Raw genomic sequence first — 57,671 nt, forward strand, 5'->3', positions numbered from 1 at the left:
CCTATTAATGGGTGATGGCGTGCCTTTTGTAGAATGAACCGGCGAGTTACGATTACGTGCAAGGTTAAGTTGGAAAGACGGAGCCGCAGCGAAAGCGAGTCTGAATAGGGCGAATAAGTACGTAGTCGTAGACCCGAAACCGTGTGATCTACCCCTGTCCAGGGTGAAGGTGCGGTAACACGCACTGGAGGCCCGAACCCACGCACGTTGAAAAGTGCGGGGATGAGGTGGGGGTAGCGGAGAAATTCCAATCGAACTCGGAGATAGCTGGTTCTCCCCGAAATAGCTTTAGGGCTAGCCTCGGATTAGAGTGTCGTGGAGGTAGAGCACTGATTGGGTGCGGGGCCCGCCAAGGGTTACCAAGTCTAGTCAAACTCCGAATGCCACAGACATGTTATCCGGGAGTCAGACAGTGAGTGCTAAGATCCATTGTCAAGAGGGAAACAGCCCAGATCATCAGCTAAGGTCCCCAAGTGTGTGTTAAGTGGGAAAGGATGTGGAGTTGCACAGACAACCAGGATGTTGGCTTAGAAGCAGCCACCATTTAAAGAGTGCGTAATAGCTCACTGGTCGAGTGACTCTGCGCCGAAAATGTAACGGGGCTAAACACACCACCGAAGCTATGGCATGTACCTTATGGTACTTGGGTAGGGGAGCGTTGAATATAGGTTGAAGTCAGACCGTAAGGACTGGTGGACAGTATTCAAGTGAGAATGCCGGTATGAGTAACGAAAAGACAAGTGAGAATCTTGTCCGCCGTAAGCCTAAGGGTTCCTGAGGAAGGCTCGTCCTCTCAGGGTAAGTCGGGACCTAACGCGAGGCCGAAAGGCGTAGTGGAAGGACAACAGGTTGAAATTCCTGTACCACCGAAAACCGTTTGAGCAATGGGGTGACACAGAAGGGTAGTGACGCGGACTGATGGAATAGTCCGTCTAAGTAGTGAGGCTTGTCGATAGGAAAATCCGTCGGCTATAAGGCTGGGCTGCGATGGGGAGCGAAAATTATAGTAGCGAAGGTCATGAGCTCCGGCTGTCAAGAAAAGCCTCTAGTTAGGTATAGGTGCCCGTACCGCAAACCGACACAGGTAGGCGAGCAGAGCATGCTAAGGCGCGCGGAAGAACTCTCGTTAAGGAACTCGGCAAAATGACCCCGTAACTTAGGGAGAAGGGGTGCCCCGGTAGGGTTAATAGCCCGAGGGGGCCGCAGTGAAAAGGCCCAATCGACTGTTTAGCAAAAACACAGGTCTGTGCGAAGTCGTAAGACGAAGTATACGGGCTGACGCCTGCCCGGTGCTGGAAGGTTAAGGGGAGTGGTTAGGGGTAACCCGAAGCTATGAACCGAAGCCCCAGTAAACGGCGGCCGTAACTATAACGGTCCTAAGGTAGCGAAATTCCTTGTCAGGTAAATTCTGACCCGCACGAATGGCGTAACGAATTGGGCGCTGTCTCAACGAGAGATCCGGTGAAATTTTAATACCTGTGAAGATGCAGGTTACCCGCGACAAGACGGAAAGACCCCATGGAGCTTTACTGCAACTTGATATTGAACTTTGGTACGATCTGTACAGGATAGGTGGGAGCCTTTGAGTCATGAGCGCCAGCTTGTGAGGAGGCGACGTTGGGATACCACCCTGATCGTATCGGAGTTCTAACCTGCTACCCTGAATCGGGTAGAGGGACCGTGTCAGGTGGGCAGTTTGACTGGGGCGGTCGCCTCCTAAAGAGTAACGGAGGCGCCCAAAGGTTCCCTCAGAATGGTTGGAAATCATTCGAAGAGTGCAAAGGCAAAAGGGAGCTTGACTGCGAGACCTACAAGTCGAGCAGGGACGAAAGTCGGGCTTAGTGATCCGGTGGTACCGCATGGAAGGGCCATCGCTCAACGGATAAAAGCTACCCTGGGGATAACAGGCTTATCTCCCCCAAGAGTCCACATCGACGGGGAGGTTTGGCACCTCGATGTCGGCTCATCGCATCCTGGGGCTGAAGTAGGTCCCAAGGGTTGGGCTGTTCGCCCATTAAAGCGGTACGCGAGCTGGGTTCAGAACGTCGTGAGACAGTTCGGTCCCTATCTGTCGCGGGCGCAGGAAATTTGAGAAGAGCTGTCCTTAGTACGAGAGGACCGGGATGGACGTACCGCTGGTGTACCAGTTGTTTCGCCAGAAGCATAGCTGGGTAGCTAAGTACGGACGGGATAAACGCTGAAAGCATCTAAGCGTGAAGCCCCCTTCAAGATGAGATTTCCCAATTAGTAAGACCCCTTGAAGACGACGAGGTTGATAGGTTCGGGGTGTAAGTGTAGCAATACATGTAGCTGACGAATACTAATCGGTCGAGGGCTTATCCTAACAATCTTTTCAAGCGCAAGCAAGAAGAGTACATTGATACAAGCATCACTTTGGAGTTTTACCTTTCCTATCCAGTTTTGAGGGCGCAAGCTCTAGTAAGACGTTTGGTGATGACGGCGAAAGGGAACCACGCGTACCCATCTCGAACACGACCGTTAAGCCTTTCAGCGCCGATGGTACTTGGACCGCAGGGTCCTGGGAGAGTAGGACGTCGCCAAGCACGGATAAGCCCACTGCATAAGCAGTGGGCTTTTTTGTGCGTTCTAACGTGTGATCACGCTGATTAAGCTGACGAAGTTGATTCGACGGCGAATAGGCCATTCATCGCTCGTTCCAGTACTCATGTACCAAGTCCGTACATTCCGTGCTTCACGTCCCTAACTTCATGTCCTCTTCTTGGTGCTGACACGTTATACTCGAGATGACTGACTATGTGAGGTGGAGCAGGAAGAAGAGCACTGTTCAAGAAGCCGGCTTTTAACGTTATTCGGGGTTGGACAGGTTGTTCATTGAAGCTAAGGAAGAGCATAATAGGTATGTTTCTTACAGAAACGTTTTATTGCTGGTGTACGAGTGTCGTACACAGCACAACATAAATGACAATACAAGACACAACACACAACAATACAATCTGCTTTTCGCATTACTGACTTCATATTAATTTTTTTGTTCAGAGACGTTATAAGCTAGAAGTAACCATATTTAAGGTGGGGCAGGAGGAGTATCAATAATAATTCTATGCTTTGAAACAAATTCAACGTTGAAAAGGACATTCATGGAGAGATAGATAAAAAATAAAGTAAAATGTTTCTTGCAGAAACATTTTATTACTGGGGTATGAATGTCGTACACATCACTACTAACTATACTAATTGCATGATGAGTTGATTGTGCTTTGTTAATTTTCAAATAAAATTGTGCCTAAGGTGTATACAAACAATGGACACGATTTAAAATTTAAAAACATCGTTTTCTGTAATGTTATTCATTTTTTAGTCCTATTAGCCGTTAATAAGAAAGACAACTTATTTTAAAGCAGAAGGGATAGGATATTGTGAAAGTGCTTGATCGTTGGATCGTATCGTTGAGACAAGGGCAGAAATGGTTAGCTGCTGCACTCGTGATCACGCTAATAACAACATCTATGACAGGAATTGCATATGCTGCAGATGAAAAGGTAACTGGAATTGAATTCGAATATGAATCTTCAGAATATAACAGTAGCACCTCGTCATTCGAATTATTTGTAGAAGAGGATAAAGTCAATGTATCTGTGTTATCTACCATTTCAGGTTCAACGTCGAAGAAGGATGTTACAACGTTGGCGACATGGAAGTCGTCAAATACTTCTTATGTAAAAGTTGATAAAGGTGTACTTACCGGAGTAGGTAAAGGAACAGCTACAATTAGTGCTACGTATAAAGACTATAAGATTTCGATCAAAGCTACTTCAGATTATGTATACGACAGTGTAACTCTAATGCAAAACGATAAGGCTGCTCCAGCTAAAGCAGAAGTTGAGATTGGACAATCACTTATTTATACTCTTGATGGTTCCAAAGATTCAGTCATTGAGGATATTACATCAGAGGCAACTTGGACAACTTCGAATTCCTCTATTGCTAAAGTTGATGATGGTACGATTGAATTGGTAGGTACGGGTAATGTCACTATAACTGCAAAACTAAAAGGGAAATCGGATTCAATTAGCTTAGTTGTATCGTCACCATATAAGTCAATTTCAATTTCACCTGACAAACAATTAGAACTTGAGGTCGGTGAGGATGATAAGAAACTTGAAGCGATTGCTGTACCTAAAGCAGGTGGAACGATGAATATTACGGATACCGCGGTTTGGACAAGCGCTAATCCTAATATTGCTTCTATTGAGAAGGGGAAAGTCAAGCCAGTTAGTCCTGGTAAGACTACCATTACTGTTTCTCATTTGGGAGTAACAGCTTCAATTGAAGTTGTTGTTCGTACTGCATACCAATCGATTAAATTATCACCAGAAAAAGAATATCACATGCTTCTTCAGGACAAACCATTGCAAATTAAGGCAGAAGTATTGAATAACTCTAATATTTCTAATACAGTGACAACTTTAGCAGATTGGACAACATCTGATATAGTCGTTGCTACAGTCGAAAATGGTCTTGTAACTCCAAAAGCGGTTGGAACGACAAAAATTACAGCTTCCTATAAAGGGGTAAGCCGTAGTATTGACGTCACCGTTTATCCGAGTGTAACTGGAATTACTCTTGATGTTGAGTCTATTGATAGCTTTGCTAATAGTAGCGGTGATTTACCAGCTGTATCAGGTAAATTATTCGATGGATCAAAAGTTGATGTATCTAAGCTTGTGCAATGGTCTTCTAAGGATGAGAGTATTGCCGTTATTGAGAAAGGAAAGTGGAGTACAAAGGAGTTAGGTAAAACTGTACTTACAGCTAAGATTGCTAACTACGAAGTAGATGTAGAGCTAATCGTTCATGTAAAACCACTTAAGATCGTTACAGATGTTAAAGAGCTTAGTGTTATCCTTGGAAAGGATACTCCATATCCGTCCGTTATTGTCATTAATGAAGATGGTGATGAAGAGGATATTTCCAAAAAGGTGAAGTGGAAGACTTCAAGCGATAATCTTTTGCTGAAAACAGATTCAATTAAAGGATTAGAAGCATCAACTGTTACGTTAACAGCTACTTATTTGAATAAATCAACTACTGTGAAAGTAAGAATTGAAGAGGAAATTGTTAAGCTTGTTGCTGAACCAACATCTTTAGAGCTTAATCCTAACAGATCCAAGTCAATTAAAGTAACAGGCTATTATAAGGATGGTAGATCGGTAGTACTTAGCTCCAAAATTAACTGGACGGTATCACCATCAACTCTAGCATCAGTAAAAGGTTCAACTATTAAAGCATTACAAGTTGGAACAGGTATAGTGTCAGGATCTTATCAAGGAATAAGTATAGCTGTCCCAATTAAAGTTACTCCAAAGATAAAATCATTATCTCTTTCTGACAAATCAGCTAAATTAGCTCCAGGTGGAACGTTCACGGTTAAGCTTACGGCCAACTACACTACAGGCAATCCGGTTGTAGTGACTGAAGCTGCGGTATGGACTACAAATAAGGCTAGTGTAGCTACTGTCAAAGATGGAAAAATAACAGCGGTTGGCAAAGGTTCGGCGACCATTAAAGCGACCTTTGATGGTAAATCTACAACAATACGCGTTACAGTAAAATAGCTGGAGGAAGATGTTACTTTTAATGAAGTAAATGCTAATCTACTCTCCATTACAGTTATTTTATATAACAGTGAAATTCGTTAACTATTTTTAAAACATCCTCAATTTTCGATTGAGGATGTTTTGTTGTTTAGAGGTAAATATATTTCATGGTGCTCAACGTAATTCATAGTATTTTGGTATTAGTAATTAAAATAACGATAAGGATAGCTACAAGAGCAATCCTTATCGTTATGTAATACATACTAAGGTTGAAAGTAATTTACTTCTTTAGTTTGAATACGGAGAATACCTGCTTTAGTCTTTTTGGATAGTTTACGCAATCGTCCATTAAGCAGTAACCGCGGTACTAATAACCAAATATGCCATGTGATGAGACTAATCATAATAGATGGATCAAGCCAAGGATACAATATTCCAATAATAATAATACCAAGCCAAAACAGATGATTATGAACTTTACGATATACAGTAAAACTAATATCATTAGCTGGCATAAAACCAATCCAGGGAGGAATAACAGTCCATTTCCACTTCCTGTCTGCTGCTTCATTAACTTGTATAAAAGTTAACAGAATAATAATAATATGAAGAACTTGAACTGCAGCAAAGCCAATTAACCATGCAAACAATCCGTACATATCATAATATAACATTTGAAATGCTAAAAGTAATAACACACATAGTATATAACTAAGCAACATTTCGTTTCTTATACGAATTTTGAGAACATGTTTATACTGATATATGGTTGCTGTAGGATGATCAGTTAATGATTGTTTCATATCTAGATCCCTTCATCGTGCATTGATATACTATATATATCGGATATTTTCCAATCTATGTTTATAAGGAATAAAATCAATGTAGAACTAGAACAGGCATTAGCGATACATTGAAAATAGTGATGTATATTTTCATAGAATACAAGCCATACTGTTATAAATAGAATGTTAAGGTGGTCAGAGAATGAACACGACAATAGAACATTGTTGTACCATATGTGGGTTGCAACGAGAGGAAGGCATTCGCATCGTTTCTAGCTTTATTTGTTCTAACTGTGAACATGAGATGGTGACGACTGATGTAATGGATGCAAAGTATCCATTTTTTATATCAAAAATGAAACATATTTTTTTCGAGAAAAATGCGTAACGGCTACCAACGGGTAGTCGTTTTTTGTTTGCTAGTATAATTAGTTATGATACAGTTAATGCAAGTTATTATAAGGAGTTGAAGTATACATGACTACGCATTGGCATGCGCCTTTATTGGAACATCTTATTCAATTTTCAAAGCAAAAGCCGTTGTCACTACATGTGCCAGGCCATCGTAATGGCGATGTATATCGTCAGCTAACAGATGTATTACCACATACAGAATATGAAGATCTAATAAAATATATGGGTAAGCTTGCGACAATAGATGTAACAGAGTTATCACATACAGATGATCTACATGATCCTGAGACGGTTATTAAGGATGCGCAAGATGCTACGGCGAAACTATATGGGGCAGATCATAGCTATTTTCTAGTAGGTGGAAGTACAGCAGGAAATTTAGCGTTAATATTATCTATTTGTAATACCAATGATTATATTATTGTTCAGCGTAATGTTCATAAATCGATTATTAATGGTTGTAAATTAGCAGGAGCAAACGTTGTGTTCCTGAATCCTGAATATGAACCTATAACTAATATAGCTGTTGTACCGAGTGTTGAAACGGTTCGACAAGCATTGATAAAATATCCGCAGGCGAAAGCAGTATTTCTAACGAACCCTAATTATTATGGGATTAGTGCTGACTTAACGGATTATGTATCACTTGTCCACCATCACCACATTCCTCTGTTAGTAGATGAGGCTCATGGAGCGCATTATGGAATAGCTCCCTTTGCACCGACATCTGCTTTAAGTGTAGGAGCAGATGCAGTAGTACAATCTATGCATAAGACATTGCCAGCCTTCACCATGGGTGCAGTATTACATGTTCAAGGGCAGTATTTGCAACAAGAAAATATACAGCAACAATTAAGTATTATTCAAAGTTCAAGTCCTTCGTATGTCATAATGGCCTCAATAGATGCAGCTAGAGCGACTTTGGAGAGTTATGGTGATACATGGTTTTTACAGACGTATCATATAGTCAATAAACTAACCAATTGGCTTAACAAAGAGAAATTATGTTTACGTGTAGAACAATTAGCTAGTGAGGAGTCATTCTATAAGCAAGATCCATATCGTATGTTACTATTTGATCATTCTAATACGGTAACAGGTCATCAACTACAGAAAATGTTTGAGTCTAAGATGATTTGGGTAGAGATGTCTAATGAAAAATATGTAGTATTCGTATGGCACATGAATGCTACAAAGCAACAATGTGAACTTATTCAACATGCAATATTAGAAATTCATCAAGAAATTTCACGTATAAATACATCACAGCAATGTATATCTAATTCAAATATATCTACGCTAAAAAATCCAATAGATCTAGCTGTTAGTAATGCGGTTAAATTGCAACGTCTTCCGAGTCAAAGGCAGGTAGAAGTTATTTCTTTACTAGATGCAGCGGGAAGGCAGAGTGCAGAAATGGTCATTCCGTATCCACCTGGTATTCCTATTCTATATGAAGAAGAGATAATACAAGCCCCTCAACTAGACTATATTATCGGTTTAAACAATTCAGGGGCTAGATTTCAAGGTTCATCTACAATTTCTAACGGAATGATTAAAGTATTTGTATAAGAGCCGTATAATAAAGGCACTATGTCTGATACAATAATAAGTATATTCATAACTTTTTGAAACTTTATTATAAGAAGATTATTGGTAGAATAGGAGCATTAACTTTGACTAAAGGACTATTTATTTCATTTGAAGGCGGCGAAGGTGCAGGGAAGTCCTCGGTTATTTCTTCGTTAACTAATGAGTTAATAGAGCAAGGACATAAAGTCATTGTAACAAGAGAACCAGGTGGTATTCCAATAGCAGAAAAGATTAGAGAAGTTATTCTTGATATCGAATCTACTGCCATGGATGCACGTACTGAGGCTTTACTCTATGCTGCAGCTAGACGCCAACATCTTGTAGAAAAAGTCATACCTGCACTTGAAGAAGGATATATTGTTGTATGCGATAGATTTATTGATAGTAGCCTAGCCTATCAAGGGGTGGCACGTGGGCTTGGCATCGATGAGATATGGTCAATTAATCAATTTGCCATTCAACAGCTAATGCCACAATTAACGATCTATATGGATGTAACACCGTCAGTCGGATTAGCTAGAATTGCTGCTGCCAAAGGGCGTGAGATAAATCGACTTGATTTGGAAAGCAATAGCTTTCATGATAAGGTTAGATCAGGATATTTGACATTATGTGAGCGTTATAGTGAACGTATTAAAAAAGTTGATGCGAATAAGAGCAGGCAAGAGGTTTATGCAGACGTTTTTGCGATCATTAGTGCTTATTTAGAAGGAAAATGATAAGGTAGCGTCAAAATGTAACATATACACGTTATGTCATTCTGTAAATAATGTAAATTGCGTTCAATCGCACAACCAAGATTTCAAATTCTATCATATATTAGGAGGAATTCTTATGAAATTGGTCATTGCAGTAATTCAGGATAAAGACAGTAACCGGTTATCGATTGCCTTAGTTCAAGAAGGCTTCCGTGCTACAAAACTTGCGAGTACTGGCGGATTTTTGCGAGCTGGTAATACAACGTTTTTAATCGGTGTCGAGGATGAGCGTGTACATGAAGTTTTTCAAGTCATTAGTCATAGCTGTAAAGTAAGAGATCAATTAGTTACTCCAGTTACACCTATGGGTGGAGCAACCGATTCTTATATCCCATTCCCTGTAGAAGTACAGGTAGGTGGAGCAACAGTATTTGTAGTTCCAGTAGAGAGATTTGAACATTTTTGAATGGAAGTGAGCGCGGATGAGGGTAGACCCTAGCTTTAGACCACTTGGACAAAGTCGCACAGCTAATGAAGGTGTTAATAAGCAAGTTCAGTCTAATCAATTTTCTGAAATGCTAATGCAGAAAAATAGACAGCATACTGTTAGTGAAATGCAACAAATGATAAAAGGCATTCAAGAACAAGGCGATCGTCTAGCTAGACATATGACTGTTCGAGAATTGAAAATTTATCGTCAAATGGTCAAGCAGTTTTTAGAGGATACACTCCGAAAAGGCATTGGCTTGAAAGAAGTTCGAGGTTTTGATCGCCGCGGCCGTGTAAAGCGCTATAAGTTATTAGAAGAAGTGGATGAGAAGTTGGTACTATTAGCCGAAGAGATGTTAGCAACGGAAGAAGGCCGTATCCAATTGCTTCATACATTAGGAGAAATTCGAGGAATTCTTATTAATTATGTGTTTTGATGTAAGGAGTATTATGATGAAAACTGAGGATAGTACTGCAGAGCAATGGAGAGCAAAGCGAATATTGAAAAATGCACTTAACGATAATCGTATATCGCATGCCTATCTATTTGAAGGACCCTCAGGTACAGGGAAGTTAGCTACAGCTAATGCTTTTGCTAAGGCGATATTTTGCTTACAACCAGTGGACGGTGAAGCTTGTGGAAATTGTCAGCAATGCCGGAAATTCGAAAATGGCAATCAACAAGATATTCGATATATTTCTCCGGAAGGGCAAAGTATAAAAATCGATCAGATCCGTCAATTACAGCGAGATATGTCGTATCGGACAACATCAGATAATCGAATGATATATATTGTGCAACAAGCTGAGAAAATGACGGTCCAAGCCGCCAATAGTTTATTGAAATTTCTAGAAGATCCTGTATCACCTGTAGTTGCCATACTAATTAGTCATAATGAACAGGCACTATTGCCAACTATTAGATCGAGAACAATGAGAGTTCCATTTTCTCCTCTTGCACCGGCAAATATGTTAGAAATACTTGTTGCAGAAGGTGTATCGCCAACGTTAGCTAGAACAGCTGTTCATCTTTCGTCTGGTATTGAAGGGGCTCGAGAAATTCTTGAAAAGAATGGGTTTGCAGAAATTAGAAGCCTAGTGATACAATTAGGGAAGGAAAGTATAATAAAATATACTACAGCAATGGTAACGGCACAACAAAAGCTATTCAAAACTGAATATGCCCAGCAAGTATCGCTTGTGCTTCAGTTACTGTTATTATGGTATAAAGATATGACACAATTCCAAGCTGGGAGAAATGAAAACATTGTTTTCATTGATCAATTGGAGTGGATCAGCGAGCATGCGTTTTCACGTTCATTCGCTAACTGGATTACATGTATGGAATATGTGCTAGAAGCGGACAAGCGTATGAGAGCAAATGTAACGCCTCAACTTTCTTTTGAGCAACTTTTGGTTAAATTACAGGAGGGCTAATCCTTGTATAATGTTATAGGTGTTCGCTTTAAGAAAGCGGGCAAAATATACTACTTTGACCCTGTAGAGCATCCCGTAGAAAAGGATCAACATGTTATTGTTGAGACAGCCAGAGGAATTGAATACGGTAAAGTAGTTATTGGTCAGAAGCAAGTAGGAGAAGAGGATGTTGTATTACCTCTTAAACGTGTCATTCGTATTGCTAATGAGTCTGATGCACAAGTTGTGGATGAGAATCGCAATGCAGCAGCAGGAGCTTTTACAACATGTATCGAGAAAATTCAACATCATCAATTACGTATGAAGTTAGTTGACGTTGAATTTACTTTTGATCGTAATAAAATAATTTTTTACTTCACTGCTGAAGGAAGAGTCGATTTCCGTGAGCTTGTGAAAGATTTAGCAAGTGTTTTCCGTACTCGTATTGAACTTCGTCAAATCGGTGTGCGCGATGAAGCCAAAATGTTAGGCGGAATCGGACCTTGCGGTAGAGTATTATGTTGTTCATCTTGGTTGGGCGATTTTGAACCTGTTTCTATTAAAATGGCTAAGGATCAAAATTTATCTCTTAATCCAACCAAAATTTCGGGTCTTTGTGGAAGATTAATGTGTTGCTTGAAATACGAACATGATAATTATGAAAGTGTTCGTGAAGAGCTGCCGACGGTCGGTAAAATGGTTGTCACTTCCTTGGGCGAAGGCAAGGTTACCGGAATTAATGCATCTACGAAAACAGTATTTGTACAGTTATTTGATATACCAGGTAAGGCAAAGGAACTTTCTTTAGATGAAGTAGTAGTGAAATAGGCATAATGCCAATAGTAGCTTAGCATGTGACTCTGGGGTGGATACTTAGAGATGAAGGATATATTTATTCAAATGACGGAAATAGAAAATCGTACAGGACAATTACATGTCGATCTCGCATTGCTGAAACAGCAAGTAGTGGCGTTATTGGAAGAAAATCAACGTCTATCTATAGAGAATGAACATCTTAGACAAGTCTTGAAGCGAGAGCACGATACTGAGCGTGAAGTGGATGCAAGTTCTCCTGTCCACGAGAAAGCAAATCAGCATACAGAGCAAACGGATAATTCTTTGGAGCAATCCGCTGAACCGGGTGAAGGTCATGATAATTTGGCGAACTTATATCATGAAGGCTTCCATATTTGTAATGTATATTATGGGCATCTTCGTACCGAAGGGGACTGTCTGTTCTGTCTGTCTTTCTTAAATAAGTGAGAACACATTGAGATATAAGGGCCGCCCCAAGATATAATAAGGGCGGCTTTTTTAGATGAAGTTCAAAATTACCGATCGTGATCACGATGAGTATGCTAACGTAGTGTACTCGACGTCGAATATGAAGCGAACTTGGAAAGTACGGTTCGCGTGTACGTAATAATGTACACTTGCGCTTCCGCCTTTCTCAAGTAGCGCCTCATCTTCTCGGTGCTGACAAGCGATATTTTTGAACCTCGATTGAAAGACGAAGTTCGAAAAGCGGTCTTATGTTTACGATGCGTCGCTACGTAGTTTAATCAATGCTGAAAATAAATTAAACTTTTATATAATTACATTAAGACGTAAGGAGAGAGAATTGCTTGGTCACACACAATCCAGTGGAATTGCTTGAAGGTGAAAGAATTGATGATTTGCTAACGGAATCACAATTAAGAATTATTCAGAGTAGAGAAGTATTTAGTTTTTCACTAGATGCGGTATTACTTGCACGCTTTGCCAGGTTCCCGAAGAATGGAAGAGCAGCTGACTTTTGTTCAGGTAATGGCGTCATAGCGTTATTAAGTACTGATAAGACTGACGCTCACATCGATGCCATAGAGATACAACCACGCGTAGCAGAGATCGCACGACGTAATGTAATAATGAATGGGCTAGAGGAGCGTATTACTGTTATCGAAGCTGATTTGAAGGAATATGCTCTAACAGCGGGTAATGGTATATACGATGTAATAACGGTCAACCCTCCATATATGAAGTCAGCCGCTGGGGATACTAATATTAATGAACATTATGCGATCGCACGTCATGAAATTTATTGTAATATTGAAGATATCGCTAAAGCGTCTGTCAAATTACTTCGTCCAGGTGGTAAACTATTTATGGTTCATCGACCATCACGTTTAGTTGATATAACGGAAGCATTACGAAAGTGGAAGATTGAACCTAAAGTTATTCAATTTGTTCATTCTAATATTAATTCAGAAGCTAATATGGTATTAATCGAGGCGACGCGTGATGGCAAGCCTGATATTAGAGTGCTTCCACCACAAATTGTATATAATGAAGCGGGAGAACAAGTGATATGAACATTCAGAAGAGCTTTATAGATGCTTCACAGGAGCAACAAACAGGTAAACTGTATTTAGTTGCTACACCGATTGGTAATCTTGAAGACATGACGATGAGAGCTATTCGGACATTACAAGAGGTCGATCTCATTGCTGCAGAAGATACAAGGCAAACGAGAAAGTTGTTAACGCATTTTGAGATCAAAACAAAATGCGTCAGCTATCACGAACATAATAAGGAAGCTAGTGGACCTGAACTAATTAAGCTACTATTAGAAGGAAATAATATCGCGCTTGTAAGTGATGCTGGTATGCCAGCAATTTCAGATCCAGGTGAAGATATTGTAAAAGAAGCTGTCGCTAACGAAATTTCGGTTATTCCGATACCAGGAGCGAATGCAGCGTTATCTGCACTTATTATGTCAGGATTACCAACAGATCGATTTTCATTTATTGGTTTTTTACCCCGCGATAAAAAAGCGATCATACAACTCCTTGAAAAATATTCATCATATACTGAAACACTTATTCTTTATGAATCTCCACACCGAATTCGTAAAACGCTAGCTATATTATTAGAAGTTTGGGGCAATCGTAAAGTAGCCATAGTACGAGAGCTAACTAAGCGTCATGAAGAAGCTTTACGAGGGACTTTGACGGAGTGCATAGACTGGTTTGAAGAGAATCAACCAATGGGCGAGTTCTGTATCCTTATTGAAGGTTTGGATCAAGAGGGTATAAAGTTGCTAGAAGACGCAGCTAATGAATGGTGGCAGAAGTTGACCCTTGAACAACATGTCGAGCATTATGAAGCAACGATGTCGAGAAAAGATGCAATGAAGCAGGTAGCGGGGGATCGTGGGTTGTCCAAGCGAGACGTATACAACGAAATCAACAGATGAGATGAAATTCAAAAAGCGGACTTTGATAACGATGTAGCGCTAACGTAGCGTAGTCGGCGTCGCATCTGAAACGAACTTGGAAAGTACGGTTCGCGTGTACCAACTACGTACACTTGCGCTTCCGCCTTTCTCAAGTAGCGTTTCACCTGCTTGATTCTGAAAGTCCACTTATTGAACCTCGATTGGAAGGGGAAGTTCAAAAAGTGGACTTTGATAACGATGAGTATGCTGACGTAGCTTACCCGATATTCAGCATGTAAGATATCAAGACAAAAAAAGACCTTCCTGGCAGAAAACGTCCAGGAAGGCATCAAGGAGTATTTAAAAGGTTAGAATTAACATATCAATAAATACAGTATACATTATTTTTCTTATTTTGTCACAGGAGTTGGCATTTCTGATAAACAATTATGACAAACAATTTTTCCTTTGAAGTAAGAAACGTTTTCTGCGTTGCCACAGAAGATACATGCAGGCTCGTATTTCTTCAACATAATACGCTCGCCATCTACATAAATCTCTAGAGCATCTTTTTCTCCGATTCCCAACGTACGTCTTAATTCGATAGGAATAACGACACGACCTAGTTCATCTACTTTACGTACAATACCTGTTGATTTCATCATTTTAATTCCGTCCTCTCGCAAGTAAACAATGTCATTATTCGACAATGTTCGTGTTATTTAGCTTAATAATACCAACTATTACCAGAAGAGTCAATATTATTTTTTAGTAAAAATGCTTATAAAATAGACTTTTACAATACAAAGATGGTAATTTACTTTGTAATAGAATACAACATTTTCGACATTTTGGAAACTAATAAACGACATCATTCGACAAAAAACTTATTTTGTGTCGATACCATGAACAAAAGGAGGCTAATATATATGTCATTACTAAGTGAAGAGAAAGTATTTAAGGATCCAGTTCATAATTATGTGTATGTGCAAGATGAATTAATTTGGAATTTAATTAATACATCCGAATTTCAGCGATTGAGAAGGATTAGACAACTTGGAACGACTTATCTAACATTTCATGGAGCAGAACATAGTCGCTTTTCACATTCGTTAGGTGTGTACGAAATTACACGGAAAATCATCTCTCAATTTGAGAGATATAATTACCCAGACTGGCCCAAAGAGGAAAGACTAATTGCTTTATGTGCAGCGTTACTTCATGATGTGGGTCATGCTCCTTTTTCTCATTCTATTGAAGAAATATTTGAAACAGACCATGAAGAGTGGACGATTGAAATTTTGTTAGGCGATACGGAAATTAATAAGGTATTAAGAAGCAGTTCCGAGCAACTACCACAGCAAGTGGCTCAAGTCATCCAGAAGACATATTCACAATCTATTGTTGTTAGTTTAATCTCAAGTCAATTAGATGCAGATCGTATGGATTACTTATTAAGAGATGCATATTTTACCGGAACGAATTATGGAAATTTTGACTTAGAAAGAATTTTGAGAGTATTACGACCGCATGAGGGAAGCATAGTCGTGAAGGAAAGTGGGATGCATGCCGTTGAGCATTATTTAATGTCAAGATACCAGATGTACTGGCAAGTTTATTTCCATCCTGTAACACGAAGTTCAGAAATAATTTTGCGGCAAATATTTAAGCGTGCTAAACAATTATTTGAGCAAAATTATTCGTTCAAATGGATGGATTCAGCTATTCTCTCTTTAATAGAAGAAACACTAAATTTAGAGACATATTTACGACTAGATGAGTCACTAATGCAGTACACTTTTTCATGCTGGATAAACGAAAATGATTCGATTTTATCTGGCCTATGTGAACGCTTTCTTAATCGAAAATTGTACAAGTATATAACGGTTGATAATTTAGACCATGAATGGTTGGAAAAACTTAAAAATGTATTTATTTCTATTGGAATGCATCCAGAATATGATCTCGAAATTGACTATCCATATGATCGACCATATGATATATATCGACCAGAGCAAAGTGGAAATGGGAGTAAGGAAAAAGCTCCAATTATGCTACTAGAACAAAATGGAAGTTTATCCGAAATTGCTTCTAAATCTGACATTGTTGCATCAATTAGCGGATTACACGAAGGCAAATTTCATCTGTATTATCCAGAAGAATTACTAATTAGACATATTGATCAATTAAATGATGAAATGCTACAAATTTTCAATCTAACTAAAGAGGAGTTTTAAACATCATGCCCGTATTATTCGACACACACGCACATCTAGATTCGCCTCAATTCGATGAGGATCGCGCTGAGATGATCGCTCGAGCAAGAGAAGCTGGAGTGGAGCTTATTGTGAATGTAGGTTTTGATCGCAAGACGATTCCAACAACAATAGCTTTAGCCGAGCAATATGATTTTATCTATGCTGCAGTTGGTTGGCATCCTGTAGAAAGTATACATATGCAAGCTGGAGATCTTGAATGGATTGAAGAATTATGCAAACATCCTAAAGTCGTTGCAATCGGTGAAATTGGACTTGATTATCATTGGGATACTTCTCCTAAAGAAGTGCAACATGATGTGTTCCGTCAACAGATTAGACTAGCTAAAAAGATTAAAAAACCAATCATTATTCATAATCGTGATGCTCATGAAGATGTGATTCGGATATTGAAAGAAGAAGGTGCCTCTGAAGTCGGGGGTATTATGCATTGTTTCTCAGGAAGTTGGGAAAGTGCACAACAATGTCTAGATATGAACTTCTATATCTCATTTGGAGGACCACTTACTTTCAAAAATGCTAGAGTTCCAAAAGAGGTACTTGCAAACGTTCCACTTGATCGAATTTTGATCGAAACGGACTGTCCATATCTTGCTCCACATCCACACCGTGGGAAGCGAAATGAGACCGCTTTTGTGTCACTTGTCGCAGAGACCGCCTCTCAAATTAAGGGAATTTCTGTAGATGAATTGGCAGCTATAACAATGCAAAATGGAAAAAATTGTTTCAAAATTAAGTAAGATCGGTTGAAAAAGGCAGGAAAATGGACATTTCATGGATAAAAACTCTATTTTGTTGCCGAAAACAATATAATATTCCGAAATAACCCTGATTTTTACGTGAAATCGCATTTTATCGCTTCTTTACAAGTAGTTGCCGAACAAGGTATGATTCATCTCAGAACTTTTACATTCTGTATTGGATTTCCAGTTTTCACTAATAAGATTTCAATCGCATCACAAGTTGTCTCACTTTGTATTTTGATAGTACTCATTATCATAACTTCAAAGTTTGTATCTATCGATTTTGCATAATTAAGAGATAGCCGACATAGGGATAGAGATGTGGGAGGAATCAAGAGAGCTGGAAGCGTGCAAAGCACGCCATATAGGTTATAGTCACGTCAGTTGTAACATGCGTAACACTTGGCGGCGGGGCTATGAAGGAGGACCGATGAAGTGGGCAATATTCCAGTTAAGGACACCCATGGCAAACGATCATCCAGCATGACTTTCGCAATGCGATGGAGGCATGGAAACTTGCGTTTGATTATGTTAAGTATAATAATCTCAATCGCTATGTCTTTCATGTTTTTGGTGTTGTTATACGGGGCGACGGAAAAAAACGTCTCCGTAGTAGTGAATGGACAAGAAACCGTTGTGACAACAAAACAATGGGTCCTGCAACGCCTACTGGATGAACAAGCTATTACTGTAGGACCGCATGACAAAATTTCAGCATCACTTAATGCGCCGATTAAGGATGGTGATATCATTGAAGTTAATCATGCAATGCCGATCACAGTTGTAGCCGACGGAAATACGTCAACGGTATACACGACAGAGAAAACGGTGCAGGCAGCGATCGAGGATCTCGATATATCGATTCGCAGTCAAGATGAAATAGATCCTCCTCTTGCTTCAAGCATTGAGGAGAACGAGACCATTACGGTGGTCCGTGTAGAAACAAAAGTAACGTCAAACGAAAAGACGGTACCTTTCTCTATCGTGAAGAAGGAAGACGCTAGTTTGGTTAAGGGCACAGAAAAAGTTGTGCAATCTGGCCAAGAAGGTGTTGTAGTCGAACAGTTAGAAGCAAGATATGAAGATGGTGTACTCGTATCTAATTCAGTCATAAGTGAAACTGTGAAGACAAATACAGTAGACCAGGTAGTAGCTGTGGGTGCAGCGAAACCTAAGTCGACAGTCACAACGTTATCAAACAGCAGTTCTTCTGTTGAGCAAGTAACGAAGGGTGACTACACTTTCAATGCGAAAAAAGTTTTGACGAATGTTACGCTTACTGCATATACGGCGGGCGCTGAATCTACAGGTAAAAGTGAAGGGGATGCAGGTTACGGAGTAACCGCATCTGGCACTACTGTAGAGGAAGGTCGTACGATTGCAGTCGATACTTCTGTCATTCCTATGGGATGGTGGGTATATATCGAAGGCGTAGGTTTAAGACGTGCAGAAGATAAAGGCGGGGCGATTAAAGGTAACAAGATCGATGTTTACTTTGAAAGCTTGAATGTCGCTACGAAGTTCGGCAAAAAGAAAGGTGTTAAAGTCTACGTAATCGGACCTAACAAACCATCTGCTAGTTAATTTCATTTTCTGTATCGCATTGTTTAGTTAAATATGCCATGATAAGAGGAGAGGCTAATTTGCCTCTCCTTTTTGTTTTTATGTATATGTAATATAGGCTATACTAGACAAATGAGTAAGCGACCGTGTACGTTAGTCGTACACAAATCTCTACAATGTTTCTAAAAGAAACATCGTTCAAGAGATTAAGTTTGCTTTATATTCGATGTTTTGAATTAACTTTGAACTAACTTAAAATGAAAGTTCAAAAAGCGGGCTTTCAGAACCGAGAAGATGGAGCGTTACTTGAGAAAGACGGAAGCGCAAGTGTACATGATTACGTACACGCGAACTGTACTTTCCAAGTTCGCTTCATATTCGATGTCGAGTATGTTACGTTAGCATACCCATCGTTATCAAAGCCCGCTTTTTGAACTACCTCTAAGGGGGAGAACTAACTTTGATTAAAGAAGTGATAGTCGTTGAAGGTAAGGATGATACAACGGCGATTAAACGTGCAGTTGATGCAGATACGATCGAAACGAATGGCTCTGCTATTGGAAAAGAAGTACTTGCACGCATTCGACTTGCCAATGAGCGTAGAGGAATTATTATTTTTACAGATCCTGATCATGCGGGTGAAAGAATACGCAAAATCGTAGCTAGTTATGCACCTGGCTGTAAGCATGCTTTTTTGCCGCAGGAGAAGGCTTATTATAAAGGTGATATCGGTATTGAGAATGCTTCGCCTGATGCCATTCGTCAAGCTCTATCTGAGTTGCGTACAGAGACGGCTGCAATGACGGGAGAAGTGACCATGGAGGATTTGATGGCAGCAGGCTTGCTTGTCCATCCCGAAGCGGCTTCACGAAGATTAGAATTGGGTAAACTGCTAGGCATCGGCTATGCTAATGGCAAGCAGTTCTATAAGCGTTGTACAAGCTTTAATATAACGAAGCAGGAGTTTCAAGCTGCACTTGAACAATTAGGATATCAGTTGGAGGAATAATATCAATGAACCAATTAGAAGTGTCAACACCGCAACGTACAAAGGAAATAATAGCAAAACATAAATTCTCTTTCAAAAAAAGTTTAGGTCAAAACTTTTTGATTGATGGCAATATACTGAATCAAATTGTTAGCGCTGCAGACTTGAGTAAAGAAAAAGGTGCTTTAGAGATCGGTCCGGGTATTGGTGCGTTAACACAGCCATTAGCAGAAGAAGCAGGTAAAGTAACGGCCATTGAGATCGATAGACGATTAATCCCAATACTTGCTGAAGTATTTGAGGATCAAGAACATGTTAATGTCGTGCATGGTGATGTGCTTGATATTAATTTACGTCAATTATTTATTGATCAGTTTTCTGATTATAAAAAAGTAAGTGTTGTTGCCAATTTACCTTATTATGTGACGACGCCAATTTTGATGAAGCTGCTTGAAGAGAAGCTACCACTTGAGAATATTGTTGTTATGATTCAGAAAGAAGTAGCACAGCGGATGTCAGCTAAGCCAGGCGGCAAAGAATACGGTAGCTTAAGTGTAGCGGTCCAATATTATTGCACGACGGAAATCGTATGTATCGTACCTAATACGGCATTCATACCACAACCTAATGTAGATTCTGCAGTTATTAAGCTAACGGTACGTGATGAACCTGCGGTTCAGGTTGAGGATGAAGCATTTTTCTTCCGCGTTGTTCAGAGTGCATTTGTCCAGCGTCGTAAAACATTAATTAATAATCTAATGATGGTTTCGGGCAAAGAGAAACGTCCCGAGTTAACCGCATTGTTAGAATCCGTTCATATCGATCCAATTCGTAGAGGGGAAACACTTAGTCTTGAAGAATTTGCAACATTAAGTAGTGCTTTATTAGCTGTCGATTGGTTTAACTAGAATTTCTGCTTGGAAGTACTCACCATTCGCCTTGGCTATCCATACGATAGACCAAGAGGTGATTTACCTATGAAGCAAGGTGATCTTGTTGTTCGTCAATCTTATGGCGGAGACGTGCTATTTCGAATAGAGATGGTACAAAGTGAAAATGTTATTCTAAAAGGATTAGACTTCAGACTTTTGGCGGATTCGCCTAAAGTTGATCTTAGATCCGTTCATGATCCTGCTGCGACAGTAGTTGCACAGACGGTACGTCATAAAGTCAATGAAACATTACGACATATGCATACTACGATAGAACGACCCGATCTATATAGAGATATGATCCACAACTATAGGGAAATTGAAGATGAAACGTATTTTGAATGGCCGGGTAAAGTTCTTCATCTCGATGGAGACTCTAACTATTTGAAAAAAAGTATGCAGTTGTACGAAGCAATGAAAGTTCCTGCAGAAGGATATTATATTAATGAATCTAAGATGGCGGACGCTCTTGTACGACTATTGCCAGAGATTCAACCAGATATTGTTGTTATTACTGGTCATGATGGCGTGTTAAAACATCGCGTGGGTATGGATCTATCTAGCTTGAGTAGTTATAAGAACTCACAACATTTTGTAAATGCGGTTAGAGTAGCAAGAGAGTATGAACGCAATCGGGATAGCTTAGTTGTCGTTGCTGGAGCATGTCAGTCGCACTATGAGGCATTGCTAAATACAGGAGCTAACTTCGCTAGTTCACCTGGTAGAATACTTATTCATGCCCTTGATCCGGTTTATATCGCAATTAAAGCGAGTTATACTCCGATTAAGGAAATCATTAACCTGAAAGACTTAGTTGAGGGTACAATTAGTGGCATAGATGGTGTTGGTGGGATAGAGACGATTGGTCGATATCGTGTAGGTTATCCAAGGCCAAAACAATTTGTATAAGATCAGAGATGCTGAGCATAATAACAAAGCTTAGATAAATCCTGAAAAAATGGATAAAATAACCGTTGACAAGAAGTTATGGCTGCTGATATAATATTTTGCTCGTTTGACAAACACCTAATTGTTCGCTATAATGGACAAGGAAAGAGGTGGTAGTCACAATGGCAAAAAATGCGCTATTGGATATAAAACGCAGCTTAGAAGCTCATGTTGGCTCAAGAATTACTCTTAGAGCAAATGGTGGTCGTCGTAAGACGATTGAACGTACTGGCACGTTAGAAGAAACCTACCCTTCTGTATTCATCGTTAAGTTAGATGAAGAACAGCACGCTTTTAAACGTGTGTCCTATAGCTATGCAGATATTTTAACCGAGTCTGTAGAAGTTACAGTTTGTAATGATGAAGGGCAAGTTCGTATTGCTCATCTTCAACAATAAAGACTCAATAGCGATAGTGAATACGATTGAATATTCGGCGCAGAGAAATCTGCGTCTTGTTTTTTTGTTTGCAGCATGAATTCAAGGATATAACACATACTATGCTTACTTCATTTTGATGAAGGTCAAATGATAAACTGAGGTTACTGCGGAGCATGTTCAACGCTTATTCCGCGTAATTACAAGTGGATAATTTGAGTATCTCATTCCAATGAAGGTTAAATTGTTCGCTTGTCAGTACCAAGAAGATGCACTACAGCGAAAACGAGTAGCACAGCGTACGTATTGTGTACGTGAGCACCTACTATGTTTCTGAAGGAAACATAATTCGGAAGCATATGCTAGGCTTTCGATGGAGGACATATTCGATGTCGAATAAGCTACAACGCTTATTCTGCGTTATCACAAGTGAATAATTTAACCATCCGCTAAATCAGGAGGTAAAGCTATGGGTAGACGACGCAGTGTCATGTCCGAACAACTGAAGATGGAAGTGGCAAAAGATCTTGGTATTTTGAATACGGTCGAGCAAGAAGGTTGGGGCGGAATCAAAGCCAAAGATGCTGGTAATATGGTGAAACGAGCCATTCAATTAGCAGAAGAAGCAGTAGCAAAGCAAAATAAGGAATAATAAAAATTAGCTAAACATGCTGTCAATTAAAAGCATTGTTTAGCTTTTCTTTGTTTCCTTTGCTATAATGAACCTATGCTAAAATGGACGGGTGAATAAGATTAATGAAAATATATGAAAAGGCGCCAGCCAAAATCAATCTAGTATTAGACGCGTTACGTAAGCGTGAAGATGGATTTCATGAAGTTGAGATGATTATGACAATGGTTGATTTGGCTGATCGTCTGGAAATGGAACCACTGGCTCGTGATCAAATTATCATAAGCTCTCAAGTTGGTTATATTCCGCTAGATGAGAAAAATCTAGCTTTCCAAGCGGCTCAACTGATAAAAGAACGCTATCAGGTGAAGCAAGGCGTATATATACATTTGGATAAGAAAATTCCTGTAGCTGCCGGACTGGCAGGAGGTAGCAGTGATGCAGCGGCAACACTGCGTGGACTGAATCGTCTATGGAACCTAAATATTTCTGAACAAGAATTATGTGAGTTAGGTGCGGAACTTGGATCTGATGTGCCGTTTTGTGTCACAGGAGGCACAGCACTAGCTACAGGTCGTGGTGAACTGCTACAACCAATCTCCATTCCACCACAATGTTGGGTAGTATTAGCTAAGCCACCGATCAATGTATCTACAGCAGATGTATACGGAAGGTTTAGAGTGAATAAGGTGGATCAACATCCATCTGTGCAAGATATGATGGGTGCGCTTGATAGAGGTTCATTTACAGATATGTGTGATGCTCTTGGAAATGTACTAGAATCGGTGACGCTTCAGTTGTATCCAGAAGTAAAACAATTAAAGGATAGTATGATCAGATTGGGCGCAGACGGCGTTCTAATGTCTGGGAGTGGGCCGACAGTATTCGGTCTAGTATCCAAGGAAGCGAAGCTTTCAAGAATTTATAATGGATTACGTGGTTTCTGCAAAGAGGTATATGTTGTACGTATGCTTACATAAAGGCAAAAGCAAATCAAACTTGATTAAATCCGTATAAAAATGTAATATTGACTTTATATTATTCGGATTTAGGGGAGAGATTGCATTGAAGAAATTGAAGCGTAGTTCAAGGCTTGTAGAAATGACACAATATCTGCTTGCTCGTCCCCACACTTTAATCTCGTTAACTGCATTTGCAGAGCGGTATCAATCTGCCAAGTCCTCCATTAGTGAAGATCTAGCTATTATTAAAGAGGTATTTGAAGAAGAAGGTATTGGCCAACTGTATACGTTAGCCGGAGCAGCAGGTGGGGTAAAATTTAAACCAATGATGCCAATTGAAACATCTTTAGGTATTATCAATGAGGTATGTCAGACACTACAACAACCAGATCGAGTACTTCCTGGTGGATACTTATATATGACAGATATGCTCGGACAACCGAAGTTGTTAGCAGATATCGGTAAGATGTTTGCAACAGCATTTGCTGAATCACAAATTGATATTATTATGACTGTAGAAACGAAAGGTATTCCACTAGCATATGCTACAGCTGCTTGCATGAATATTCCTGTTGTTATCGTTCGTAGAGATAATAAGGTGACAGAAGGATCTGCTGTAAGTATCAATTATGTATCAGGTTCAACGAAAAGAATTCAGACAATGTCTTTAGCACGTCGGGCATTGAAAGAACGTTCTCGTGTTCTTATTATTGATGATTTTATGAAAGCTGGCGGGACGATCCAAGGAATGATGGACTTGCTCCATGAATTTAATGCGATAGTCGCTGGTGTAGGTGTACTTGTAGAGTCTGGTGAAATAGAGAACGAAGAACGTTTATTAACTGATTATGTATCGCTTGCTAATTTAGTTGCGGTAGATATGAAGACAAAGCAAATGGAAATTGTTCCAGGTAATTATTTCGACTCACTCAACTAATGGGTCAATCATACTTTGAGAGGCCGTCTGTTGACGGTCTTTCTTAATAAATATAGCGACTTTTTTAAGTTAATCATAATAGATAGGGCTTGTCATAAATAAAGCGTTTTCATCGATTCGTGTCGAATGTAGACGAAAATTATGCAAATTAAAAAAAATCTTAAAAAAAAGTATCAAATTACCAAAAAACAAGAAGGATTTAGCTTCAAAATGTGGAATTATACACCAAGTCTCCAATAGACAAAGGTGGTGAACACAAATGCAAATTACTGATGTAAGACTCCGCCGCGTGAACTCTGAAGGACGTATGAAGGCTATCGCATCTATCACGATTGATAACGAATTCGTTGTTCATGATATTCGTGTAATTGATGGAAACAACGGCATGTTCGTTGCTATGCCAAGTAAGCGTACTCCAGACGGAGAATTCCGCGATATCGCTCACCCAATTTCTTCTACTACTAGAGAGAAGATTCAATCTGCTGTATTAGCAGAGTATGAGCGTGCAGCTGATGAAGTTGTAATCGAAGAAGTATCGTAATACAAGGTATCATTATTAGTATTTTAACAAGGAGGAAGAGAGAGCTTAGGCTCTCTTTTCTTTTTTTGTATAATAAGATATATTCAGTTGAGGGTTTATTGATGAAGGGGGCTAGAATGACATGAAAATTATGTCTATCGTGTTAGCAGCAGGACAAGGAAAACGTATGAAATCAAAACAATATAAGGTATTACATCCCGTATGCGGTAAGCCGATGGTGGGTCATGTATTAGATACAGTAATTCAAGCCAAGAGTGAGAAAATAGTGGTGGTAGTCGGTCATGGTGCAGAGCAAGTGCAAGCGTTTATTGGGCAGCAAGCACAATATGTGAAGCAGGAGCAACAATTAGGTACCGGTCATGCTGTACAACAAGCAAAAGATTTACTTGGCTCTGAAGACGGAATAACGATTGTAATCTGCGGAGATACTCCACTTGTTCAAGCAAGTACGATCGAGCAGATGTTGAAATTACATCAAGAAAGTGGAGCGGCAGCAACAATATTAACGGCATTGTTCGAGAATCCAACTGGTTACGGTCGTATCATTCGTAATGAAGAAGGTATTGTTGAACGTATTGTAGAACAGAAAGATTGTTCTCTTGCAGAAGCTGCAGTTCAAGAAATTAATACAGGAACATATTGTTTTGACAACAAGAAACTATTTGAAGCACTGAGTCGTGTCACAAATAATAATGCACAAGGCGAATATTATTTGACCGATGTTATTGGATTGTTCAGACAAGATCAAGAAGTTGTTCAAGGTTACTGTACATCCGATATAGCGGAAGCTATTGGGGTTAATGATCGTGTAGCTCTTGCGGAGGCAGAGCAGCATATGCGTACGCGTATTAACCGTCAACATCTTGTTAACGGAGTAACGATTATTGATCCTACGTCGACGTACATTGAGTCAGATGTAGTCATTGGAGCGGATACGATTATATATCCAGGTACTGTATTACGAGGTAAGACTACGATTGGGGAAGATTGTATCCTTGGACCACAAACGGATCTTTCCAATTGTTCGATCCATAATGGCGTAACAATTAAACATTCCGTACTTGATCATGCGGAAGTAGGGGACGAGAGCAGCATCGGTCCATTTGCCTACTTACGTCCTGGTACTAAAGTAGGTAAACATTGTAAAGTTGGAGATTTTGTAGAGCTGAAAAATGCGATACTTGACGATGGTAGTAAAGTATCCCATCTAAGTTATGTCGGCGATGCTGAAGTAGGCAAAGAAGTGAATATCGGATGCGGTGCGATTACTGTTAACTATGATGGTTTTAACAAATCGAAAACGGTCATTGGTGATCATGCCTTTATCGGAAGTAATGTTAATCTTATCGCTCCAGTTAATGTTGGCCAAGGGGCATACGTTGTAGCGGGATCTACAATAACTAAGGATGTACCAGCTGGTGACTTAGCGATTGCTCGCCAGCGTCAAGAAAATAAACCTGAATACGCAGATAAAATTCGCGCACGAGCGAAAGCGAAGAAGGATGGGAAATAGAGTTCTATTCTTCCAATGTATTTTTCTGTACGAAGAAGGTAGGTTCTAAAACTCAGAAACATTTAAGATTTATGCTTCCGATGTATTTTTCAATATGAGGAAGATGGGCTCTGAAGCGCAGAAAAATTTAAGGAGATTGTACACAATGAAATGGATTGTAGGTCTTGGGAATCCAGGCTCTAGCTATGAAAAAACACGTCATAATGTCGGTTTTATGGTTATTGATGAGCTAGCACGCCGCTGGGGCATCTCTATGAATGGAAGTAAGTTCAAAGCAATAGTTGGCGAAGGTAATGTTGCAGGTACTAGAGTGGCTTTGCTAAAACCGGTGACCTATATGAACTTGTCTGGTGAAGCAGTTCGAGCTTATATGGACTTCTATAAACTGAATGTAGAAGATGGTATTATCGTCTATGATGATCTTGATACCGAGATTGGTAAGCTAAGACTACGTTATCAGGGCAGCGCAGGCGGTCATAACGGCATCAAATCACTTATTGCACATTTGAATACACAAAAGTTTAATCGCGTTCGTATGGGCATTTCTCGCCCCGAACCAGGCATTGTTATTGCTGATTATGTTCTGAGTAAATTCGCTAAGGCAGAGCAAACTCGTCTAGAAGAGATGATTGCCCATGCATGTGATGCGATTGAATATAGTCTGAAACACCCATTTGAAGAAACTATGGGAAAATACAATGGGTAATAGATTGTAAAAAATAGGGCATACTGAAGGTTATAAATGACCTTCGGGAGGCATAACATGGCTGTAACCTATATTTGCAAATATTGCAGATCGAATATTGGTAAGATAGATGAATCGGTTATATCTGAGCAACGTCTAGGTTTCAATTCCTTGACCGACGATGAGCGTAAAGATATAATTACGTATAATTTAAATGGGGATATTGAAGTGCAACTTGTTTGTGATTATTGCAATGAAGCATTGAGCAGTAACCCCGAGTTGATGTTAATTAATAATCCTCTGCAATAGCATCACATCGTGATCACAAGTGAATGATATGAACTATGATTCAAATATAGGTTCAAATCATTTACATGTCAGCACCAGAATAAGCGATGAATGTTATTTTCGCCGCCGAATAATCAGCGAAGCATCACATCGTGATCACAAGTGAATGATATGAACTATGATTCTAATAAAGGTTCAAATCATTTACATGTCAGCACCAAGAAAATGACATGAAGCTAGTGAAGTGAGGAGCGGAATGTACGTACTTGGTACATGAGCACCAGAACAAGCGATGAATGTTATTTTCGCCGCCGAATAATCAGCGAAGCATCACATCGTGATCACAAGTGAATGATATGAACTACGATTCCAATATAGGTTCAAATCATTTACATGTCAGCACCAAGAAAATGACATGAAGCTAGTGAAGTGAGGAGCGGAATGTACGTACTTGGTACATGAGCACCAGAACAAGCGATGAATGTTATTTTCGCCGCCGAATAATCAGCGAAGCATCACATCGTGATCACAAGTGAATGATATGAACTACCTCTCACGTGCGTAACAGCCGTCCACAAGCTTGCAACATATTGTGGATGGCTTGTTTGCGCACAATATGTGAGTTGTTATAGTGCAAGATAGACTTACATAGCTTGTAGCTTAGAAAGAAGGTGCCTCACAAATTGAAAGCGCTAATAGATTTATTTGCTGAAGATTCTGAGTTAAAATCAGTCGTACAAGGTTTTGACAAAGGGATGAAAGAACAGATGGTGTCAGGACTTTCTGGCTCCTCGAGACAAGTTTTTCTCGCAGCATTAGAAGATCAGTTAGATCGTCCATTACTAGTTGTTACGCATAATATGTTCTCTGCTCAGAAGATAGCAGAAGATCTACAAGATTGTTTGTCTAGCGAGAAGGTGCTATTATACCCTGCCAATGAATTAATGGCTGCTGAAGCAGCAATATCAAGCCCCGAAACATTAGCGCAAAGAATGGACGTACTATTGTCCTTAGCTAAAGGTTTTCGAGGTATTGTTGTCGTTCCGTTTTCTGGCATTAGAAGATATCTTCCTACTAAAGAATCTTTTATACATGCTGAATTAGAAATTACCGTAAGTCAGCAAATTGATCCTGAACATTTCCTCCATAAGTTAAATGAGCTTGGTTATACGAGAGCAGATCGCGTGGAATCTAAAGGTGAATTAAGTGTAAGAGGCGGCATTATCGACTTCTATCCACTCACCTCAAAGCTTGCAGTACGTGTAGAATGGTTCGGAGATGAAATAGACTCGATTCGTACCTTCGATCCCGTAGATCAACGTACCGTTGAACGTATGGACTCTTTCGTTGTGCCTCCAGCACAAGAAATACTAGCAACTAAAGAACGAATGCAGACGGCAGCTAGGCATGCAGCGAACTTACTAGAGGCTCAGTTAGATAAAATGAGTGATCGTGCTACAAAGGACAAGTTGCGTGATGAGATTGGAGCAGAAATTGGCAAATTACGAGAAGGTATCTACTTCTCTGAGATTTATAAGTACATTTCATTACTATATCCTGAGCAACAAAGCATCATTGACTTTGTACCAGCCGATACATTACTTGTACTTGATGAACCAAGCCGGCTAATCGAAACAGCGAAGCAGCTTGAACGCGATGAGACAGAGTGGAACTTGCATTTATTACAAAATGGTAAGTCATTACCTGGTTTCGTTCTTGCTAGAGAAAGCACTCAAATTCTCCAGCATCGTCCGTTTCCTACATTGTTTATACAATTGTTCTTAAGACAAATTCCACATACTCAACCGCAAAACATCGTGAATATAACGACTCGTACGATGCAAAGTTTCCACGGTCAGATGAATGTACTAAAGGCAGAGATGGAGCGCTGGAGAAAAAATGGTGCAACGATCATTATGCTTGCAGGCAACAAAGAGCGAGTGGATCGGATGCAACGTGTATTGCTCGACTATGATATTGTGCCGCCACAATTGCTGCAAGGTAACTTACAGCAAGGGTTTGAGTTGCCATCGTCTAACTTAATTGTCATTACTGAAGGCGAGATGTTCACACAGAAGCAACGTAAAGCTAGACGTGTAGATAAGAAGATGGACAATGCTGAACGTATAAAAAGCTACACGGAACTTAAGGTTGGCGATTATGTCGTACATCAAAATCATGGTGTTGGTAAATACGTAGGGATTGGTACGCTTGAAATCGGTGGTATACACCGTGACTATTTGCATATTGTATACGCGGCTGGTGACAAGTTATCTGTGCCTGTAGACCAAGTCGATCTCATTCAGAAATATGTAGGTAATGAAGATAAAGAACCGAAGGTTAATAAGCTCGGTGGATCAGAGTGGACGAAGGCGAAAAGCAAAGCGAGATCATCCGTTCAAGATATCGCGGATGACCTTATTAAATTATATGCGGAAAGACAAGCAACCCCTGGTTTTGCATTTGGTGAAGATACAACGTATCAAAATGAATTTGAAGCAATGTTCCCATATGAAGAAACGAAAGATCAACTACGAGCGATTCAAGAAATTAAGCGAGATATGGAAAAAGCGCAACCGATGGACCGCTTACTATGTGGTGACGTAGGTTATGGTAAGACTGAGGTAGCGGTACGTGCAGCGTTTAAAGCTGCAATGGAAGGTAAGCAGGTAGCGGTACTCGTACCAACGACAATATTGGCACAACAGCATTATGAAACATTCCGTGAACGATTTAGCGGCTATCCGATTAATGTTCAAGTTATGAGTCGTTTCCGTTCGCGCAAGGAGCAGAATGAGACAATAAAAGGTTTGAAGAACGGTACTGTTGATGTGGTCATTGGAACACACCGTCTTCTATCTCAAGATATTATTTTCTCAGCACTTGGTATGGTCATTGTCGATGAGGAACAACGCTTTGGAGTTACTCATAAAGAGAAATTGAAAAAATTAAAAACAAGTGTAGATGTGCTTACATTAACGGCCACACCTATTCCACGTACGCTACATATGTCTATGCTTGGTGTGCGTGACTTGTCAGTAATTGAAACGCCACCTGAAAATCGTTTCCCTGTCCAGACTTATGTATTGGAACATTCGCATGCGCTTGTACGTGAATCGATTGAGCGTGAATTAGCGCGTGGTGGACAAGTGTATTATTTATATAATCGCGTACAAGGTATCCATCAAATCGCTGAAGAAATAAGCGAACTTGTACCTGGTGCTCGTGTTAGTGTGGGGCATGGCCGAATGAGTGAGCAGGAACTTGAATCGACGATTCTAGATTTCCTTGACGGTGAATCAGATGTACTGGTTAGTACAAGTATTATTGAGACGGGCGTAGATATTCCGAACGTTAATACATTAATCGTACATGATGCAGATAAAATGGGATTATCCCAGTTATATCAATTACGCGGACGTGTTGGCCGTTCCAATCGAATTGCCTATGCCTATTTCACGTATCAACGAGACAAAGTGTTGACTGAAGTAGCTGAGAAACGTCTACAATCGATTAAGGAATTTACTGAACTAGGTTCGGGATTCAAAATTGCGATGCGTGACTTATCGATTCGCGGAGCGGGTAACTTACTTGGAGCTGAGCAACATGGTTTTATTGCATCCGTTGGTTTTGAGATGTTCTCACAAATGCTTGCAGAAGAGATTAAGCTTAGAAAGCAACAGATGGATGGCGTAGAAGTAGAAGAGAAAAAAGTTATTCAAACCGTTATCGATTTAAGTGTCGATGCCTATTTACCGAACGAATTTATTTACGATAGTATGCAAAAAATCGAAATTTACAAAAAAGCCGCGGTTATTTCTACGATTGAGGAATCAGATTTATTAATCGAAGAAATCATTGATCGTTTCGGTGACTTACCGCAATCGGTTATTAATCTAATGACTGTTGCTCGCATGAAAGTGCTTGGTTCAACTCTTGGAATTACTCAAATTACGAGTAAAAATGATGATTTCCGTTTATTATTTAATACAGTGCCTAAGAAGAAGGCGATACGTAAAGATATTGATAAGTTATGTTTGAAAATGGAAAATAGATTTAAACAGTCTAGAGAAGATGAAGGTTCATATAGTATCGAATTACGTGGCAAAGGTTTAACAATGGAACAAAAGTTACATCTAACCGAGCGATTCCTATTTGAATATCAGTCATTAACTCATCAAGATGAAGAGAAGCTGCATCAGGCGACAACATAAAGGGAAATTGGCTTTTCCCATATAGAATCTGCTACAATGGATAGCAGATTCTAACATTCGAAAGGGGTTTACACATGTTATCTAATTTAACAACTAAGAACTTTGGTAAAGGACTAAAGTTAATAGTAATATCTGCGTTGTTCGTAGCATTACTAGCAGCATGCGGTAAAGATGAAGTTAATCCTTCATTGACGTTCAAAGGTGTAGAAGGCGGAGAAGTTGTTGCAACATACAAAGACGGTACAGTAACTGATCTAGAGTTCAATAAGTTCAAATCAGCTTTTGCATTATTACAAGGAATGGACGAAGCGCTTCTTGATCAAAGTGGATTTCGTGAAGCGGTTTTAGAACAATATATTACCTATAAGATTTTAGCTAACCGTACAACAGAAGAACAACAAGTGAAAGCCAAAGAAGAAGCATTAACAAACTTTGAGCAAGTAAAAGAAAGTTTATCTGCTTATGGCGATGTTAAGGACATGCTTAAAGAGAAAAACTTAACAGAAAATGATTTGGCTTCTTACATTATGTTTGTAGTTGCAACTAACGATTATATTCTAAGTCAGATAACAGATGATATGACTAAAGAAGAATATGAAGCAAATAAAAATATGTACACGCTTTATGACGCTCGTCAAATTGTTGTGAACAATAGTGTTACTGATGCTACAACGCAACAAGTAACAGTTACTCGTACGGATGAAGAAGCATTAGCACGAGCGAAAGAGGTACAAGCTAAGCTTGCTGCAGGTGGAGACTGGGAAGCATTAGCAAAAGAATATTCTGATGATGCACAGACAAAAGCTACTGGTGGAGTGCTCAAAGATTATATGGGTGGATATTGGGCAAAAGAAATTAGCACAGCTGCATTGGAACTTCCATTGAATGAAATTAGCGAGCCGATTAAATCTGCAATTGGCTACACAGTTCTTAAAGTTGAAGCACGCGACATTTTAGAATATGATGCTGTTCCTGACACTACTAAAGATCTAATTCGTAACCAACTATCTCAGAAAGTAACATCGAAGTTTGTTGAAGAAGAATTACCAGGTTATGAAATTAACATGACATTGCCTGAATTAGAAACACCTGAAACAACGCCAACAGCAACACCTGAGGGCGATGCAGAGACTCCAACAGCAACGCCTGCATCATAATCGATAACGAAATAACAATAATGTCTTTATCGTCATACAAAAAGCTCTGTCACGTCCCAATCGACGTGACAGAGCTTTTTTTGTGGCATTAGTATAGTGAATGTTGCCCTTGGTCAAAATATAGTTAGGTGAGTAATTTCAGCATTATTGAGAAATGATGACACTTGAATGTATAAGATGTTAGTTATGGATGAATACTATGGTCAGATTCAATTTTTGGCTACGCCTTATGTTAACGCTACATGGAAGTTGATAATACCAAACATATTCATCAATCGAAATAAGCGAAATTATGATTATAAGATGTCGTGGTCTGAAAAATAACTGTGTTATTGGAGTTCCTATACAAGAAGCAATTAATACAAACTATTTCGATGTGTTTGAAAGAGAGGTCATACGTAATGAAAGCTACAGGCATTGTTCGTCGTATTGACGATTTGGGTCGCGTTGTAATACCGAAAGAAATTCGTCGTACGTTAAGGATTCGTGAAGGTGATCCATTAGAAATATTTGTTGACCGCGATGGGGAAGTTATACTGAAAAAATATTCTCCAATTGGAGAATTAGGTGACTTTGCTAAGGAATATGCAGAATCGTTATTCGAAAGTGTTGGACATATTACGCTTATCTCTGATCGTGATACGATAATTACCGTTGCAGGCGCATCCAAAAAAGAATTGCTCGATAAATCTATTGGACAAACGTTGGAAGCTTGTATGGACAACCGTAAGACGCATCTTGAAACCAATAGTGGAAGTTATGAAATAGTTAAAGATCAGTCAGATACGTATAGCTCCTACATTATTGCACCAATTATTGCGGGTGGAGATCCGATTGGTACAGTAGTCTTACTTAGTAAAGAAGACAATGTTAAGGTAGGTAATCTAGAACAGAAAATGGCGGAGACAGCAGCTGCATTTCTAGCGAAACAAATGGAACAATAAACGACAATTTTCACGTGAAACATACAAGCTTCTCTGGCCAGATATCTATTCTGGCAGGGGAAGCTTTTTTCACCTATAATGGTGTGATGGTACATACCACAACAGAATCGGGTGAATAGAAACATTGAGTCTTAGAGCAAAATGGCTAAAGATAAGTGGTTATGGAGCATTATGGTTAACATCGGCGACTTTTGTTACGAAGCTCATTGGCGTATTACAAAAGATACCACTGCAAAATCTAGCTGGTGATGCGGCATTTGGTATATATAATATCGTATATCCTATCTATCAGTTAATGATGGCTTTAGCCATCGCAGGCATTCCAACTGCACTAGCTTTTTATATCGCTCAAAAAAATGAAAAAGAGCAACATAATGTACTGTCAGTTGCTCTTATTGTTATTAGTGGAGCAGCAGTAGTAAGCTGTATGATCGGATTATTAGCTGCTCCTTGGTTAGCTAAGTTGATTGGTAATATCGAGGTCGTAACCTCCATCCGCATGTTAGCGCTTGCCCTATTGATAACGCCACTACTCGCTGTATATCGAGGGTACTATCAAGGAAAAGATGATGCTAGGGCATCTTCTATCTCACAACTCATTGAGCAATGCGTTCGTGTAGCTTGCATGCTATTACTGTTATGGATCGGTCTTATTTTCAATTGGTCAGATAGTAAGCTTGCTGCTGCTGTTATGTTCGGTTCTGTTATTGGAGCTATCGCAGCACTGATATGGTTGTTGTCTTATCAAAAAGGTAACAATCTTGTGAGGATAGAGCGTAAGTTATTAGTAACGGAAGGGAATATCTTATTCCGGATGGCTCTACCAACAGCCCTTGCGGCAATTGTTGTTCCGATGGTAGCTGTTGTTGACGCGATAAGTATTCCTCGCTTTATGCTTGGTGTAGGCGAGCAGGTTTCATTTGTTATGGCGGAGTTTGGTCGATATAGCCGTATTCAACCGCTTATTCAATTAGTATCCATGCTACTTGGAGCGTTTGCAGCAGGCTTTATTCCCAATTGGGTGAAGCAAGATAGTGCTGTGAATCTTGGTGATCGACTACTACTTATTCATCGGCTTGCATGGATGATTGGAGCAGCAGCAGCAGTTGGACTGTTTTTCCTGGCTTCGCCATTGAATATTATGCTGTATAAGGACGCTGAAAGTTTGACGACGTTCCGCATTCTTAGTTGGACAACCTTAGCAAGTAGTATGTTAGCTGTTCAAGTGCCTTTGCTGCAGGCAGCAGGGGTTAGAAAGCTTCCACTCTACTTATTACTTATAGCAGCCGGAAGTAAGGCAATATTAAACTATGCATTCGTTCCGATATGGGGTATTGAGGGAGCCGCATTAGCTGGTAATATTGCATTATTCGTTCCTGCTATTATTGGCGCACTTGCATTACGACGAGCGACAAACCATATGAATGTTGTTATGAATTGTAAGAGGCGTAGTTGGCTAGAGGCATTACGATTGCTTAGTGTGACCTTACTAGCGCTTGTACTCATGGTTTTATCCATTAATATTGTAAGTGAGCTAATCGGTTATATATGGCCACTTGGATGGCATATGCGCCTTTGTTACACGTTAGAGACACTATCCTCTGTAATTGTCGGATCTATAGTGTTCGGTGCCATAATAATGGTATTCAAAGGTATCACAAAATCGGAATTGAAGTTGCTAAATAACCAAACATGATTTTCAGGTGAACGTTTAGAGGGAGAGTAGAAAATGTTGAAATCAATTACTGTAGTAGGATTAGGATCAGGTAGTGAAGATCAGATAACGCTTGGTATTTGGAAAAAGGTGAAAGAGGCAAGTCATCTCTATGTCAGAACCGAGCATCACCCTATGATGAAACTATTGCATGATGAGCATATTGCGTACACAAGTTTTGATGACGTCTATGAGAAGCATAATAATTTCCCAGAGGTATATGAGGAGATTGTACAGACATTGTTACAACGTGTACTGGAGATTGAAGAAGCGGGTAAAGAAGCTAGTATCGTATATGCTGTTCCAGGACATCCAATGGTCGCTGAAAGTACGGTTCAAAAGCTTATCGCCCGTTGTGAAGAGCAAGGAATCGCGCTAAATATTATTGGTGGTGAAAGTTTTCTTGATGCAGCGTTTACTACGCTTCGTTTTGACCCGATTGAAGGATTTGCATTACTTGATGCAGCAGAGTTACAACCAGCGTTATTACAACCGCAATTGCATACACTGATCGGACAAGTTTACGATAAGTATACGGCATCCGATGTGAAATTAGCGTTAATGGAGCGTTACCCAGATGATTATGAAGTTATCGTAGGACATGCACTAGGCGTAGAGGGCCAACAGGAGATCATCTCCGTGCCGATCTATGAGCTAGATAGAATAGACGGATATCATAATCTATCGATCATCTATGTACCTCGCACAACCGATGATGCCGTACGTAATCGCACCTTTGATCGTTTACATGAAATTGTTGCGATACTGCGTAGCCCAGGTGGCTGTCCATGGGACCAAGAACAGACACATCAATCGATTCGAAAAAACTTTATTGAAGAGCTGTACGAAGCATTGGAAGCTATCGATGCAGATAATCCCGAAGGCATGCAAGAAGAATTCGGCGATGTGCTTCTACAATTAATGTTGCATAGTCAGATGGAAGAGGAACTAGGAAGCTTCTCAATCTATGATGTGCTTCAGACATTGAATGAAAAATTAGTATATCGTCATCCTCATGTGTTCGGTGAAGATGCTGCTCAAAATTCGGAAGAGGCACTTATGAGCTGGGAAAAGATGAAAGCAGAAGAGCAACTTGCCAACGGCATTACCGATAAGCGTCCATCTAAGTTAGATGGTATTCCGAAAGATCTGCCAGCAATTCTAACTGCTTACAAAATTCAGAAAAAAGCAGCTAAAGTAGGATTTGATTGGGATGAGATTGGTCCTGTACTTGAAAAGATCGAAGAGGAAATTGCAGAGTTGAAAGAAGTGATTCAATCAGGCGAGCAAGATAAGCAAGCAGAAGAATTGGGTGATCTGCTATTTGCCGTTGTTAATGCTGCTAGATTCATTCACGCCGATCCGGAAGCATCACTTGCTCGTACAAATATGAAATTTAAAGCTAGATTTCAATATATTGAAGAGCAACTTCGTATAAATGATAAAAGCTTTGACGATACTGATTTAGTAGAGATGGATCAATGGTGGGAGGAAGCCAAAGGGATTGTGAAATACTAAAAGTCGTCAAAATCTTTGCTTGTTCATCAAATCTTGTAAAAATTTTAATAGAAATAAGAAGGATTTTGTAAACTTTAGTTGAATTAATAATCTTCGTGAGGTCAGATGCATTAATGTGTGCTCACGAAATGGCATTCGCCTTAAACTAAACATATATTTGTCAGGAGGAATATAAGAAATGAACAAAACAGATCTAATTAATAACATTGCAGAAAAAAATGGTCTAACTAAACGTGATGTAGAAACTGTACTTAACGGTTTTCTTGCTGAAGTAACAGAAGCGCTTGCAGGTGGAGATAAAGTACAACTAATTGGTTTTGGTACTTTTGAAACTCGTAAACGTTCTGGACGTGTTGGTCGTAACCCTCAAACGGGTGCTGACATCAACATCCCTGAAACAACTGTTCCTGCTTTCAAAGCTGGTAACAAATTGAAAGAAGCTATTAAGTAGTCTATGCGCTTAGATAAATTTCTCAAGGTATCGAGATTAATTAAGCGACGTACTGTTGCCAAAGATGTGTCAGAACAGGGACGGATTTGGATCAATGGCCGTGAAGCTAAAGCTAGTAGTAGCGTCAAAGTAGGCGATGAATTGCAAATTCAATATGGTCAGAAGATCGTAACGGTTCGCATAGATCGTATTTCAGAGACAACACGAAAAGACGAAGCCACGGAGCTTTATACCTTGGTGAAAGAAGAAGCACGCCCGAAAGAGAATATTCTTGATTGGGAGTAGACCTAATAGAGAGCAGTATCATTCACAATGGTGAGTGATACTGCTCTCTTTTTTGTTGGTCATAGTTCTAAAGTTCAGGCGTCTTCCATACTCTATAAAGAAATGAATAGAAGTGGAGGACGAGTCTATGATGGAACAACCGAAAAAGCAAAAGCAACAAGATGTGAAATTAACAAATCGGAAGTTATTAGAACTCACAGGAGTAACAAAGGTGGAGAGTTTTGATAGCGAGTTGTTTTTGCTAGATACGGAGCTAGGGATGTTAACGATAACTGGTCATAATCTACATATGAAACATCTAAGCCTAGAACAAGGCTTAGTCGCAATAGAGGGTCTGGTTCACTCACTCGCCTATTCTGATGGTAATAACGCCGGCAAGGGTAAAGGCGTATTCGGTAAGTTATTTCGATGAGTTTAAGCGTACAGTGGTTAACGTTAGCCACAATGTTAATGTCTGGTGTTGGGATGGGCGTTCTCTTCGATAGTTATAGAGTCGTATCCTCAGAGCTCAAATTTCCGCGCTGGACCTTATCATTGATTGATCTCATATATTGGATTGCCTCTGCAATCGTAGTCTTTCGAATGCTCTATGTAAGCAATAGTGGCGAGGTGCGCGCATACGTATTTGTTGGACTAGCTATTGGCTTTTTATTTTATTACTGGTTATTCAGTAAAATAACAACAAAAATGACGCTATGGTTGATTAAAGCGATAAAATGGTGTATACAGATAATAGTGAATATTTTCCACATAATAGTAATAAAACCCATTCTTATCATATGGGTGGTACTACTTTATATTATGAAACTTGGTTCTAAGATCACTATTGGTATAGGAAAACTTGTGCTACAATTACTACGTCCGATCCTAAAACTAGTACTATGGATACTTTCTCCCCTTACAAAACCTCTAGTAAGATGGCTCAAACCGTATTGGGAGAAATCGAATATATCAACTAATCTAGCGAAAATGTGGAACATAGTGAAGCAGAGATCGCAGGCATGGTTAAGGAGGAAGTAGCAAATGGCCCAAACAAAATCAAAACAATCAATTAGTGGGGCAAAACGAAGGTTTAAGATATTGTTTGTGCTTGCTGCAATATTCTTAGCCTGGGCAGGATACACTTTATTGAATCAGTCTAATCAACAAGATGCGATGCAAGAGAAATTAATGTCTCTCGAGAGTAATCGTGATTCAATCACAAAAGAGCGTGATTCTCTAGCAACTCAAATTAAATTACTAAATGATCCAGAGTATATGTCTCAACTAGCAACAAAAGAGCAAGGAATGGTAAAAGAAGGCGAACAGCAAATATTTAGTGAGCAACCGTGATGCCTGTCTGTTGACCTTAATTCGTCGATTCGGTTATAATCACGATATGAGCAATTTTATGCGTAACTATTGATCTTACGTAGGATTGACTTTATATTACCTTAAGAGAGGAACATTTTATTTTATGGCAATTGAAGTGGGCGCCAAATTAGAAGGAAAAGTGACGGGTATTACTAATTTCGGAGCATTTGTTGATTTATCCGGAGGAGTCACTGGGCTAGTTCATATTTCCGAGATCGCTGATAATTATGTCAAAGATGTTAAAGATCATCTGAAGATTGAAGACGTAGTTACAGTTAAAGTCATTAATGTGGACAAAGATGGTAAGATCGGCCTTTCAATTAAACAAGCTGTTGATCGTCCAGCAGGAGAGCAAGCTCCACCTTCTCGTGAGCGACATACATCAGGAGGACAAAGCGGAGAGAAATTTAATCGCGGCGGCGGCAGTGGTGGCGGCGGTAATTTTGAAAGAGGCGGTCGTCCATTCAATAAGCAAGGCGGCGGCAAACCTAACTTTGGTAAGCCAAGCTTTGGTAAAGCGTCGTTCGAGGATAAAATGTCTAAGTTCTTAAAGGATAGTGAAGAGCGCATTTCATCTTTAAAAAAGAATACTGAAGGTAAACGTGGCGGTCGCGGAGCAAAACGAGACTAGTTTACGATTATATGTTGATAACAAGCAGGGCTTATATAGCTCTGCTTTTTTGTTTTAGAGGTAGCTCAAAAAGTGGCCTTTGATAACGACGATTATGCTAACGTAGCTTATTCAGCAGCAAATGCTTTGAACCTCTATTTGAAGTTTCGAGCGTTTTTTTTTTGCTTGTGTACTCGTAGCTTACACATTGCTGAGTTTTGTTTCATTGTTTGTGCTTGTCGTATTAACGAATAGAACATAAACTTTTAGTCAACATTCTTCATCTGAAACGGTAACTCTAGTTGATTCGTCAAATATTGTTTTACATAGGCGACATGAAGTGGAATGTTTATTAATGTAATCAGGTAAATGTATGTGGCATGAAAGTACTGCTATCATTGAATTTAATCTACTTCCGACAAGTGACGCAAGGTTCGTTAGTTTTGTCGGAAAAAACTTTTGATCAGCTTCCTTCAAATGACAAAATATATTGAGGCAACCATCTATAATGAGGAACACATTAACAATCGGATGGTGGTGCAACGGTATGAAGAAGAGCAATGAAATGTTCGTAGGGTTGAATGCAGGACAAGCTCGTATAGGTGAAAGATTGAAGCAAGTGAAGTGGATACAAGCTAGTTATGATGCAGTATCCATCAGAAAGTGGAATATTTTACTAATAGGGATCGCGTTTTTATTAGGCAGAGCAGTCATCCTAGATTCACTGATGTCATTTGCAGTAGCTTATTTTGCTGTCATCTATTTCATTCGTAAAGATTTAGCATTTATGACAGGCATTACGACCGTAGTAGGCAGTTTATTTGCTCTTACACCAGCGCCATTGTGGATTGCATTAGAAATTCTCGTAGTCTATTTGTTATTTCGCGGGTTGCAAGCTTATGAGCGAGTTGCTATTTCCAAGGTACCGCTTGTTGTTTTCATTGGTGTATTGTTAGTGCAACTATTCCATACATTTATCGGAAATGCTTTAGATTGGTACAATTTGACGATGGTGTTAGTAGAAGCAGGACTGGCATTTATTCTAACACTTGTGTTCATTCATGCTATACCCGTTATTACCTTCTCACGTAAAACGGTAAAGTTGAAGCATGAGGAGATTATATGTGTCATGATCCTATTAGCTTGTGTTATGACCGGCACAGTTGGTTGGGTTGTGCAAGGAATTTCAATTGAGCATGTGTTGTCTCGTTATATGCTACTGATCTTCGCAATCGTTGGCGGTGCACCTCTTGGGGCAACGGTAGGTGTAATAGCGGGTTTAATTATTAGTCTAGCTAATTTTAGCGCAGTATTACAAATAGGAGTGCTTGCATTCGCAGGCGTTCTCGCTGGTTTATTACGAGAAGGTGGAAAGTTAGGATCAGCATTCGGTCTATTACTAGGTACATCGATTTTGACCGTATATGTCGGCGGACAAGGGGAAATATTCACATCTGTATGGGAATCTTCATTTGCGACTATTTTACTACTGTTAACACCGAAAGGGATCACGAATGCGATATCACGATACATACCTGGTTCACTAGAAAATAATAAATCTCATTATGAGTATGCGAAACATATTCGTAATGAAACGGCAGCTCGGGTATTTCATTTTTCTGATATGTTTAAGCAATTATCGAATAGCTTCTATCCTAATTACAGTAATGGACAAGCTGCGAGTCAAGAAGCGAAAGTCGTTCAATTTATAGATGCTGTATCAATGGAAAGTTGCACCAACTGTCATAGACAAAAATCATGTTGGGGGGACAAGGTATTTCAAACAAAAAAGATGATGAATGAAATGATGACAAGTTTAGAAGCAAGACAAGGTGGATTACAAAAAGATGTACCTCGTGCATGGCAAACGCATTGCAATCGCACAGATGTCGTGCTTACTGCTATGAAGCATCAGTATGAACTACATAATCTTAATTATAAGTGGCAAAGGCAGATTCATGAATTGAAAGGATTAGTTGGTGACCAGTTATTAGGAGTCTCACAAGTGATGGAGGATTTATCCCATGAAATTAAACGAGAGGGCCAAACGCTGCACGTTCAAGAGGAACAAATCAAAGAGGCATTAGAAGGACTAGGTCTATCTATTCAAAGTATTGATATTATTAGCTTGGAACTCGGAAATGTAGAGATTGAAGTACAGCATAGCTTCGATGGGGGTTTCGAGGAATGTAGAAAAATTATTGCACCATTACTTAGTGATATATTAGGTGAAAATATTACAGTTCGTAGTGAATCATCACTATCACAACATAATGAGTTAAAGCGCGCAATGTTTGCATCAGCAAAGCAATATGAAGTGGAGATCGGAGTAGCAGGTGTAGCCAAAGGAGGAGATCTATTATCGGGTGATAGCTTTAGCATCGTAGAGTTAGATAGCGGGAAATTTGCGGTGGCAATTAGCGATGGTATGGGTAACGGTGAGCGGGCAAGACAGGAAAGTAGTGCGGCATTATCTATTCTTCAACAACTATTACAATCAGGTATGAACGAACAGTTAGCTGTTAAATCCGTGAATACGATTCTGTTATTACGTTCCCCTGAAGAGATCTATGCAACGGTTGACCTAGCCATTATCGATCTATATTCAGCCAATACGACTTTTCTGAAAATCGGTTCTACTCCAAGTTTTATTAAACGTGGTCATGAAGTTATTCCGATATGTGCGAATAACTTACCAGTCGGTATTATTCAAGATATAGATGTAGACTTTATTCATATGCCGTTACTACCAGGAGATGTACTCATTATGATGAGCGATGGTATTTATGATGCACCAGGTTATGCAGTCAATAAAGATTTGTGGATGAAGCGCGTCATAAGTGAATTAAAAAGTAACGATCCTCAGGAAATAGCAGATTCGCTACTAGAGACAGTCGTAAGATTCCATGATGGAGCAATTGTTGATGATATGACGGTTCTTGTAACAAGAGTCGATCGATATGTCCCTGAGTGGGCGACGTTCAAGTGGCCGGGGGTGGCGAAGATAGAAAGAGCGCAAGTAGTAAGCTAGAGATAGAGGTAGTTCAAAACATCCACTCGTGATCACGATGAGAATGCTAACGTAGCTTAATCGGCAGCGAATATGCCCTCCATCAAAAGCCTGTGTGTGCTCGTGTACCAATAACGTACACTGTGCTACTCGTTTTTGCTAGAGTGCATCTTCTTGGTGCTGACAAGCGAATGTTTTGAACCTTCATTGTAAGAGGTAATTCAAAAAGTGGACTTTGATAACGATGATTGACTGTGTAGCTTATTCGACATCGAATATGAAACGAATTTGGGAAGTACGGTTCGCGTGTACCAACTACGTACACTTGCGCTTCCGCCTTCCTCAAGTAGCGTCTCATCTTCTCGGTTCTGAAAGCCCACTTTTTGAATCTTCATTGTAATAGCGAGTTCACAACATCCTCTCGTGATCACGAGTGGTGTGCTGACGTAGCTTATTCGATGTCGAGTACACTACGAGGCGAAAATAATCTAGAGGGTTTATAAGTTTTTTGAGAGATGTTGCCTAGCGACAATCTCTCAAAAAACTTTTTTAATGTCTTATAAGCGAAATTCACTAAAATTGGCAATCTAGTGAACGATTGAAGTATAATTGAGAGATCGTACAAATAAGTAGTTTGCTAGGGTTAACTTCCTCTCATTTCGGCAAAGATAGAGCTATATAGTCCTGTCTTGAATACAAAGACTAGGCTTCTGATGTACTTTTCTAATAGTAGAGAAGCATATCTTTAGCGTTGACGAAAAGTTTGAGGAGGTATAAAGATGAAACAAATTTTACTTATTACAGATGGGTGTTCTAATGTTGGTATGAGTCCTGTTGTCGCTGCTGCGCACGCAAAATCGGAAGGGATTTCGGTTAATGTTATAGGTGTCGTAGATCAAGGTGAATTAGGCGAATACGGATCAGCTGAAATTCATGAAATTGCTAGAGCAGGCGGAGGATTAAGTAGACTTGTTCAGACGAAAGAACTTGCTCAGACCGTACAGATGATGACACGCAAAACGGTTGTGCAAACGATTCAAATGGCTGTTCAAAAGGAACTGCAACATGTACTTGGTAATCATTCGATTGAAGCATTATCTCCTGAGAAGCGTAGTGAGGTTGTACGCGTGATGGATGAACTTACTGAGACAACTGAATTGCAAGTCGCACTTCTGATTGATGCGAGCGCAAGTATGCGTCCTAAGCTAGCATCTGTAGAGGAAGCTATTTATGATCTCATGTTGAGCTTACAAGCTAGAGAAGGAAAAAGTGAAATTGCAGTTTTTCATTTCCCTGGGGCAAAACATCAAGAAGATTGTGTTAATGATTTGAATTGGACGACGCATCTTAAAGGCATGCAATCGATTTTCCCGAAATTACATATGAGCGGAACGACACCAACGGGTCCAGCGATTATGAGTGTCGTGGAATTTTATACGAAGCAAAAAGCGAAGTCTACACATGACCTGACAGAAATGGATGGGATAATGGGTGACAACGCTATCTAAATTGTCCCTGAAAAAGGGAAGTGTTCTTGTTGGTAAGTGGAAAGGTCAGCAATATCGTGTAGAAAGTTTGCTTGGAGAAGGCGCTAATGGTAAAGTATTTTTAGTCTCTAAAGATTGGAATTGGTATGCATTGAAGATTGGGGCCAATGCTATCGATCTACAATCTGAGATAAATGCACTTAAAGCGTTAGCGGAACGTAATTTATCACAAAATGATAATTACTTGAAAGATGTCGATGACTGCATTATGCCCGATGGCAAAGAGTATTCTTTCTACACGATGCGTTATGTAAAGGGACAAGATATGCCCACTTATATCGAGCGAAACGGGCAAGAGTGGTTTCCGTTATTAGCATTGAATTTGTTACGTCGTCTTGGTCAACTTCATCAAGCTGGGTGGATTTTCGGTGATTTGAAAGTAGAAAATATTATTATTGCTGAGTACGGTCATGTTGAGTTAATCGATTACGGCGGTGCAACGAAAAACGGCAAAAGCGTGAAACAATTTACCGAAATGTATGATCGTGGCTATTGGAATAGCGGAACTCGCTGTGCTGACCCAGCTTACGATTTATTTTCATTTGCGACACTATGTGTCCAATTATTTGCTCCTCGTAAATTAGCTCAAGCAACGAATGATTTGATACCGCAAAACCGATCGATTGAACAATTAATGAGTATTGTCAAAACTATTCCGCAACTGGCGCACTATAAAGGCTGGTTGCTGAAGGCGTTTCATGGACATTTTCGAGATGGGGAAGAGGCTGCTGAAGCTTGGAGAATGTTAGCACATCGACGAAAAATAATGGTGAAGTCGAATAAGACGCCGCGTTGGCTGAAAGTCTTAATTACAGTATCGTTTTTATCATTATGTACGGTGGCATCCATAGCATTGTTGGATCTCGGTGGATTATTGAAATAGGTAGACTTGTCACTAGAACGAGCCTTCTCGCTACTTGTAAATCATAATTATTGAACATAGATTAGAGAGAGGTGCAAGTCATGGAACTGGTAGAAGAAGTTTGGAATGTAGCGAAGACAGAGCAATTATGGGAGCCGGGTAGTACAATTGTTGTAGCTGTTTCTGGTGGACCCGATTCGATGGCATTGCTACATATCCTTCATAGTATTGCATCGCGTGACTCACTCCAGTTGGTCGTTGCTCATGTCAATCATGGGTTTCGACCGGAGGAGTCTGCTGCAGAATATCAATTAGTTAGACAGGTTGCCGAGCAATTAGCACTTATTTGTGAATATACAGAACTAGACATGCCGCTTTATTTAGAGCAAAACACGATTAATAGTCAAGCCGCATCTCGCCAAAGAAGATATGCTTTTCTCTATGAAGTATGTGAACGTCATAATGCGAAGTATATTGCGCTTGCTCACCACGGTGATGATCAAGCTGAAACTGTGCTCATGCATATTTTAAGAGGAACCGGAATTACAGGGCTAAGTGGTATGGCAATAAAACGTCCTGAAAAAAACGTGGAACTCATTCGCCCTCTACTTCGTATGAGAAAGGATAACTTGATTCTCTATTGTCAGGAGGAACATATTTCATATCTGAATGACAGTAGTAATGAGAAGAGGGATTACTTCCGCAATGAAGTTCGACTAGATGTTATTCCTTACTTACAATCTTTCAACCCAAAACTTACACAATCGTTAGCACGACTTGCTGATGTAGCGGGAATGGAAGATGATTGGATGCAACAACAAGCCAATCAAATGTTTGTAGATCATGTGAAACATCAGGGCCAAAGCATAATAATTAATTGCAAAGCACTATTAGACGCTCACGTTGCTTTACAAAGAAGATTGATTAAACTAATATTAAGTTATCTTTCTCAAGAAGCAACTAGCATATCGTTCGAGGGCATTGAACGAATACGATGGGCTGCAGGGGATGCAGCAACATCCACGTATCGTATCGATGTTGGTGAAGGGATCGTATGCGTTCGCGAATACGATATATTGCGTTTTGTACATATTAATGATTATTCGCTTTCCCAGTCGACGAAAGTTGAGCCACTCATCATTGAAAAACAACAGCTACCTTGCGTGGTGCAATATGGTAATTGGTTTATCTCATGTAAGCTTTATGAAGGCGATGCACAACTTCGAAACCCAGCTTCTAGATATGAAGCGGTATTTGATTATGAAGCGATTTCATTCCCTCTGACTATTCGTTCACGAGAAATAGGTGACAGAATGAATGTTATAGGGTTAAATGGATCGAAAAAAGTGCAAGATATGTTCGTGGATGCCAAAATCGCTGTTTCTGAGCGCGATACATATCCGATCTTGCAACAACATTCTGGTCAAATCATCTGGCTTCCTGGTGTGCGAAGGTCTAGTTATGGCTTGGTAAATGAGAAGACAAAGGCTTATATTGTTATTACATGCGACAGAGGCAATCATCTTTTGGCTTGATCGATGAATAGGAATGAACTTGATTTAGAAACATAACATAGTTAAGTGTAGGAGGATTTCAGTTGTTAAACGACATTCAAGAAGTGCTATATAGTGAGGAACAAATTTCACAAAAGGTGAAAGAGCTTGGCGTGCAATTAACGAAAGATTTCGAAGGCCGCAATCCACTCGTTATTTGTATCTTAAAGGGTGCATTTATTTTCATGTCTGATCTTGTAAAAGAGATCAAAACACCACTAGAAATCGATTTTATGGCTGTTTCAAGTTATGGCCAATCTACAATGTCATCTGGCGTTGTAAAAATTATAAAAGATCTAGATGTTACAGTTGAAGGTCGTGACGTAATCATTGTAGAAGATATTATTGATAGTGGTCTTACATTAAGCTATTTGATCGATGTATTAGAGCGTCGCAGCGCAGCATCAGTTACAGTTGCAACGTTGTTTGACAAACCTGCTCGACGTACAGTAGATCTTCAGCCCCATTATAAGGGATATACATTACCAGACGAGTTCGTTGTCGGTTATGGCTTAGACTATGCTGAAAAGTATCGTAATTTGCCATTCATAGGTATCCTTAAGCCAGAAGTTTATTCTTAGGACTGGCCATGCATGTCATCTCTAAACAACAATACGTTGTTATCGAAAGACATGCTATGTTAAAATAATTGAAGCGTCTGAGAGGAGGTAGGGGATGAAACGGTTCATGCGTAATACAAGTTATTATTTAATTATTTTTTTGGTTACGATAGGGATCTATAATTACATTAGTAATTCAGGTGATACTTCCAAACCTTTAAGATACGATGAGCTAATTACAGCGATCGAATCAGGGAATGTGGCAGAATTAGTCTTGAAGTTCGAAGATCAATCCTACTTAGTAACAGGTAAGTATAGTCAGGTGCCAGCGGATGGCAGTAGTCAAAGCTTTACATCTCGTGCCGCAACTAGTTCTGTACCGCAACTTGAAGAACTTCGTCAAGAATACGGATTCACCTTAGAACATGAGAAGATGAAGACAGCAGGTTTCTGGTCTAACTTCTTAGTTACATTGATTCCGTTCATTTTAATTTTTGTATTGTTCTTCTTCTTAATGAATCAAGCTCAAGGTGGCGGCGGCAAAGTTATGAACTTTGGTAAGAGCCGTGCTAAGCTTTATAACGAAGAAAAGAAAAAAGTTACTTTCCAAGACGTTGCAGGTGCTGATGAAGAGAAGCAAGAACTTGTCGAAGTTGTTGACTTCTTGAAGGATCCACGTAAGTTTAACTTGGTAGGTGCTCGTATTCCGAAAGGGGTACTTCTAGTAGGTCCTCCTGGTACAGGTAAAACTTTACTTGCACGAGCAGTTGCTGGAGAAGCTGGCGTACCGTTCTTTAGTATTTCAGGTTCTGATTTCGTGGAAATGTTCGTCGGTGTTGGTGCATCCCGTGTTCGTGACTTGTTCGAGAACGCGAAGAAAAATGCACCATGTATTATCTTTATCGATGAGATTGATGCAGTAGGTCGTCAACGTGGAGCTGGTCTTGGCGGTGGTCATGATGAGCGTGAACAAACATTGAACCAAATGCTAGTTGAAATGGATGGTTTCGGTGCTAATGAAGGTATTATTATTATCGCTGCAACGAACCGTGCTGATATCTTGGATCCAGCGTTACTTCGTCCGGGTCGTTTTGACCGTCAAATTACGGTAGATCGTCCTGACGTTAAAGGTCGCGAAGAAGTATTGAAAGTACATGCGCGTAATAAGCCGCTTACTAGTGAAGTACAGCTAGACATCATTGCTAAGCGTACAACTGGATTCAGCGGTGCTGATCTTGAAAACCTTCTGAATGAAGCTGCATTACTTGCCGCTCGTCGTAACAAGAAGGAAATAAATATGGTTGATATCGATGACGCGATTGATCGTGTTATCGTAGGTACAGAGAAGAAGAGTCGTGTTATTAGTGATCGTGAGAAGCGCATTGTTGCTTACCATGAAGCAGGACATACGATTGCTGGTTACTATTTAGAGCATGCAGATCAGGTTCACAAAGTTACAATCATTCCGCGTGGTCGCGCTGGTGGATATGTCATCATGCTTCCAAAAGAAGATCGTATGCTTGTGACGAAGAATGAATTACTAGATCGTGTATGTGGTCTTTTAGCGGGTCGTGTTGCCGAGGAAATCTTTATTGGTGAAATCGGTACAGGTGCATACAGTGACTTTAAACAAGCTACAGGAATTGTTCGTAGCATGATTATGGAATACGGTATGAGCGATAAGCTAGGTCCAATGCAATTCGGTAGTTCACAACAAGGTTCAGTATTTTTAGGGCGTGACATTGGTCACGAACAAAATTACTCCGATGCAATTGCATATGAGATTGACCAAGAAATGCAAGCGATTATTAACGAGTGTTATAACCGTACTAGAGACCTTCTTAACGAGAAGAGCAAAGAGATGCATATTATTGCAACGACATTGCTTGATGTTGAGACGTTGGAAATCGAGCAAATTAAGTCTTTGCTTGAAACAGGTAACTTACCTGCTCCGTTCTCTGGTGGTGCTTCAACTGAGCCGACTGTGGAATCTAAAGCAACACCAATCATTGATGAGATCGGTGATGTGAAAGTTCGCATTCAACCACGTGAAGATGAGGAGTCTACTACTGATAAGGATCCAATTCAGGATACTCCAGTAGATGACAGTAACAAAAAAGATTAATAAGCGTAAATAGATAAGACTGTTCTCTTCAACTGTAATTTTGCTGAAGAGAACAGTCTTTTGTTATATCCAGTAAGTACTTATAGTGATCCAGAAATCAAACTTACATAACGAAGTGCCCTTCCAGTATTTAAATGTTAAAGAATGATGAACATTTGCTCGTTATTCCATTGACATGGAGGGTTAACAGATGTAAATTAAATCTTGAATCATTTATTATAAATCACTTTTGTAAAATGAATAGGAAGCGACTTGTGAAGTAAGTGCAAGAATTCACAAAGTCGTTATAACATTGTAAATAATAGCAAGGCCAATGTGCATAGAGGAGAGGATCTAGAGTGGAAACATTAGCGCTAGAGCGCAAACAAGAACAGAACCGTCAATTGCGTGAACGTCTTATGGAGCTTAAGAAAGAACGAAATGCCATTATATTAGCACATTACTATCAAAGAGATGAAATTCAAGAGGTTGCCGATTTCCGTGGAGACTCTTTCTTGTTAGCACAAAAAGCTGCTCAAACTGACGCTGAGGTTATTGTTTTTTGTGGTGTTCACTTTATGGGCGAGAGCGCAAAAATTCTTGCACCTAATAAAACAGTAATTATCCCAGATGAGCGAGCTGGTTGTCCGATGGCAGATATGGTTAATGTGGAAGGTCTTCGCAAGTTAAAGGCACAACATCCTAACGCTACAGTTGTCACATATATTAACTCATCAGCTGAGATAAAAGCTGAAACGGACATTTGTTGTACTTCAGCTAATGCATTGAATGTTGTTAATTCTGTCGAAGGTGACGAAGTAATCTGGGTTCCAGATAAAAACCTAGGTCATTATGTACAACAGAACACAGACAAGAAGATGATTATCTGGGAAGGTTATTGCAATACGCATGATATGTTAACCGTCAAAGATGTAGAAGAAATGAAAGCTAAATATCCTAATGCACAATTTGTTGTCCATCCTGAATGTCGTCCGGAAGTTGTAGAACTTGGAGACTTTGTAGGAAGTACAACTGCGATTATAAAATATTGTAAAGAATCACCTTGCCAAGAATTTATTGTGGGCACTGAAGATGGCACAGGATATCAACTACGTTTAGATAGTCCTAATAAGTCATTCCACTTTGCCTCTAAATACTTAGTATGCCCTAACATGAAGGTTAATAATTTGAAAAAGCTTGTTAAATGTTTAGAAACAATGCAACCTCAAATTTATGTACCACCTCATGTTGCTGATCAGGCACGACTATCGTTGGAGCGCATGTTATTAGTGAAGTAAGAGGTAGTTCAAAAAGCGGACTTTGATAACGATGGGGATGCTTACGTAGCTTATTCGACATCGAATATGTCCCCCATCGAAAATCTAGCATAAGCTTCCGAGGCATGTTTCTTTCAGAAACAGTTTAGATGCTCAGGTACACATGGTGTACGCTGCGCTACTCGTTTTTCGCTGTAGGCCATCTTGTGGGCTTTTAAAAGCCCGCTATTTGAACATCGATTTATAGAGGTAGTTTAAATAGCGGGCTTTGTTAATGAAGATTATGTTCACGTAGCTTAGTCGGTATCGAATATGCCTCCCCATCGAAAACACGCCGGTCGACCGGGCACTTATAGGAAGTTTGGAGGGTACTACAGTGATTCCAAGATACTTAGTTGATATTGATATTCAGAGCTTGCCAGTGGTGGATACTGATGTCATCGTAATCGGAGCAGGTATAGCCGGTTTATTTACTGCGCTTCGTTCTAGTAAGCATCAATCGGTTGTAATGATTACAAAAAAATCTTTGTTAGATAGCAATACTCGTTATGCGCAAGGTGGTATTGCTGCAGTGATATCTGCAGACGACTCACCTGAATATCATTTGCAAGACACAATAATGGCAGGTGCAGGTCTGTGTGATCGTACGGCTGTAGATATACTTGCTCATGAAGGACCAGAGGGTGTAGAAAATTTAATTAAGTTAGGTACACAATTCGACGTAGAAAATGGAGAGTACGCTCTTACACAAGAGGGGGCTCATAGTCAGCGTCGTATTTTGCATGCCAATGGAGATGCTACAGGATTTGAAATTGTGCGAGCTCTTTCTGAGAAGGCAATTGCTAACTCTAATATAGATGTATGGGATAATCACTTCGTTATTGATCTTGTTACAGAACAAGGTATTTGTTATGGCGTAATTGTTCAGAAGAGTAACGGAGAACGTCTATTTTTGCGCGGTAAGGCTACTATACTGTGCTCTGGTGGCTCAGGCCAACTGTATCGATATACAACGAACCCTGAAGTTGCTACAGCAGATGGTGTTGCCATGGCATATCGTGCTGGTGCTAATGTGCGTGATATGGAATTTATTCAATTCCATCCAACTTCATTATGTTATCCGGGCGCACCACGCTTCTTAATTTCAGAAGCGGTTCGCGGTGAAGGGGCATATTTACGTAATATTAAAGGCGAACGATTTATGGACAAATATCATGAACAATTAGAACTTGCTCCGCGAGATGTTGTTGCTCGTGCCATTGTAAGTGAAATGGAAGAGAGTAAATCTACGTTTGTATATATTGATATTACGCATGAGACGGAAGAGAAAATTAAGCATCGTTTCCCAACGATCTATAAATATTGTTTGGACTATGGTTTAGATTTAACAACAGATTGGATCCCTGTTGCTCCAGCTATGCATTATATGATGGGTGGAGTCGAGACCGACATGAATGGAGAAACTAATATTTCTCGATTGTTTGCTTGTGGTGAAGTTTCATCAACAGGTGTACACGGGGCTAACAGATTAGCAAGTAATTCATTGTCAGAAGCGATCGTATTTGGCAAGCGAATTGTGGACCGTATAGCACTATTATCTCCGCTTACGACTGTACCTAATATTAACTTTGAAGGTGATCGTAATATCCATGCCATACAACCTGTTGTGGAGCGTCGTTTGAAGTTACAAAAGGTTATGGTGCGGTATGCTGGTTTGAAACGTAACCGTGAAGGATTAGAAAAAGGTTTAGAGGAATTAATGCGACAAGTGACCATCTTCAATACTGAACTTACTGAGCGTGAAGAGTTCGAATTTGCAAATATGTTAACTAGTGCGTTACTTGTTACAGAGTCAGCGCTCATCCGAGAAGAAAGTCGTGGTGGTCATTATCGTGATGATTTCCCAAATCGTGATGATGAAAATTGGATTAAGCATACCGTGTTGAATCGTGAAACTGGTCAAGCTGAGGAGTGGATAACGAATGTTTGAATGGACAAATGGCGGTTACGATCATGAGTTAAAGCAATTGATTCGTAGCTGGTTGGCAGAGGATATAGGTAGCGGAGATATTACAACAGAGACAACTATTCCCGCAAACTCAATGTCTACAGCAGTTATTCATATGAAGGAAGATGGCATTATTGCAGGTATTCCCATCGCTCGTCTTGTATTTGAAGTAGTAGATGAATCGTTAACATTCAAGGCACTCGTACAAGATGGTGATCGTGTATGTAAAGGAACAGTTATTATCGAAGTAGAAGGTAGTACTAGAAGTCTACTTACTGGGGAAAGACTTGCATTGAATTTGATGCAAAGACTTTCAGGTATCGCAACAAAAACGAATAGTTTCGTCCAAGCGTTGCAAGGACTACCTACTAGACTAGTTGATACTCGTAAAACAACACCTGGACATCGCAATCTTGAGAAATATGCGGTACGTGTTGGTGGTGGTCATAATCATCGCTTCGGACTATATGATGCGGTTATGATTAAAGATAATCATATTAAAGGAGCTGGTAGTATTACAGCTGCCGTTACATCCGCACGTAAACAAATCCCTCATACGATGAAAATTGAAGTTGAGACAGAATCAATGGAACAAATTCAAGAAGCAATCAATAGTGGTGCTGATATTATTATGCTCGACAACATGTCATCTTCAGCGATGAAAGAAGCTGTCGTGTATATTAAGGAGCAATCTCCACATGTTATAGTTGAGGCTTCAGGTAATATCACACTTGAGACGATATATGATAAGGCATCATCAGGTGTTGATGTTATATCCGTTGGCGGTCTAACGTATTCTTTTCAAGCATTAGACATTAGTCTAGACTTGAATGAGAAGAAGGGTGGAACTATAGCGTGATTCTAGTTATAGATGTTGGCAACACGAACATCGTGCTTGGTATATACAAAGGAAAACAGTTATTACATCATTGGCGTATTAGTACCAATCGTTCTGGAACAGTAGATGAGTATGGAATTACGATTCATAACTTGTTCCAATATGCGGGTATAAGTTTAGAGCAAATTGAAGGTGTTGCGGTATCATCTGTTGTACCGCCACTAATGGGATTGTTGGAGCAATTATGTGCGAAGTATATGAAGAAAACTCCGCTAATTATTGGGCCTGGTATTAAGACTGGATTAAATATTCGATATGAAAATCCTCGTGAAGTGGGAGCAGATCGAATTGTAAATTCAGTGGCAGCTATCGAAAAATATGGAGCACCATTAATTGTTGTTGATTTTGGGACAGCAACGACTTTTGATTATATCGATGAAGAAGCAAATTATCTTGGCGGAGCAATTGTGCCAGGTATTGGAATTTCTACAGAAGCATTGTACCAACGTGCTGCCAAATTACCGCGCATCGAACTTACGAAACCAAAAAGCGTCGTAGGTCGCAATTCAGTAACCTCGATGCAAGCGGGTATTATCTTTGGATATGTTGGGCAAGTAGATGGTATTGTTAATCGGATAAAGAAAGAATTTAATGTAACACCTAAAGTAATTGCAACAGGTGGTTTAGCAGAATTAATTTTTGCTGAGTCTGAAACGATTGAAGTCGTGGATCCTATGCTAACGCTTGAAGGGTTACGATTAATCTATGAACGGAATCAGGAGGGATAGTTATGACAGAACAAGAGAAAGACATTCTCGTTCGTGGTACTGCATGGGGCGGTAAGTTGCGTGTATTTGCGACACGTATCACTAACATCGTTCGGGAAATGCAAACACGTCATCAAACATTCCCAACCGCATCAGCAGCATTAGGAAGAACAAGTGCTGTTGCTGCGATGATGGGTGCAATGTTGAAAGGTGAAGAACGTCTTACTATTCAAGTAAAAGGTGACGGTCCTATCGGACAAATTGTTGTTGATGCTAATGCTCATGGCGAGATTAGAGGTTATGTTGATTACCCGCAAGCACATCATGCAAGCAACGAGCTTGGCAAATTGGATGTAGCAGGTGCGGTAGGTACAACAGGATTTATCTATGTAACAAAAGATCTAGGTTTGAAAGAACCTTACCGTGGTAGCGTGCCTATTATTTCAGGAGAACTAGGTGAAGATTTCACGTATTATTTTGCAGCATCAGAACAAACGCCTTCAGCTGTATCTGTTGGTGTGTTGGTAGATGCAGATAATTCAGTCATTCATGCTGGTGGTATGATCGTTCAAGTGTTGCCTGGACTAGCGGATGCGGATTTGACGAGATTAGAAAATGCGATTGCTACAATGCCTTCTGTGACGACATTGCTTGATCAAGGGGAAACGCCCGAAGGTATTATTCGCTCGTTAGTAGGCGATGACTTCGTTATCCATGACTCAATGGATTTACATTTCCAATGTAAATGTTCTGAAGAGCGCGTAAGTGCTACATTATTAAGTGTCGGTGCAGTCGAACTACAAAGTATGATTGATGATACTGGAGAGGCAGAGCTTGTATGTCATTTCTGTAATGAAAAGTATCATTTTAACAAAGAGAAGCTAATGGAACTTAGAGATGAAGCAAGATCTTAAGTTAGGATAGTAGGATATGAAAAAATATGATGTTTTGAAAATTGTAATTATCCTTCAAGCAGTAGGGATGTTTGCTCTAGCTAGCTTTGCTATATGGCAGTTATGGCCTAATTTACAATCTAGATCAGCTGAACTTGAAGGTTCAACGGTAGAAGATGATAGAAATAATGTTAATGATGAGATAATCGCAGTCATTGCAGACAAGAATATAACAAAGCAGCAACTTATCGATGAATTGATGGAGCTTTACGGAGATCAAACGTTGCAGCAACTACTTCTGCATTTAACGATTGAACTTGCAGCACATGATAAAGCGATTACGCTGAATGATCGTGAATTAGATGAGGCAATAACTGAAGCGTCGAGCGGATATGAGAGTAAAGAGCAATATTTTCAGATGATGAAAGAACAGCTAGGACTTTCACAGAAACGCGTCATAGAAGATATTCGAGATCACGAATTATTAGTTAAAATCGCAATATCTGATATTGAGGTTAGCGATGAAGAAATTGCTTCTTATATAGAAAGTCACCCAGAGCAATTTCAACAAAAACAGCAGTTCCGTTTAAGCTGGATTGTTAGTGAAAATGATAGTGATGCTAATGAAGTGATGAATAAGCTCACGCAAGGGGCTAATTTCGCAGAAATGGCATCGCAATACTCTATAGATATATACTCTGCTGAAATGGGTGGAGACATAGGTGAGATTGCATATAATGATCCTTTTTACGATAAAAATATGTTGGCAGAAGCTTCGAACATGCAAGTAGGAGATATAGTTGGTCCAATTAGTACAGAAGATGGTTACGCCATATTGTACTTAGCAGGGAGAAATATATCTGAACAGCTAACGGAAGAACAACGACAACAAAAAGCTAAAGTTGAAGTTGCCTTACAAAAGGTAGGATCTTTGATGGATGTACAACAGCAATTAATGAATGAGTATGCAATCGCAATTAAAAAATAATACTTGTTGATTTATTTCCATTATTTGATAAAATCCTATTGACAAGATAAGGTCTTCATTGATAAGATAATAACCAAAGCCAACTAATCTAGTCGGAATAAGGAGGATTCATTGTTATGGCAAGAATTGTACAGAGCGTAACTGATCTTATCGGAGATACACCACTGGTACGTTTGAATCGATTGGTACCTGAAGGTAGTGCAGAAATATATGTAAAGCTTGAGTATCAAAACCCAGGTGCAAGTGTTAAAGACCGTATTGCAATTAGTATGATCGAAGTTGCGGAAGCACAAGGTCTTATTAAGCCAGGTGATACAATCGTTGAACCTACAAGCGGTAATACTGGTATTGGTCTAGCGCTTGTTGCAGCTGCAAAAGGCTACAACGCTATTCTTGTAATGCCTGAAACAATGAGTATTGAGCGTCGTAACCTTCTTCGTGCTTATGGTGCCAATCTTGTGCTAACACCTGGTTCTGAAGGTATGAATGGTGCAGTTCGTAAAGCAGAAGAACTTGCTGCTGAAAACCCAACATACTTTATTCCACAACAATTTAAAAACCAAGCAAACGTGAAAGTTCATCGTGAAACAACTGGACCTGAGATTGTTGAAGCAATTAACTCTCTTGATGGCAAGTTAGATGCTTTCGTTGCTGGTATCGGTACTGGTGGTACAATTTCTGGTACAGGTGAAGTGCTTAAAGCTGCATTCCCTGGAATCAAGATTGTAGCAGTTGAACCAGCTGCATCTCCAATTCTTTCAGGTGGTACTCCTGGTCCTCACAAAATTCAAGGTATTGGTGCTAACTTTGTACCAGAAATCTTGAATCGTGAGATCTACGATCAAGTTATTACAATTGAGAACGAGGATGCATTTGATTATGCTCGTCGTGCTGCGAAAGAAGAAGGTATCCTATGTGGTATTTCTTCAGGTGCTGCAATTTCTGCTGCATTGCAAGTTGCTAAAGAACTTGGCGCTGGCAAACGTGTAATAGCAATCATCCCAAGTAATGGTGAGCGTTACCTAAGTACTCCACTTTTTAACTTTGACAATTAATAGTATGAAATAAGTAAGTAGAGGAGCTACCTTGCGTTTTGACGCTTGGCTAGTCCTCTACTTTTTTGTATATATAACGAAAGTGTCAGTTCAACTGGAAGGGAGAATAGCGAATCATCAGTCAAAATACTTTATTTTTCGGGTAGGTTTTTGTATACTAGGCGAAAGTAGTTAGAACGGAGGAAGTCAGCATGCTAACCTCATGGGAAACATGGCTACAATGGCATGAAGAACAGCAGTATACTATATTACCTTATATAAAGCGTGTCGAGCTAGATTGGATAGAGCAAAACTATGTAGCTTCTTGGAGTGAAGTGTGGAAAGATGCTTCCCCACATGCCTTTGTATTAGAAAGTGGTAAAGTAGGTCGCTATACGTATCTTGGTATTTCGCCAGAGAGTTTAATATA

At 39.7% G+C, this 57,671-nt stretch carries 52 protein-coding genes and 2 rRNA genes (2 of these 54 only partly in view); 52 read left to right on the forward strand and 2 right to left on the reverse strand.

The genetic code is table 11. From position 1 onward, the window contains the following. From NAG76_06895 to NAG76_06905, 3 genes are all read left to right on the forward strand, one after another. A 23S ribosomal RNA gene (locus NAG76_06895) occupies window positions 1-2,344 on the forward strand; it begins 587 nt to the left of the window's first position. 103 nt (window positions 2,345-2,447) lie between these two features. Then, window positions 2,448-2,564: ribosomal RNA gene (gene rrf, locus NAG76_06900) — 5S ribosomal RNA — on the forward strand. Between the two features lie 840 nt (window positions 2,565-3,404). Then, window positions 3,405-5,597 carry a hypothetical protein gene (locus NAG76_06905; protein URN95955.1) on the forward strand — a complete coding sequence of 731 codons (2,193 nt, stop codon included), beginning with the start codon at window positions 3,405-3,407 and terminating at the stop codon, window positions 5,595-5,597. A 245-nt stretch (window positions 5,598-5,842) separates the two neighbouring features. Here the strand turns inward: NAG76_06905 and NAG76_06910 are convergent, their stop codons facing one another. Next, on the reverse strand, window positions 5,843-6,382 hold the full coding sequence (locus tag NAG76_06910) for a transposase (protein URN95956.1): 540 nt from the start codon (window positions 6,380-6,382) through the stop codon (window positions 5,843-5,845). Window positions 6,383-6,566: 184 nt separating this feature from the next. Between NAG76_06910 and NAG76_06915 the strand changes: the two genes are divergently transcribed. From NAG76_06915 to rsmI, 10 genes are all read left to right on the forward strand, one after another. Continuing rightward, complete coding sequence (locus NAG76_06915) at window positions 6,567-6,752, forward strand: sigma factor G inhibitor Gin (protein ID URN95957.1); 186 nt, start codon at window positions 6,567-6,569, stop codon at window positions 6,750-6,752. An 89-nt stretch (window positions 6,753-6,841) separates the two neighbouring features. Then, a complete protein-coding gene (locus NAG76_06920) occupies window positions 6,842-8,350 on the forward strand; it encodes an aminotransferase class I/II-fold pyridoxal phosphate-dependent enzyme (GenBank protein URN95958.1) in 1,509 nt (502 codons plus the stop codon). 104 nt (window positions 8,351-8,454) lie between these two features. Then, a complete protein-coding gene (gene tmk, locus NAG76_06925; GenBank protein ID URN95959.1) occupies window positions 8,455-9,090 on the forward strand; it encodes a dTMP kinase in 636 nt (211 codons plus the stop codon). Between the two features lie 115 nt (window positions 9,091-9,205). Then, a complete protein-coding gene (locus NAG76_06930; protein ID URN95960.1) occupies window positions 9,206-9,535 on the forward strand; it encodes a cyclic-di-AMP receptor in 330 nt (109 codons plus the stop codon). A 16-nt stretch (window positions 9,536-9,551) separates the two neighbouring features. Continuing rightward, window positions 9,552-9,995, forward strand: coding sequence for a YaaR family protein (locus NAG76_06935; GenBank protein URN95961.1), 444 nt, complete (start codon window positions 9,552-9,554; stop codon window positions 9,993-9,995). A 16-nt stretch (window positions 9,996-10,011) separates the two neighbouring features. Then, window positions 10,012-10,995 (forward strand): DNA polymerase III subunit delta', encoded by a 984-nt coding sequence (gene holB / locus NAG76_06940; protein URN95962.1) that lies wholly within the window; start codon window positions 10,012-10,014, stop codon window positions 10,993-10,995. Window positions 10,996-10,998: 3 nt separating this feature from the next. Next, window positions 10,999-11,802 carry a stage 0 sporulation family protein gene (locus NAG76_06945; protein ID URN95963.1) on the forward strand — a complete coding sequence of 268 codons (804 nt, stop codon included), beginning with the start codon at window positions 10,999-11,001 and terminating at the stop codon, window positions 11,800-11,802. A 51-nt stretch (window positions 11,803-11,853) separates the two neighbouring features. Then, complete coding sequence (locus NAG76_06950) at window positions 11,854-12,237, forward strand: DNA replication initiation control protein YabA (GenBank protein URN95964.1); 384 nt, start codon at window positions 11,854-11,856, stop codon at window positions 12,235-12,237. A 362-nt stretch (window positions 12,238-12,599) separates the two neighbouring features. Beyond that, window positions 12,600-13,325: a tRNA1(Val) (adenine(37)-N6)-methyltransferase gene (locus NAG76_06955; GenBank protein URN95965.1), complete on the forward strand. Its 726-nt coding sequence runs from the start codon at window positions 12,600-12,602 to the stop codon at window positions 13,323-13,325. Further along, window positions 13,322-14,209 (forward strand): 16S rRNA (cytidine(1402)-2'-O)-methyltransferase, encoded by an 888-nt coding sequence (gene rsmI, locus NAG76_06960; protein URN95966.1) that lies wholly within the window; start codon window positions 13,322-13,324, stop codon window positions 14,207-14,209. The genes NAG76_06955 and rsmI overlap by 4 nt, the downstream gene beginning before the upstream one ends. Before the next feature lie 371 nt (window positions 14,210-14,580). Here rsmI and NAG76_06965 read toward each other — a convergent pair whose 3' ends face one another. After that, complete coding sequence (locus NAG76_06965; GenBank protein ID URN95967.1) at window positions 14,581-14,835, reverse strand: AbrB/MazE/SpoVT family DNA-binding domain-containing protein; 255 nt, start codon at window positions 14,833-14,835, stop codon at window positions 14,581-14,583. A 264-nt stretch (window positions 14,836-15,099) separates the two neighbouring features. Here NAG76_06965 and NAG76_06970 point away from each other — a divergent pair, with 264 nt between their 5' ends. The 39 genes from NAG76_06970 to NAG76_07160 form a co-directional block, all read left to right on the forward strand. Beyond that, window positions 15,100-16,407: an HD domain-containing protein gene (locus tag NAG76_06970; protein URN95968.1), complete on the forward strand. Its 1,308-nt coding sequence runs from the start codon at window positions 15,100-15,102 to the stop codon at window positions 16,405-16,407. Between the two features lie 5 nt (window positions 16,408-16,412). Further along, window positions 16,413-17,186: a TatD family hydrolase gene (locus tag NAG76_06975; GenBank protein ID URN95969.1), complete on the forward strand. Its 774-nt coding sequence runs from the start codon at window positions 16,413-16,415 to the stop codon at window positions 17,184-17,186. A 438-nt stretch (window positions 17,187-17,624) separates the two neighbouring features. After that, window positions 17,625-18,773: a G5 domain-containing protein gene (locus tag NAG76_06980; GenBank protein ID URN95970.1), complete on the forward strand. Its 1,149-nt coding sequence runs from the start codon at window positions 17,625-17,627 to the stop codon at window positions 18,771-18,773. A gap of 439 nt (window positions 18,774-19,212) precedes the next feature. Beyond that, complete coding sequence (gene rnmV, locus NAG76_06985) at window positions 19,213-19,761, forward strand: ribonuclease M5 (protein ID URN95971.1); 549 nt, start codon at window positions 19,213-19,215, stop codon at window positions 19,759-19,761. Window positions 19,762-19,766: 5 nt separating this feature from the next. Continuing rightward, a complete protein-coding gene (rsmA, locus tag NAG76_06990) occupies window positions 19,767-20,648 on the forward strand; it encodes a 16S rRNA (adenine(1518)-N(6)/adenine(1519)-N(6))-dimethyltransferase RsmA (GenBank protein ID URN95972.1) in 882 nt (293 codons plus the stop codon). Between the two features lie 69 nt (window positions 20,649-20,717). Next, entirely contained in the window at window positions 20,718-21,581 is an 864-nt protein-coding gene (yabG, locus tag NAG76_06995; GenBank protein ID URN95973.1) for a sporulation peptidase YabG, read from the forward strand. 161 nt (window positions 21,582-21,742) lie between these two features. Further along, window positions 21,743-22,018 carry a Veg family protein gene (locus NAG76_07000; GenBank protein URN95974.1) on the forward strand — a complete coding sequence of 92 codons (276 nt, stop codon included), beginning with the start codon at window positions 21,743-21,745 and terminating at the stop codon, window positions 22,016-22,018. A gap of 448 nt (window positions 22,019-22,466) precedes the next feature. Next, a complete protein-coding gene (locus NAG76_07005; GenBank protein URN95975.1) occupies window positions 22,467-22,649 on the forward strand; it encodes an alpha/beta-type small acid-soluble spore protein in 183 nt (60 codons plus the stop codon). 104 nt (window positions 22,650-22,753) lie between these two features. Then, on the forward strand, window positions 22,754-23,608 hold the full coding sequence (ispE, locus tag NAG76_07010) for a 4-(cytidine 5'-diphospho)-2-C-methyl-D-erythritol kinase (protein ID URN95976.1): 855 nt from the start codon (window positions 22,754-22,756) through the stop codon (window positions 23,606-23,608). Between the two features lie 85 nt (window positions 23,609-23,693). After that, window positions 23,694-24,527, forward strand: a complete 834-nt coding sequence (gene purR / locus NAG76_07015; protein URN95977.1) for a pur operon repressor — start codon at window positions 23,694-23,696, stop codon at window positions 24,525-24,527. A gap of 259 nt (window positions 24,528-24,786) precedes the next feature. Then, window positions 24,787-25,068, forward strand: coding sequence for a septation regulator SpoVG (gene spoVG, locus NAG76_07020; GenBank protein ID URN95978.1), 282 nt, complete (start codon window positions 24,787-24,789; stop codon window positions 25,066-25,068). A gap of 130 nt (window positions 25,069-25,198) precedes the next feature. Continuing rightward, window positions 25,199-26,581, forward strand: coding sequence for a bifunctional UDP-N-acetylglucosamine diphosphorylase/glucosamine-1-phosphate N-acetyltransferase GlmU (gene glmU / locus NAG76_07025; protein URN96787.1), 1,383 nt, complete (start codon window positions 25,199-25,201; stop codon window positions 26,579-26,581). A gap of 145 nt (window positions 26,582-26,726) precedes the next feature. Continuing rightward, the gene (gene pth / locus NAG76_07030; protein ID URN95979.1) at window positions 26,727-27,287 is read left to right on the forward strand and encodes an aminoacyl-tRNA hydrolase; all 561 of its coding nucleotides are present in this window, start codon (window positions 26,727-26,729) and stop codon (window positions 27,285-27,287) included. A 57-nt stretch (window positions 27,288-27,344) separates the two neighbouring features. Beyond that, the gene (locus NAG76_07035) at window positions 27,345-27,575 is read left to right on the forward strand and encodes an anti-sigma-F factor Fin family protein (GenBank protein ID URN95980.1); all 231 of its coding nucleotides are present in this window, start codon (window positions 27,345-27,347) and stop codon (window positions 27,573-27,575) included. Window positions 27,576-28,237: 662 nt separating this feature from the next. Continuing rightward, entirely contained in the window at window positions 28,238-31,768 is a 3,531-nt protein-coding gene (mfd, locus tag NAG76_07040) for a transcription-repair coupling factor (GenBank protein URN95981.1), read from the forward strand. Window positions 31,769-31,842: 74 nt separating this feature from the next. Continuing rightward, window positions 31,843-32,925 (forward strand): peptidylprolyl isomerase, encoded by a 1,083-nt coding sequence (locus NAG76_07045; GenBank protein ID URN95982.1) that lies wholly within the window; start codon window positions 31,843-31,845, stop codon window positions 32,923-32,925. A 401-nt stretch (window positions 32,926-33,326) separates the two neighbouring features. Beyond that, window positions 33,327-33,869, forward strand: coding sequence for a stage V sporulation protein T (gene spoVT, locus NAG76_07050; protein ID URN95983.1), 543 nt, complete (start codon window positions 33,327-33,329; stop codon window positions 33,867-33,869). A gap of 124 nt (window positions 33,870-33,993) precedes the next feature. Beyond that, window positions 33,994-35,565, forward strand: coding sequence for a polysaccharide biosynthesis protein (locus tag NAG76_07055; GenBank protein ID URN95984.1), 1,572 nt, complete (start codon window positions 33,994-33,996; stop codon window positions 35,563-35,565). Window positions 35,566-35,598: 33 nt separating this feature from the next. Next, the gene (gene mazG / locus NAG76_07060) at window positions 35,599-37,101 is read left to right on the forward strand and encodes a nucleoside triphosphate pyrophosphohydrolase (GenBank protein ID URN95985.1); all 1,503 of its coding nucleotides are present in this window, start codon (window positions 35,599-35,601) and stop codon (window positions 37,099-37,101) included. A gap of 178 nt (window positions 37,102-37,279) precedes the next feature. Then, a complete protein-coding gene (locus NAG76_07065; protein ID URN95986.1) occupies window positions 37,280-37,552 on the forward strand; it encodes an HU family DNA-binding protein in 273 nt (90 codons plus the stop codon). A 3-nt stretch (window positions 37,553-37,555) separates the two neighbouring features. Beyond that, window positions 37,556-37,837: an RNA-binding S4 domain-containing protein gene (locus NAG76_07070; protein ID URN95987.1), complete on the forward strand. Its 282-nt coding sequence runs from the start codon at window positions 37,556-37,558 to the stop codon at window positions 37,835-37,837. A gap of 127 nt (window positions 37,838-37,964) precedes the next feature. Next, window positions 37,965-38,249 (forward strand): sporulation protein YabP, encoded by a 285-nt coding sequence (gene yabP / locus NAG76_07075; protein URN95988.1) that lies wholly within the window; start codon window positions 37,965-37,967, stop codon window positions 38,247-38,249. Then, on the forward strand, window positions 38,246-38,857 hold the full coding sequence (gene yabQ / locus NAG76_07080; protein ID URN95989.1) for a spore cortex biosynthesis protein YabQ: 612 nt from the start codon (window positions 38,246-38,248) through the stop codon (window positions 38,855-38,857). The genes yabP and yabQ overlap by 4 nt, the downstream gene beginning before the upstream one ends. Window positions 38,858-38,860: 3 nt before the next feature. Continuing rightward, a complete protein-coding gene (locus NAG76_07085; GenBank protein ID URN95990.1) occupies window positions 38,861-39,169 on the forward strand; it encodes a septum formation initiator family protein in 309 nt (102 codons plus the stop codon). A 124-nt stretch (window positions 39,170-39,293) separates the two neighbouring features. Continuing rightward, window positions 39,294-39,821 (forward strand): S1 domain-containing RNA-binding protein, encoded by a 528-nt coding sequence (locus NAG76_07090; protein ID URN95991.1) that lies wholly within the window; start codon window positions 39,294-39,296, stop codon window positions 39,819-39,821. A 526-nt stretch (window positions 39,822-40,347) separates the two neighbouring features. Then, window positions 40,348-42,831, forward strand: coding sequence for a stage II sporulation protein E (gene spoIIE / locus NAG76_07095; GenBank protein ID URN95992.1), 2,484 nt, complete (start codon window positions 40,348-40,350; stop codon window positions 42,829-42,831). A 758-nt stretch (window positions 42,832-43,589) separates the two neighbouring features. Then, a complete protein-coding gene (locus tag NAG76_07100; GenBank protein ID URN95993.1) occupies window positions 43,590-44,318 on the forward strand; it encodes a hypothetical protein in 729 nt (242 codons plus the stop codon). Next, window positions 44,302-45,240, forward strand: a complete 939-nt coding sequence (locus NAG76_07105; GenBank protein URN95994.1) for a serine/threonine protein kinase — start codon at window positions 44,302-44,304, stop codon at window positions 45,238-45,240. Before NAG76_07100 ends, NAG76_07105 begins: the two co-directional genes overlap by 17 nt. An 80-nt stretch (window positions 45,241-45,320) precedes the next feature. Then, window positions 45,321-46,754, forward strand: coding sequence for a tRNA lysidine(34) synthetase TilS (gene tilS / locus NAG76_07110; protein URN95995.1), 1,434 nt, complete (start codon window positions 45,321-45,323; stop codon window positions 46,752-46,754). 62 nt (window positions 46,755-46,816) lie between these two features. After that, window positions 46,817-47,353, forward strand: coding sequence for a hypoxanthine phosphoribosyltransferase (gene hpt / locus NAG76_07115; GenBank protein URN95996.1), 537 nt, complete (start codon window positions 46,817-46,819; stop codon window positions 47,351-47,353). Window positions 47,354-47,447: 94 nt separating this feature from the next. Next, complete coding sequence (gene ftsH, locus NAG76_07120) at window positions 47,448-49,457, forward strand: ATP-dependent zinc metalloprotease FtsH (GenBank protein ID URN95997.1); 2,010 nt, start codon at window positions 47,448-47,450, stop codon at window positions 49,455-49,457. A 338-nt stretch (window positions 49,458-49,795) separates the two neighbouring features. After that, complete coding sequence (nadA, locus tag NAG76_07125; protein ID URN95998.1) at window positions 49,796-50,734, forward strand: quinolinate synthase NadA; 939 nt, start codon at window positions 49,796-49,798, stop codon at window positions 50,732-50,734. A gap of 355 nt (window positions 50,735-51,089) precedes the next feature. Further along, a complete protein-coding gene (gene nadB, locus NAG76_07130; GenBank protein URN95999.1) occupies window positions 51,090-52,703 on the forward strand; it encodes an L-aspartate oxidase in 1,614 nt (537 codons plus the stop codon). Continuing rightward, entirely contained in the window at window positions 52,696-53,580 is an 885-nt protein-coding gene (gene nadC / locus NAG76_07135; protein URN96000.1) for a carboxylating nicotinate-nucleotide diphosphorylase, read from the forward strand. Before nadB ends, nadC begins: the two co-directional genes overlap by 8 nt. Beyond that, window positions 53,577-54,347 (forward strand): type III pantothenate kinase, encoded by a 771-nt coding sequence (locus tag NAG76_07140; GenBank protein URN96001.1) that lies wholly within the window; start codon window positions 53,577-53,579, stop codon window positions 54,345-54,347. The genes nadC and NAG76_07140 overlap by 4 nt, the downstream gene beginning before the upstream one ends. A 2-nt stretch (window positions 54,348-54,349) precedes the next feature. Further along, on the forward strand, window positions 54,350-55,240 hold the full coding sequence (hslO, locus tag NAG76_07145; protein URN96002.1) for an Hsp33 family molecular chaperone HslO: 891 nt from the start codon (window positions 54,350-54,352) through the stop codon (window positions 55,238-55,240). A 16-nt stretch (window positions 55,241-55,256) separates the two neighbouring features. Then, window positions 55,257-56,207, forward strand: a complete 951-nt coding sequence (locus NAG76_07150) for a peptidylprolyl isomerase (protein URN96003.1) — start codon at window positions 55,257-55,259, stop codon at window positions 56,205-56,207. Window positions 56,208-56,323: 116 nt separating this feature from the next. Further along, window positions 56,324-57,262 (forward strand): cysteine synthase A, encoded by a 939-nt coding sequence (gene cysK, locus NAG76_07155; GenBank protein ID URN96004.1) that lies wholly within the window; start codon window positions 56,324-56,326, stop codon window positions 57,260-57,262. A 191-nt stretch (window positions 57,263-57,453) separates the two neighbouring features. Beyond that, window positions 57,454-57,671 carry the 5' end (the start) of an anthranilate synthase component I family protein gene (locus NAG76_07160; GenBank protein ID URN96005.1) on the forward strand. It continues 1,381 nt past the right edge of the window, so only the first 218 of its 1,599 coding nucleotides appear in the window; it begins with the start codon at window positions 57,454-57,456; its stop codon lies beyond the right edge, outside the window.

The organism is Candidatus Pristimantibacillus lignocellulolyticus (assembly GCA_023639215.1).
Lineage (GTDB): Bacteria > Bacillota > Bacilli > Paenibacillales > Paenibacillaceae > Pristimantibacillus > Pristimantibacillus lignocellulolyticus.

What these genes read in the sequence shown, in the direction of transcription:
- NAG76_06910 (URN95956.1), bottom strand. Translation starts at nt 6,382, where the DNA reads ATGAAACAATCATTAACTGATCATCCTACAGCAACCATATATCAGTAT.
- NAG76_06915 (URN95957.1), top strand. Translation starts at nt 6,567, where the DNA reads ATGAACACGACAATAGAACATTGTTGTACCATATGTGGGTTGCAACGA.
- NAG76_06920 (URN95958.1), top strand. Translation starts at nt 6,842, where the DNA reads ATGACTACGCATTGGCATGCGCCTTTATTGGAACATCTTATTCAATTT.
- NAG76_06930 (URN95960.1), top strand. Translation starts at nt 9,206, where the DNA reads ATGAAATTGGTCATTGCAGTAATTCAGGATAAAGACAGTAACCGGTTA.
- NAG76_06935 (URN95961.1), top strand. Translation starts at nt 9,552, where the DNA reads ATGAGGGTAGACCCTAGCTTTAGACCACTTGGACAAAGTCGCACAGCT.
- holB (URN95962.1), top strand. Translation starts at nt 10,012, where the DNA reads ATGAAAACTGAGGATAGTACTGCAGAGCAATGGAGAGCAAAGCGAATA.
- NAG76_06950 (URN95964.1), top strand. Translation starts at nt 11,854, where the DNA reads ATGAAGGATATATTTATTCAAATGACGGAAATAGAAAATCGTACAGGA.
- rsmI (URN95966.1), top strand. Translation starts at nt 13,322, where the DNA reads ATGAACATTCAGAAGAGCTTTATAGATGCTTCACAGGAGCAACAAACA.
- NAG76_06965 (URN95967.1), bottom strand. Translation starts at nt 14,835, where the DNA reads ATGATGAAATCAACAGGTATTGTACGTAAAGTAGATGAACTAGGTCGT.
- NAG76_06970 (URN95968.1), top strand. Translation starts at nt 15,100, where the DNA reads ATGTCATTACTAAGTGAAGAGAAAGTATTTAAGGATCCAGTTCATAAT.
- NAG76_06975 (URN95969.1), top strand. Translation starts at nt 16,413, where the DNA reads ATGCCCGTATTATTCGACACACACGCACATCTAGATTCGCCTCAATTC.
- rsmA (URN95972.1), top strand. Translation starts at nt 19,767, where the DNA reads ATGAACCAATTAGAAGTGTCAACACCGCAACGTACAAAGGAAATAATA.
- yabG (URN95973.1), top strand. Translation starts at nt 20,718, where the DNA reads ATGAAGCAAGGTGATCTTGTTGTTCGTCAATCTTATGGCGGAGACGTG.
- NAG76_07000 (URN95974.1), top strand. Translation starts at nt 21,743, where the DNA reads ATGGCAAAAAATGCGCTATTGGATATAAAACGCAGCTTAGAAGCTCAT.
- NAG76_07005 (URN95975.1), top strand. Translation starts at nt 22,467, where the DNA reads ATGGGTAGACGACGCAGTGTCATGTCCGAACAACTGAAGATGGAAGTG.
- ispE (URN95976.1), top strand. Translation starts at nt 22,754, where the DNA reads ATGAAAATATATGAAAAGGCGCCAGCCAAAATCAATCTAGTATTAGAC.
- spoVG (URN95978.1), top strand. Translation starts at nt 24,787, where the DNA reads ATGCAAATTACTGATGTAAGACTCCGCCGCGTGAACTCTGAAGGACGT.
- glmU (URN96787.1), top strand. Translation starts at nt 25,199, where the DNA reads ATGTCTATCGTGTTAGCAGCAGGACAAGGAAAACGTATGAAATCAAAA.
- pth (URN95979.1), top strand. Translation starts at nt 26,727, where the DNA reads ATGAAATGGATTGTAGGTCTTGGGAATCCAGGCTCTAGCTATGAAAAA.
- NAG76_07035 (URN95980.1), top strand. Translation starts at nt 27,345, where the DNA reads ATGGCTGTAACCTATATTTGCAAATATTGCAGATCGAATATTGGTAAG.
- NAG76_07045 (URN95982.1), top strand. Translation starts at nt 31,843, where the DNA reads ATGTTATCTAATTTAACAACTAAGAACTTTGGTAAAGGACTAAAGTTA.
- spoVT (URN95983.1), top strand. Translation starts at nt 33,327, where the DNA reads ATGAAAGCTACAGGCATTGTTCGTCGTATTGACGATTTGGGTCGCGTT.
- mazG (URN95985.1), top strand. Translation starts at nt 35,599, where the DNA reads ATGTTGAAATCAATTACTGTAGTAGGATTAGGATCAGGTAGTGAAGAT.
- NAG76_07065 (URN95986.1), top strand. Translation starts at nt 37,280, where the DNA reads ATGAACAAAACAGATCTAATTAATAACATTGCAGAAAAAAATGGTCTA.
- NAG76_07070 (URN95987.1), top strand. Translation starts at nt 37,556, where the DNA reads ATGCGCTTAGATAAATTTCTCAAGGTATCGAGATTAATTAAGCGACGT.
- yabP (URN95988.1), top strand. Translation starts at nt 37,965, where the DNA reads ATGATGGAACAACCGAAAAAGCAAAAGCAACAAGATGTGAAATTAACA.
- yabQ (URN95989.1), top strand. Translation starts at nt 38,246, where the DNA reads ATGAGTTTAAGCGTACAGTGGTTAACGTTAGCCACAATGTTAATGTCT.
- NAG76_07085 (URN95990.1), top strand. Translation starts at nt 38,861, where the DNA reads ATGGCCCAAACAAAATCAAAACAATCAATTAGTGGGGCAAAACGAAGG.
- NAG76_07090 (URN95991.1), top strand. Translation starts at nt 39,294, where the DNA reads ATGGCAATTGAAGTGGGCGCCAAATTAGAAGGAAAAGTGACGGGTATT.
- spoIIE (URN95992.1), top strand. Translation starts at nt 40,348, where the DNA reads ATGAAGAAGAGCAATGAAATGTTCGTAGGGTTGAATGCAGGACAAGCT.
- NAG76_07100 (URN95993.1), top strand. Translation starts at nt 43,590, where the DNA reads ATGAAACAAATTTTACTTATTACAGATGGGTGTTCTAATGTTGGTATG.
- tilS (URN95995.1), top strand. Translation starts at nt 45,321, where the DNA reads ATGGAACTGGTAGAAGAAGTTTGGAATGTAGCGAAGACAGAGCAATTA.
- ftsH (URN95997.1), top strand. Translation starts at nt 47,448, where the DNA reads ATGAAACGGTTCATGCGTAATACAAGTTATTATTTAATTATTTTTTTG.
- nadC (URN96000.1), top strand. Translation starts at nt 52,696, where the DNA reads ATGTTTGAATGGACAAATGGCGGTTACGATCATGAGTTAAAGCAATTG.
- hslO (URN96002.1), top strand. Translation starts at nt 54,350, where the DNA reads ATGACAGAACAAGAGAAAGACATTCTCGTTCGTGGTACTGCATGGGGC.
- NAG76_07150 (URN96003.1), top strand. Translation starts at nt 55,257, where the DNA reads ATGAAAAAATATGATGTTTTGAAAATTGTAATTATCCTTCAAGCAGTA.
- cysK (URN96004.1), top strand. Translation starts at nt 56,324, where the DNA reads ATGGCAAGAATTGTACAGAGCGTAACTGATCTTATCGGAGATACACCA.